Source organism: Alkalibaculum bacchi (assembly GCF_003317055.1).
Classification (GTDB): domain Bacteria; phylum Bacillota; class Clostridia; order Eubacteriales; family Alkalibacteraceae; genus Alkalibaculum; species Alkalibaculum bacchi.
This window is the reverse complement of record NZ_QNRX01000011.1, coordinates 43375-101045: the sequence shown is the minus strand read 5'-3', so window position 1 is coordinate 101045 and position 57671 is coordinate 43375. Positions and strand designations below refer to the sequence as shown.

44 protein-coding genes, 1 pseudogene and 3 riboswitches (1 of these 48 running past the window's edge) are annotated in these 57671 nt (G+C 35.9%); of the genes and pseudogenes, 17 read left to right on the top strand and 28 right to left on the bottom strand.

What is annotated here, in order from left to right; genetic code table 11:
* Positions 1–1215, bottom strand: partial view of a 23S rRNA (uracil(1939)-C(5))-methyltransferase RlmD gene (rlmD, locus tag DES36_RS09410; protein WP_113920973.1) — the 5' portion only. It extends 162 nt beyond the left edge of the window; the window shows 1215 of its 1377 coding nt (coding positions 1–1215); its start codon is at positions 1213–1215; its stop codon lies off the left edge, out of view.
* Between the two features lie 310 nt (positions 1216–1525).
* Positions 1526–2707, bottom strand: coding sequence for an MFS transporter (locus tag DES36_RS09405; protein ID WP_113920972.1), 1182 nt, complete (start codon positions 2705–2707; stop codon positions 1526–1528).
* Between the two features lie 279 nt (positions 2708–2986).
* On the opposite strand from DES36_RS09405, the gene DES36_RS09400 reads away from it, so the two are divergent.
* The 4 genes from DES36_RS09400 (at position 2987) to DES36_RS09385 (ending at position 7504) form a co-directional block, all read left to right on the top strand.
* The gene (locus tag DES36_RS09400; protein ID WP_170128256.1) at positions 2987–3655 is read left to right on the top strand and encodes a TetR/AcrR family transcriptional regulator; all 669 of its coding nucleotides are present in this window, start codon (positions 2987–2989) and stop codon (positions 3653–3655) included.
* Positions 3656–3752: 97 nt separating this feature from the next.
* Positions 3753–4442 carry a response regulator transcription factor gene (locus DES36_RS09395; RefSeq protein ID WP_113920970.1) on the top strand — a complete coding sequence of 230 codons (690 nt, stop codon included), beginning with the start codon at positions 3753–3755 and terminating at the stop codon, positions 4440–4442.
* Positions 4439–6217 (top strand): ATP-binding protein, encoded by a 1779-nt coding sequence (locus tag DES36_RS09390; RefSeq protein ID WP_113920969.1) that lies wholly within the window; start codon positions 4439–4441, stop codon positions 6215–6217. Before DES36_RS09395 ends, DES36_RS09390 begins: the two co-directional genes overlap by 4 nt.
* Positions 6218–6307: 90 nt before the next feature.
* Positions 6308–7504 (top strand): TolB-like translocation protein, encoded by a 1197-nt coding sequence (locus DES36_RS09385; RefSeq protein ID WP_113920968.1) that lies wholly within the window; start codon positions 6308–6310, stop codon positions 7502–7504.
* Positions 7505–7761: 257 nt separating this feature from the next.
* Here the strand turns inward: DES36_RS09385 and pyk are convergent, their stop codons facing one another.
* From pyk to DES36_RS09350, 7 genes and pseudogenes are all read right to left on the bottom strand, one after another.
* A complete protein-coding gene (gene pyk / locus DES36_RS09380; RefSeq protein ID WP_113920967.1) occupies positions 7762–9504 on the bottom strand; it encodes a pyruvate kinase in 1743 nt (580 codons plus the stop codon).
* A 9-nt stretch (positions 9505–9513) separates the two neighbouring features.
* Positions 9514–10473 (bottom strand): 6-phosphofructokinase, encoded by a 960-nt coding sequence (pfkA, locus tag DES36_RS09375; RefSeq protein WP_113920966.1) that lies wholly within the window; start codon positions 10471–10473, stop codon positions 9514–9516.
* A pseudogene (locus DES36_RS09370) lies at positions 10470–13960 on the bottom strand (DNA polymerase III subunit alpha). Before DES36_RS09370 ends, pfkA begins: the two are co-directional and overlap by 4 nt.
* Before the next feature lie 216 nt (positions 13961–14176).
* A complete protein-coding gene (gene whiA, locus DES36_RS09365) occupies positions 14177–15133 on the bottom strand; it encodes a DNA-binding protein WhiA (protein ID WP_113920965.1) in 957 nt (318 codons plus the stop codon).
* A gap of 23 nt (positions 15134–15156) precedes the next feature.
* Entirely contained in the window at positions 15157–16143 is a 987-nt protein-coding gene (locus DES36_RS09360; protein ID WP_113920964.1) for a gluconeogenesis factor YvcK family protein, read from the bottom strand.
* Entirely contained in the window at positions 16144–17013 is an 870-nt protein-coding gene (rapZ, locus tag DES36_RS09355; protein WP_113920963.1) for an RNase adapter RapZ, read from the bottom strand.
* A 2-nt stretch (positions 17014–17015) separates the two neighbouring features.
* Positions 17016–17750, bottom strand: coding sequence for a PHP domain-containing protein (locus tag DES36_RS09350; protein WP_113920962.1), 735 nt, complete (start codon positions 17748–17750; stop codon positions 17016–17018).
* 348 nt (positions 17751–18098) lie between these two features.
* Here DES36_RS09350 and DES36_RS09345 point away from each other — a divergent pair, with 348 nt between their 5' ends.
* Together DES36_RS09345 and murB are read left to right on the top strand one after the other, a co-directional pair.
* Positions 18099–19415, top strand: coding sequence for an ABC transporter substrate-binding protein (locus tag DES36_RS09345; protein WP_113920961.1), 1317 nt, complete (start codon positions 18099–18101; stop codon positions 19413–19415).
* A 77-nt stretch (positions 19416–19492) separates the two neighbouring features.
* Entirely contained in the window at positions 19493–20404 is a 912-nt protein-coding gene (murB, locus tag DES36_RS09340; RefSeq protein ID WP_187387081.1) for a UDP-N-acetylmuramate dehydrogenase, read from the top strand.
* A 249-nt stretch (positions 20405–20653) separates the two neighbouring features.
* On the opposite strand, the gene DES36_RS09335 is transcribed toward murB, so the two are convergent.
* From DES36_RS09335 to fabV, 5 genes are all read right to left on the bottom strand, one after another.
* The gene (locus DES36_RS09335) at positions 20654–21394 is read right to left on the bottom strand and encodes a ComF family protein (protein WP_113920960.1); all 741 of its coding nucleotides are present in this window, start codon (positions 21392–21394) and stop codon (positions 20654–20656) included.
* Positions 21381–23600 carry an SF1B family DNA helicase RecD2 gene (gene recD2, locus DES36_RS09330; protein ID WP_113920959.1) on the bottom strand — a complete coding sequence of 740 codons (2220 nt, stop codon included), beginning with the start codon at positions 23598–23600 and terminating at the stop codon, positions 21381–21383. Before recD2 ends, DES36_RS09335 begins: the two co-directional genes overlap by 14 nt.
* Positions 23601–23858: 258 nt before the next feature.
* Positions 23859–25253 (bottom strand): permease prefix domain 1-containing protein, encoded by a 1395-nt coding sequence (locus DES36_RS09325; protein ID WP_113920958.1) that lies wholly within the window; start codon positions 25251–25253, stop codon positions 23859–23861.
* Positions 25243–25584, bottom strand: coding sequence for a PadR family transcriptional regulator (locus tag DES36_RS09320; RefSeq protein ID WP_113920957.1), 342 nt, complete (start codon positions 25582–25584; stop codon positions 25243–25245). The genes DES36_RS09325 and DES36_RS09320 overlap by 11 nt, the downstream gene beginning before the upstream one ends.
* Positions 25585–25864: 280 nt before the next feature.
* Positions 25865–27058, bottom strand: a complete 1194-nt coding sequence (fabV, locus tag DES36_RS09315) for an enoyl-ACP reductase FabV (RefSeq protein WP_113920956.1) — start codon at positions 27056–27058, stop codon at positions 25865–25867.
* A gap of 146 nt (positions 27059–27204) precedes the next feature.
* On the opposite strand from fabV, the gene accB reads away from it, so the two are divergent.
* From accB to fabZ, 10 genes are all read left to right on the top strand, one after another.
* Positions 27205–27663, top strand: a complete 459-nt coding sequence (gene accB, locus DES36_RS09310; protein WP_113920955.1) for an acetyl-CoA carboxylase biotin carboxyl carrier protein — start codon at positions 27205–27207, stop codon at positions 27661–27663.
* Positions 27663–29009: an acetyl-CoA carboxylase biotin carboxylase subunit gene (gene accC / locus DES36_RS09305; RefSeq protein ID WP_113920954.1), complete on the top strand. Its 1347-nt coding sequence runs from the start codon at positions 27663–27665 to the stop codon at positions 29007–29009. The genes accB and accC overlap by 1 nt, the downstream gene beginning before the upstream one ends.
* Before the next feature lie 10 nt (positions 29010–29019).
* Positions 29020–29856 (top strand): acetyl-CoA carboxylase, carboxyltransferase subunit beta, encoded by an 837-nt coding sequence (gene accD, locus DES36_RS09300; RefSeq protein WP_113920953.1) that lies wholly within the window; start codon positions 29020–29022, stop codon positions 29854–29856.
* 4 nt (positions 29857–29860) lie between these two features.
* Positions 29861–30670, top strand: coding sequence for an acetyl-CoA carboxylase carboxyltransferase subunit alpha (locus tag DES36_RS09295; RefSeq protein WP_113920952.1), 810 nt, complete (start codon positions 29861–29863; stop codon positions 30668–30670).
* A gap of 15 nt (positions 30671–30685) precedes the next feature.
* Positions 30686–31657, top strand: coding sequence for a beta-ketoacyl-ACP synthase III (locus DES36_RS09290; RefSeq protein ID WP_423230756.1), 972 nt, complete (start codon positions 30686–30688; stop codon positions 31655–31657).
* Between the two features lie 70 nt (positions 31658–31727).
* Positions 31728–31958 (top strand): acyl carrier protein, encoded by a 231-nt coding sequence (gene acpP / locus DES36_RS09285; RefSeq protein WP_113920950.1) that lies wholly within the window; start codon positions 31728–31730, stop codon positions 31956–31958.
* A 12-nt stretch (positions 31959–31970) separates the two neighbouring features.
* A complete protein-coding gene (gene fabD, locus DES36_RS09280; RefSeq protein WP_113920949.1) occupies positions 31971–32906 on the top strand; it encodes an ACP S-malonyltransferase in 936 nt (311 codons plus the stop codon).
* 1 nt (position 32907) lies between these two features.
* Positions 32908–33648 carry a 3-oxoacyl-[acyl-carrier-protein] reductase gene (gene fabG / locus DES36_RS09275; protein WP_113920948.1) on the top strand — a complete coding sequence of 247 codons (741 nt, stop codon included), beginning with the start codon at positions 32908–32910 and terminating at the stop codon, positions 33646–33648.
* A 10-nt stretch (positions 33649–33658) separates the two neighbouring features.
* Positions 33659–34894, top strand: coding sequence for a beta-ketoacyl-ACP synthase II (gene fabF, locus DES36_RS09270; protein ID WP_113920947.1), 1236 nt, complete (start codon positions 33659–33661; stop codon positions 34892–34894).
* A gap of 135 nt (positions 34895–35029) precedes the next feature.
* Positions 35030–35455, top strand: coding sequence for a 3-hydroxyacyl-ACP dehydratase FabZ (gene fabZ, locus DES36_RS09265; protein WP_113920946.1), 426 nt, complete (start codon positions 35030–35032; stop codon positions 35453–35455).
* Positions 35456–35688: 233 nt separating this feature from the next.
* On the opposite strand, the gene metK is transcribed toward fabZ, so the two are convergent.
* The gene (metK, locus tag DES36_RS09260; protein ID WP_113920945.1) at positions 35689–36867 is read right to left on the bottom strand and encodes a methionine adenosyltransferase; all 1179 of its coding nucleotides are present in this window, start codon (positions 36865–36867) and stop codon (positions 35689–35691) included.
* A gap of 310 nt (positions 36868–37177) precedes the next feature.
* Positions 37178–37277: riboswitch (SAM riboswitch) on the bottom strand.
* 319 nt (positions 37278–37596) lie between these two features.
* Between metK and yyaC the strand changes: the two genes are divergently transcribed.
* A complete protein-coding gene (gene yyaC, locus DES36_RS09255; RefSeq protein WP_113920944.1) occupies positions 37597–38154 on the top strand; it encodes a spore protease YyaC in 558 nt (185 codons plus the stop codon).
* 259 nt (positions 38155–38413) lie between these two features.
* Here yyaC and DES36_RS09250 read toward each other — a convergent pair whose 3' ends face one another.
* The 13 genes from DES36_RS09250 to DES36_RS09190 all read right to left on the bottom strand — a co-directional run.
* Positions 38414–39103, bottom strand: a complete 690-nt coding sequence (locus DES36_RS09250) for an ABC transporter ATP-binding protein (protein WP_113920943.1) — start codon at positions 39101–39103, stop codon at positions 38414–38416.
* The gene (locus tag DES36_RS09245; protein WP_113920942.1) at positions 39103–39792 is read right to left on the bottom strand and encodes an ABC transporter permease; all 690 of its coding nucleotides are present in this window, start codon (positions 39790–39792) and stop codon (positions 39103–39105) included. The genes DES36_RS09250 and DES36_RS09245 overlap by 1 nt, the downstream gene beginning before the upstream one ends.
* 165 nt (positions 39793–39957) lie before the next feature.
* The gene (locus DES36_RS09240) at positions 39958–40869 is read right to left on the bottom strand and encodes an ABC transporter substrate-binding protein (protein ID WP_113920941.1); all 912 of its coding nucleotides are present in this window, start codon (positions 40867–40869) and stop codon (positions 39958–39960) included.
* A riboswitch (molybdenum cofactor riboswitch) is annotated at positions 40862–40981 on the bottom strand. It overlaps the preceding gene by 8 nt.
* Positions 40982–41139: 158 nt before the next feature.
* Positions 41140–41940 (bottom strand): formate dehydrogenase accessory sulfurtransferase FdhD, encoded by an 801-nt coding sequence (gene fdhD / locus DES36_RS09235; RefSeq protein WP_113920940.1) that lies wholly within the window; start codon positions 41938–41940, stop codon positions 41140–41142.
* Between the two features lie 67 nt (positions 41941–42007).
* Positions 42008–42445 (bottom strand): MOSC domain-containing protein, encoded by a 438-nt coding sequence (locus tag DES36_RS09230; RefSeq protein WP_113920939.1) that lies wholly within the window; start codon positions 42443–42445, stop codon positions 42008–42010.
* A gap of 2 nt (positions 42446–42447) precedes the next feature.
* A complete protein-coding gene (locus tag DES36_RS09225; protein WP_113920938.1) occupies positions 42448–44367 on the bottom strand; it encodes a molybdopterin biosynthesis protein in 1920 nt (639 codons plus the stop codon).
* 9 nt (positions 44368–44376) lie between these two features.
* Positions 44377–45606, bottom strand: a complete 1230-nt coding sequence (locus tag DES36_RS09220) for a molybdopterin molybdotransferase MoeA (RefSeq protein ID WP_113920937.1) — start codon at positions 45604–45606, stop codon at positions 44377–44379.
* A 326-nt stretch (positions 45607–45932) separates the two neighbouring features.
* Positions 45933–48617 carry a formate dehydrogenase subunit alpha gene (fdhF, locus tag DES36_RS09215; protein WP_113920936.1) on the bottom strand — a complete coding sequence of 895 codons (2685 nt, stop codon included), beginning with the start codon at positions 48615–48617 and terminating at the stop codon, positions 45933–45935.
* Positions 48618–48644: 27 nt separating this feature from the next.
* Positions 48645–50231, bottom strand: a complete 1587-nt coding sequence (locus DES36_RS09210) for an NADH-ubiquinone oxidoreductase-F iron-sulfur binding region domain-containing protein (RefSeq protein ID WP_242981745.1) — start codon at positions 50229–50231, stop codon at positions 48645–48647.
* Positions 50224–50730 (bottom strand): NADH-quinone oxidoreductase subunit NuoE, encoded by a 507-nt coding sequence (nuoE, locus tag DES36_RS15165; RefSeq protein WP_113920935.1) that lies wholly within the window; start codon positions 50728–50730, stop codon positions 50224–50226. Before nuoE ends, DES36_RS09210 begins: the two co-directional genes overlap by 8 nt.
* Before the next feature lie 295 nt (positions 50731–51025).
* Positions 51026–51146: riboswitch (molybdenum cofactor riboswitch) on the bottom strand.
* A gap of 317 nt (positions 51147–51463) precedes the next feature.
* On the bottom strand, positions 51464–53056 hold the full coding sequence (locus DES36_RS09200; RefSeq protein WP_113920934.1) for an FmdE family protein: 1593 nt from the start codon (positions 53054–53056) through the stop codon (positions 51464–51466).
* Between the two features lie 376 nt (positions 53057–53432).
* The gene (gene fdhF, locus DES36_RS09195) at positions 53433–56135 is read right to left on the bottom strand and encodes a formate dehydrogenase subunit alpha (protein WP_113920933.1); all 2703 of its coding nucleotides are present in this window, start codon (positions 56133–56135) and stop codon (positions 53433–53435) included.
* Positions 56136–56162: 27 nt separating this feature from the next.
* The coding region (locus DES36_RS09190; RefSeq protein ID WP_113920932.1) for an NADH-ubiquinone oxidoreductase-F iron-sulfur binding region domain-containing protein at positions 56163–57671 on the bottom strand (1509 nt) is incomplete at its 5' end.

Here is a 57671-nt window from a genome sequence, read left to right as displayed (position 1 = left end):
TACCCTTTTCGGGGACATGTGGATAATAGATTCTAGCAGTTTTTCGTCACAGCCTTTCCTTGGAGGATCCACGACTACCACATCTGCTTGTACGCCTTTTTCTACAAGCGCTGGCATTTCTTCTTCTGATTTTCCTGCTATAAATTCAGCGTTTTCTATTTTGTTTAGTGCTTTATTTTTGTTCGCGTCTTCTATGGCTTCTGGGACGATTTCTACGCCGTATACCATTTTTGCTTTTTGAGCTAGATATAGTGATATCGTTCCAATTCCACAGTATAAGTCGAATACTGTTTCCTTTCCTGTTAGCTCTGCAAATTCTGCTGCCTTATCGTATAAAATTTTTGTCTGTATTGGATTGACTTGAAAAAAGGATAATGGGGATATCTCGTATTTTAAATCCCCTATACTATCTATAATCTTTTCTCTTCCGTAAATGAGCTTATTTTCTTTTGATAAAACTACATTTGTCTTTTTTGTATTTATATTGAGGTAAAGGCTCTTTACATTAGGCAGATTCTTCTTTATAAAATCGATCAATTCTTCGGACCATTTAAATTTTTTATCATTTATAACGATGATAAGCATTATCTCATTATTGTAATAAGAAACTCTTTCTACGATTCCCCTTAATATCCCTTTATGAGTTTCTTCATTATAAATGGGGATTTTATTTTCTATAATAAATTGATTTAAATACTGTATCGTCATTGAACTTTGTTTACTTTGAATCTTACAATCCGTTAAAGGTACTACATTGTGGCTCTTCTTTTCATAAAATCCGAGTCCCTTTTTATGAATCTTGTATTGTGCTTTATTTCGGTAGTGAAAGGGTTCTTGCATTCCTATAATAGAATGCACTTTCATCTGATTTATATCTAAGCCACCTATTCTCGCTAGGGCATCCTTTACAATCTTTTCTTTTAACTCAAGTTGGTAAGTGTAATCTATATTCTGAGTCTGACAGCCTCCACATTGACCAACAAAAGTACAATTTGGTTTCACTCGATGTGAAGATGGTTTTACTAAATCAATAATTCTTCCTATAGCGTAATTTTTCTTGACCACAGTAATAATGATTTTTACCTCATCCTCTGGAATTGCCCCATCTACAAATATAGTAAAGCCTTCAATCTTGCCAACACCTTCTCCTGTAGCAGTGATGTCTATTATATTTAAAATGTACTCTTTATTTTTTTCAACTGGTATGATTTCCATATGCACTCCTAAATCACTTTATTTGTTTTATAGTTTAACATAATAAGCGGAAAGCGGAAAGGAAAACCAGAGGTGGTAAGCAAAATCATAATCGCCTAAGGCGATATAATGTAAGATCCTTCGCTACGCTCAGGATGACTTAACAGTAGCTAATGCTAAAAGTATAAGTTTCTATTAAAAAAATCGTGCTTCTAAATAAGAAACACGATTTTTATTGTTTGATTAGAACTTTAAATTGTAACAATATGTAAAGTGCATTCCCCCGCCTATAGGCGGGTTATGGTTTTGCTTACCACCTTACCATCTACATTTATTTAGCTTCCACTGCTTTTTGCTTAGGGAATGGATTGATGAACAAGAAGATTACGCCTATTGCTATAAATCCAATTATAGCTGCTTTTAATGGTGCAAGGAATACGTCTCCAGTCATGTTTCCTACAAAGCTAATCCAATAGGTTGATACAAATGCAAAAGCGTTCATTACAGCCATCATAATCGATACTGCCATTCCACCTAGAGATGGTGGTGCATACATTCCTAAAAGCATGATGGTAAGAGGCATCATTAACATGTAGAATATTCCCGTTACTGTAGTTCCTACAGTCATCATAAAGACGCTGTTGCCAAAGACGATCAATGCAATACCTGCAGCTCCACCTAAAAATGCTATAGTAATAATGAATTTTTGAAGTTTTTCATATACTTTTCCAAATAGAACACCTGAAATAGCGCCACCTACAGTATACATAGAAAGTACTACGGCAGATTGAGTAGCATCTCCTACTTGTTTTACATCAGCGATAATAGATGACATATTCATGAGCATTGGATAGATGAGCATCATCGTAAAACCAAAGATAATTGAGATTACCCACACAGATGCTGGCATCTTATCTTTTACTACATTTCCGGATGTATCAGCTGATACTTGTGGTTTTTCTGGCTCTTTTAAGAACAATAATACTAGAACAAAGGAGATGATTGCTGGGAAGTGACCGACAAAACATAATTCCCAAGACACGCCAGATAATGCGCCACCTAAGAATTGTAACGCGATACCGCCAATATTCATTACAAAAGAACCCACACCTAACATATTTGCTCTTTTTTGTCCTTCAAAGATTTCCATGACTAGTGCATTTCCTAATGGGCTTAAGATACCTAAGCTGATTCCGAATATTGCTCTAAAGACTAATACGATAGTAAAAGTGCTATTTACAAAAGCTGGTGCCATACCTGATATAGCAAATAAAGCTAATCCTAACAAAGCCAATGGTTTATAACCCACTTTTTTACCTGCTACAGCTCCAGTAATGAGCGTAGATGGAATAATTAATAATGATGGAAGTGTAGATGCTAGCAGTATAGTTGTAAATGGTACATCTGGAAAAGCTGCAGCGATATTAGCTATTGCTGGGGTAATCGTACCCACACCCATTGCTACAAAGAATATGGTCATAATTGCAAATACTGTTAATTTATTGCTTTTCATTTTTCTTCCCCCTTTTTTAAAAAAATAATAGTCGACTTTTCGAAAACGATTTCAATTACAATCTACAGCCTCCTTATTTATAGTTTTAACTTAACTTAATTTAAGTATACTTTATTGTATTTATCTTTGTCAATATAATATTATAAATATATGTATAAAATTTATTTTAAGTTAATTTAAAACTTGTACTACGTTTTTGTTTATAAAATTGCATAAATACTCTTTTATTTGATATTCAAAACCTATTATTGTATAATATGCATACAAGGAGGCGATAATGTGGCTAGTTATAAGACAAGCAAGGATTCTAAAAACCGTATTATTGAAACTTGTAAGGAACTTTTTTACTTACAAGGTTATACAAAGACCACTTACATCGATATATGTAAAAAAGCAAGTAGTAATCCTGGGTTAATCAACTACTATTTTAAGACGAAACAAAATATTGCTGCCCATATCTACGGGGAATTTATGAGTAGCATCAAACAAAGTGTAAGAGCGTACTTAACACATCACTATGGTGAATACGATTTACAATACGGTACAACACTTGAAACTAGAATTTTAACAGAATTATTGAAGCGAGATGAACATCTAAGAACTTTTTATTATGAGATTTGCAGTACTGGCCTAGAATTTGATTCCGATGTAATCTATAAATTCTACAAGCTGCATATTGATACCTATAATCTTGCTTTTTCAGAAGATGAAATCAAACTAATACAAACTACTGTTGTGGGAGCTGGAATTGGTATCATAAAAAAAATGATTGAAGGATATTTTAGTTGTGATGAAGAAACCATCTTTAATTTTAGAATAAGGACTATGTATAAACTCATGAATGTATCGGATGAGCGAGTTAATGAAATATTAAATGAAACGAAAAAAATTTTTGATCAAATGAAATTTGAAATAGAAAATTACTTTATCTTTACTTTAGAGATGTGAGTCTAATATAATCTTAATTGTCAACAATATTATTAGCTTTTTTATATAAAAGAGACTATAATAAATATAATGACTTTAATTTATAGGTGGTATTAATATGAACGAAAAAATTCTCGTAGTGGATGACGAAGCATCTATACAAGATTTGCTGAAATTGGATTTAGAATTTGAGGGTTATATTGTAGATACTGCAAGTGATGGACAAGAGGCTTTAGAAAAGGTAGATTCCTTCAATCCAGACTTGATGATTTTAGATTTGATGCTTCCAAAAATGAATGGTTATGATGTTTGTAAAAAAGTAAGTGCGCAAAAAAGCATTCCCATTATTATGCTTACAGCAAAGACGGATATAATTGATCGAGTTTTAGGTCTTGAATTGGGCGCGGATGACTACATGACAAAGCCCTTTGACAATAGAGAGCTCATCGCTAGAGTCAAAGCATTACTGCGAAGAAGTTCTAATGTGCCTGCAAAATCTGAAGAGGATGCTATCGTTAATGATGAAATCAAAATTATCTTAAATGAAAGAAAAGTTCTAGTTAACGATTACGAAATTCATTTAACGCCAAAAGAGTTTGAATTGCTTCATCTTCTAGTTTCTAGCCCAGAGCAGGTTTTTTCAAGAGAACATCTTTTAGAACAAGTGTGGGGTTATGATTATTTTGGGGATACCCGATCAGTGGATATGCACATACAAAGGATCAGAAAAAAAGTTGGTCAATACGCTAAACACAATTATATTCAAACGGTCTTTGGAGTAGGATACAAAATGAGGAGATTTGAATGAAATTAGCTTTCCGTTCAAAATTTATATTCGCAAACGTAACCCTTGTTTTACTGACAATGTTAGTATTAGCCACTGTCGTAATTCAAGGGTTAATTCATTATAATTTTGATTCTGTGCAAAAAAATCTAACGGAACGTGCTGCTGAGGCAGTCTTCTATATACAACAAGAAATCAAAGCAGAATCCCCTTCCGTAGATCAGTATGACACCGTACTCAAAAGAAAAAGCTTGTCCATTGCAGAAAACCTCTCTAGTGTAAACTACACTCGTGTTCTTTTACACGATGCAAAAGGCAATTTTATCACAGACTCAGCAAATGTAGAAACATCTATTGCTGAAGACGTAAATGAGGAAATCGAGAGAGCATTAACTTTATCAAGCAGAAAATCTCTATCTGTGTATAAAAGAGTCGATGATATTAGCCGGATTTTTTTATCAACTCCTATATACATAGATAATACGGTCATAGGTGTAATTACTTTTATTTATTCCCTTGAACTAATGGATACTATTATAGACCACATTATAAGATTATTTATTGTAACGTGTATTATAAGCTTAATCCTTTCCTATATTTTAAGTCGTTCTATAACCCACTCTCTATTAAAGCCTATCCGGTTATTAGTAGAGTCTACGAAAAAAGTTTCTCAGGGTAATTACACTGAAATCATACAGTATGAAGTAAATGACGAAGTTGGAGAACTTACTCATAACTTCAATCAGATGATTTTTGACATTTCAGATAAAATTACGAAAATAAATGATGAAAAACAAAAATTAGCCTCTATTATATCCTCCATTGACGATGGTATCTTTGCAGTAGGATTAAAAGACAATATTTTAATGGTTAACAATAAAGCTAGAAGTATTCTCGATTTAGGGGATGAGCCTATTACCGCTGAAGTTTTTAATCAAATACCTTTTATAAAACAAATGGTAAAAGAAGTTTTAGATGGAAAAAGCGAATATATTCAAGAGTTAGATTATGAAGATAAACACCTTTTCTCTTATTCTACTTTGATTATAAACAATGACAAAAATATTGGCGTGCTAGTGGTCATACGAGATATTACTAAGATGTATGCTTTAGAAAGCGAACAAAAGAACTTTATCTCTAATGTGTCCCATGAACTGAGAACCCCTCTTACAACTATTATCGGTTACACAGATTTACTCAATAGAAGAGGTACAGATAATCCAGAACTCCTTTCTAAAAGTCTTAATACGATAAATAGTGAAGGTCAAAGGCTACTTCGTCTAGTGAATGATCTACTCTCTCTTTCAAAATACGAGCGAGCTGATTTTAAATTAATATTGACTAGTGTAGATATCAATACTCTTTTAGAAGACGTCATTAACCAAATGAAAATAAAAAGTCTTAAATACAATGTAGACATCGATTATAAAAGACTGGAACTTCCTACTATTCATGGAGACTATGATCGATTAAAGCAGGTATTTATCAATATATTAGATAATGCCATAAAATACTCTAACCCTGGCGATATTATAAATGTAGTAGCCATAAACTACGACGACTATGTAGAAATATCGATTAGAGACTATGGTCCAGGTATTCCTGAAGATAATTTCAGTCGAATTTTTGATGCTTTTTACAGAGTAGAAGAGGATCGTTCTCGTCAAATAGGCGGCACGGGGCTAGGATTATCCATCGTAAAAAGTATTGTTGAAAGTCATAATGGCCAAGTGCGCATTGAAAGTAAAACAGGAGAAGGTACTATGGTAGTTGTGAAATTATTACTGGAAAAAATTTAATTTACAAGTTTGTTACACTATAGTCTCTACTTTAATTATATATACCATATACAATTAGAACTTGTAAATTCCTTTAAAGGAGATGAGAAAGTGGCTATTAAAAAGTTGTTCATCGTCCTCTTAATTTTTCTGATTTCCACAGGATGTTCTCCGATTTTTTTAAAAGAAAATAATCCTGTTGTTTTAGATAATTCAACAGGTTTGAATGAAAATCAGACTTTAATTCAAAACGCAGCAGATGAGAGTGATCGAGCATTAATAAAAAATATTGATGATAATTTAACTCAAGGTTTGGTTTATGATATATCAAATGATGGCGAATTATTGCTTATGGGCATTCCTACAAATTCGATAAACGCAAATATAAAGACGACAAATAGTTATTCTAATCTATACACGTATAATATTAAAAACAAACAACAAAAGCAAATCCTTCTCTCCTCAAAAGAGCAAAGCAATGCTGTTTTTGATGAAAAAAACAAGGGAATGATTTATGTAGAGTATAATAAAGATGCAGATGGTCGAATTGTGCCTGATTCCTACAAGCTAAATTGGACAGATTATGAAGGTTCCCAAACAAAAAACATTTCACTTACAGAAGAAAGTGTGTCTCCTAAGTTTTCTTTAATAGATGATGATCTTTTAATCTATGGCAACTCAAAAGGTCAAATTCAACTAGTAAAAACCAGCAATATTGTGCGGAAGCAAATTCTTAGAGACACTTATACTCTGACCAATAATCTTAGTATTTACAAGATAGACTGTTTTGATGATTACAAACTAGCCTTCTTTTTAGCTATGAATCCAACGACGAATGCGATGGATTTGTACTATGTAGTCTTAGACGAAAAAGAGATCGAGCCTGTACTAATGCAAAGTAATGTGACAGATTTTTCTCTTTCTAAAAAAGATCAATCTATTTTGTATAGCGTTACAGATAAAAATCAGACAGTATTAATGCATGTGGATATGTATTACAATAAGCAAGTATTGTATAAAGGTCCTATGTCTATGTTTTACCTTACACCAAATGAAAACCAAATCATTTACAGGGAAAAAGTTGACGAATCATCTAATAATCAAAATCTATGGATTATGAACACGGATGGAAGTAAGTCCATGCAGTTAGCCTCTAATCTAAAAATTGCCAGTGATAAAATCGTCTTTTCACCAGATATGCAGACCATTTACTTTTCTGTTCTCTATTTAAAAGATAGCGAAAGCAACACCAAGGAAGTATTAAAGCACCGAGTATATGCAATTGATTTTTCCAATTTGAAGAAATGACCTCGCTATTATGAAATGTAAACAAAAATCCAGACTACTTAAATCGTCTGGATTTTTCTAATTTTTAAAGGTGGTAAGGTGGTAAGCAAAACCTAAAGTCACCACCGGTGGCTTTAGGTTTTGCGCTATGCCTATGCACTTAAAGACCCTTCAGGCTGTCCCGGTCATCCTGAGCGCAGCGAAGGATCTTACATTATATGCCTTAGGCGATTATGGTTTTGCTTACCACCTTGAAGCTTACCACCTTACTACCTTAATTACAATACCGTCGCTTTCCCATCATATATAAGTCCTCTTTGAGGATCTAAGGTGATGGTTTTTCCTTCTTCTATGTTTTGCATTGCGTCTTCTACGCCTACGATAATTGGAATACCAAATTGTAGCGCTGCAATTGCGCCTTGTGAGGTTAAGCCGCCTTCTTCGGTGATTACTCCTGCAGCATCTCTAATATAAGAGATGTTATCTTCGTCTACTCCGTAACACACTGCAATATCTCCTCTTCTAAAGTTCGTGTTTCCTTTTCTATCAATTAATCGAGCTACACCAGTTACAGGTTGTTTTCCTATTCCCATGCCTTTTATAAGCACTTCACCAATCGTTTGAATCTTGATCATATTTGTAGTGCCTTTTACACCAACAGGCACACCTGCAATGATCACTACTAAGTCGCCATTTTTTAATATTCCTTTTTCGACCGCTGTATCAACAGAGTTTTTGAAAAGAGAGTCCATATCTCTTATCTCACCCTGTATACAATTTACACCCCATACTAGAGACATTGTCCTTACAACTCTTTCATCATCAGCCATGGCCACAATTGGAGCTGTTGGTCTAAATTTTGAAATCATTCGAGCTGTATGACCTGATTTTGTAATGGCTATAATGGCTGCAGCGTTTAATTGCTCTGCTGAAGAACTTGCAGCGTGGCTTACTACATTTGCTACAGATATCTCACCCGAAAAATTATGTTTGACTAATCTTTGGTATTCTGAAGATTGTTCTGTAGTTACAGCAATTCGAGCCATCGTTTCAACAGCTTCTATAGGGTATTTCCCGGCAGCGGTCTCTCCAGAAAGCATAATAGCATCTGTTCCATCAAAGATTGCATTGGCAACATCTGTTACTTCTGCTCTAGTAGGCCTTGGATTTCGGATCATAGAGTCTAGCATCTGTGTTGCGGTAATAACTGGCTTTCCAAGCCTGTTACACTTTTTTATAATTTCTTTTTGAACTAGAGGCACTTCTTCAGCTGAAATCTCAACACCTAAATCTCCTCTAGCCACCATGATTCCATCAGACATATCTAGAATAGCGTCTATATTGTTTACGCCTTCTCTGTTTTCTATTTTAGATATGATTCTTATATTTTCGCCATTATTTTCTTCTAGAACCTTTCGAATAGCTAAAACATCTTCTGTTTTTCGGATAAACGAAGCTGCAATATAGTCAATACCTTCTTCAATACCGAATATAAGGTCCTTTACATCTTTTTCCGTAATAGCAGGTAAATTAATCTTTGTATCTGGGAAGTTTAAGCTTTTATTATTTTTTAGTTCTCCCCCATTTAGTACATCACATAAAATATCAGCCCCATTGATTTCTTTTACACTGAATTTAATGAGTCCGTCATCGGCTAAAATAAAATCGCCTATTTTTAATTCTTCTGTCAATTTATTGTAGGTAATAGCTACTTTCTTTTCATTTCCTAATATATCTTCAGTAGTCAAAGTGAACTCGTCACCTTTTTCAAGATAGATACCACCATTTTCAAATTGCTTAATTCGAACTTCTGGTCCTTTTGTATCGAGCATAATAGCAATTGGAAGGTTTAATTTTTCACGAACCTTTTTAATCAGGTTAAATTTTTTCTTGTGTTCATCATGAACACCATGAGAGAAATTTATTCTTGCTACATTCATACCCTTTTTAATCAGCTGAGTTAATACTTCTTCCGATTCACTTGCAGGGCCTATGGTACATACGATTTTTGTCTTTTTCATGTTATCCTCCTATATAGATAAAATATCCGCAATTTCAAATGCATCCATATCAAATTCCTTTTTTATTTTAAGAGCTTCATCAATATCCATGTCAAGATATTGATTTCCACGAATACAGGTTACTCTAGAATCTGCACCTTGTAGCAATAAATTTACGGCCCTATTTCCCATTCTGCTAGCTAAAATTCGATCGAAAGAGGTAGGACTTCCACCCCTTTGAATATAGCCTAATGTAGTTCCTCTCGTAACAACACCTGTTCGCTCTTCAATTCCCTTGCACATTTCATTAAAATCTCCAGCACCCTCTGCTAAAACGATAATACTGTGTAATTTTCCTCGGTCTTTCCCTCTTAAAAGCTTGTCGCAAATAGCATCTAAATCATAATCTCTCTCAGGAACAATAATAGACTCTGCTCCACCAGCTAAACCTGAAAACAATGCAATATCTCCACAATCTCTGCCCATAACTTCAACTACATTTACTCTATTGTGAGAACTCGTAGTATCTCGTATCTTGCCTATGGCATCTATAGCTGTATTTAAGGCAGTATCAAACCCTATAGCGTAATCTGTACATCCAATGTCATTATCTATAGTGCCGGGAACACAAATGGTCTTTACATCTTGCTTGCTTAATTTTTGTCCACCTTTAAAAGAGCCATCTCCTCCTATAACAATAAGGCCTTCAATGCCAAAATCTTTTAATACTTTAGCAGCTTTCTTTTGACCTGCTTCCGTTTTAAAGTATTCTGATCGTGAAGATCTTAAAATTGTCCCGCCCTTTTGAATGATGTCTGCTACAGAATAAATGTTTAAAGGCTCTATGTCCTGTTCTAGCAATCCTTGATACCCTCTTCGTATTCCAAAAACTTCGACTTTATTATATATGGCTGTTCGCACAATCGCTCGAATAGCGGCATTCATACCAGGTGCATCTCCACCACTGGTTAATACTCCAATTCTTTTCATTTTTGCATCTCCTCATTTTCTCCATAGACTTTTATATTATTATCGCCAAATATAGTAGACAACTCATGTATAAGCTTTTGATTTATATTTACCCATAAGTTTTTATTTGACTTAAACTTTTTATTTGTATTTTGAATAGATAAAACAACAGGTGTTTCTCCAGGATGTTGAGCCAAAATACTTTTTACTCTATCTATAATAGGATTTGTCATTTCAGGAATTCTAATCTCTAAGCTATTTTTTCCATTAGAACTCCTATTATCATTAAATTTTGACAATTCTATTATTGTCTCACAAATAATACTTGAACTTTGTTCTTCATTAATATTGATTTTTCCCTTTATAAGCACAGTACTGTCTATATTGACAAGTTGTCCATACTTTTCGTAAATATTAGGAAACACTACTATATCTATACTTCCATATAAATCCTCTAAAGTCAAGAAGCACATCATCGCATTCTTTTTCGTCAACATGTTTTTTTCTGTGTAATAATGCCTCCTACTGTAACCGTACTTCCATCCTTGATTCCAATCTCTTTTAACTCTTCCTGATTGTCAATCATGCTGCTGTCTAAAGATACTTTGTTTACAAGGAGCTTTTCGTATTTTTTCAAAGGATGACCCGTTATATATAGACCTAGTATTTCCTTCTCCAGTGCTAATTTCATATCTTCTTCGAACTCTTCGATATCAGGTAAATTTTCTCGAAAAATACTGCTTTCTTGCATATTTTGAAAAAGAGATATCTGACCTTCTATTTTGTGTTTTTTATCCTCATTTATATTATCAATAATTTTTTCATATACATTCATAAGTTGTGAGCGGTAAACTTTTAATGAATCAAAAGCTCCACACTTAATCAAACTCTCTACAGCTCGTTTATTTAAAACTTTCCCATCATTTCTCTTGTAGAAATCAGTAAAGGAAATATATGCTTTCTCTTCTCTCTTTGCAATAATAGACTGTACTGCATTTTCCCCAACATTTTTGACTGCAGCCAAACCAAAACGAATCTTGTCTCCTACTACTGTAAATTTCTCATAACTTTCATTTACATCAGGAGGCAATACATTAATGGACATGTTTTTACAATTCATAATATATTGAGCTACCTTTTTGTCATTGCCCATAACACTTGTCAAAAGGGCGGCCATAAATTCTATCGGATAATATTTTTTAAGCCAAGCTGTTTGATAAGCAATTACTGCATAAGCTGCTGCATGAGATTTGTTAAAAGCATAATTGGCGAAGTCAATCATCTGATCGTAAATCTTATTGGCCTGTTCTTCACTTACTCCACGTCTTAAGGCACCTTCTACAGTAATATTTCCAGAATCATCTAATTCTCCATGTATGAAGACTTGTCTTTCTGCTTCCATAACGTCCATCTTTTTCTTAGACATAGCTCTGCGAACAAGGTCGCTACGAGCCATAGAATATCCAGCTATATCTCTTACAATTTTCATAACCTGTTCCTGATAAACCATGCACCCATAAGTGACCTTTAAAGTAGATTCTAATATAGGATGAATGTACTGTATATTTTCAGAATTCTTTTTGTTTTTAATGTAAGTAGGGATGGAATCCATTGGACCTGGCCTATATAATGAAATTCCTGCAATAATGTCCTCGAAGGAGTCTGGTTTAAGATTCGTCATAAACTTTTGCATTCCTGCACTTTCTAATTGAAAGATGCCTAGGGTGTGACCGCTAGATATAAGTTCGTATACGTTTTTATCGTCATATTCTAAATCATCAATATCAATCTCTATATCTCTATTCTTCCTAATATTCTCTATAGCATCTCGAATAACCGTTAAAGTTCTCAAACCTAAAAAGTCCATTTTGAGTAATCCTAGTTCCTCTAATAAAGTCATAGTGTACTGAGTAGAGATTACTTCATTATTCCGATATAAAGGCACGTATTCTACTAAAGGTTTGTTAGAGATTACTACTCCCGCTGCATGGGTAGATGCATGTCTTGAAAGCCCTTCTAAGGACTTTGCAATCTCTATTAGATTATCAACTTCTTCATCTTCCCCCATCATTTTAGCTAGATTAGGATTGTTCTTGACTGCCTTTTGAATATTCATCCCTATCTCCATAGGGATCTCCTTTGCGACTTTGTCGACCTTCCCATAAGGAATATCTAAAGACCTTCCTACATCTCGAATAGATTGCCTTGCAGCCATAGTTCCAAAGGTAATGATTTGAGCCACATGGTCATGTCCATATTTTTCAATCACATAATCAATGACCTCTTGTCGCCTTTCATAACAAAAATCGATATCAATATCAGGCATGGTCACTCGGTCTGGATTTAAAAAGCGCTCAAAGAGCAAGTCGTATTTAATAGGGTCTATTGCAGTAATGTCTAAAGAGTAAGCAACTATGCTTCCTGCTGCGCTGCCTCGCCCTGGCCCAACCATGATCTGATGGTCCTTCGCGTATTTAATAAAGTCCCATACAATAAGAAAATAATCATTATAGCCCATAGAGTCAATAACAGACAACTCATATTTCATACGATCAGTCAGTTCTTCTGTGACTTTATCGTACTTTTTAGCTAATCCTTTATAACAAAGATCGCTCAAGTATTTCTTAGGGTCCTCTTCTCCTGGTGGAAGCTGAAATTTAGGCAAATGAGTTGTATTGAAATCTAATTCTGCGTTGCACTTTTCAGCAATAATATTGCTATTATCTACAGCTTCTGGCATATCATAAAATAAATCCATCATTTCCTCGCGGGATTTTAAATAAAACTCATCCCCTGGAAACTTCATTCGATTGCTATCAGAAACACTGGTTGCCGTTTGGATACACAACAAAATGTCGTGATTTTTCGCATCTTCCTTTTTCACGTAGTGAACATCATTTGTTGCGATTAAAGGAACCTTTGTCTCCCGAGACAAAAGGGCTAGGCCTTGCTTTACTTTCAGTTGTTCTGGAATGCCATGGTCTTGAACTTCTAGATAATAGTCCTCTCCAAATATATCCTTGTAATCTTGAACAAGGTGTCTTGCTTTCTCTAGATTATTCGCCATAATTGCTCTAGGAATATCTCCTGCTAGACAAGAACTTAAAGCAATAATCCCTTGACTATGACCTTTCAAGTAATCTATATCAATCCTAGGTTTATAGTAAAAGCCCTCTACAAATCCAGTAGATACAATTTTCATCAAATTTCTATATCCTTCTTGATCTTTGGCTAGTAGTACAAGATGACCTGGATTTGAGTCTTGTTTTGAATCCTTATGGTGTAGGGTTCTAGGTGCTGTGTATACTTCACATCCTATTATAGGTTTTATCCCTTCCCTGACACATTGTTTGTAGAAATCTACAACGCCAAACATGACCCCGTGATCCGTAATGGCTAAACTGTTCATGCCTAATTTCTTAGCTTGTTTGACTAGATCTTGTATGCGGCAAAAACCATCTAATAAACTGTATTCTGTATGTACATGTAGATGCGTAAAATTCTTCATGCTAAAAAATCCCTTTCCAGGCGCCTTAGGCCCTTTACCACGATCAATCTGCTGATTAGACTATTATATCATATTTTATTTTTTCCTTTGAAACAAATCTCTTGTCAATCGTTATCAATTTCAATTATTATCGCCTTAGGCGAATTAAATTGACCCTAGTATACAAGAAAGATGAGCACTTAGGGAAGCTCATCTTTCTTGCATATTTTATAATGCTCAATTTTCTTGTTCAAGTCCATGGGATCTTGCTAGAACTTCAATCTTCTTTAGTCGGTGATTTATTCCTGATTTGCCTACAGGAGGATCGAGCAATTCGCCTAGCTCTTTTAAGGATGCTTCTTTATAATTTAATCTAAGTTCTGCTACTTCCCTTAGCTTTTGTGGAAGCTTTTGTAAACCTACCTGGTCTCTTATAAACTCTATAGCTTCGATTTGTCTGTAAGCTGCTTCTACGGTTTTACTTACATTAGCTGTCTCGCAATTTACTAGGCGGTTTACATTATTTCGCATTTCCTTCATAATACGGATATTTTCTATATTTAGAAGGGTTTGATGGGCACCAATAACATTTAATATGGTAATAATTTGCTCAGACTCTTTAATATATACAATGTAATTATTCTTTCTTTTAATGTACTTTGACTTTAAGCCAAATCCATTTATTAAGTCCATTAATTGCCTCGCGTATTCACTATTGTGGCAAGTAAACTCAAGATGATATCCTTTATCCGGATTAGATAAAGATCCACCTCCTAAAAAAGCGCCTCGGATAGTAGCTCTTCTACACTCTGAACTCTTTTTAAATTTTTCAGGTATAATAAAGTCTAAGCTTATTAAACCTTCATGCCTTTTTAGGATATGTAAATCCAGCAGAGCTTGTAATGTTCCTTCTTGATGAGGGACAATCACCGAGTAAATGTTTCGATTTTTAAACTGTTTATTTTTAGATACTCCCACTCTTGCATCAAGCTCGTAGTTGGATTTTAGTATTTTAAAGGCTCTTCTTGCAATGGCAGCATTTTCTGTGCGGATATAAAAGCTGAGTTTATTATTCCCTTGAAAATTAATAGAGCCACACATGCGAAATAAGCTTGACAATTCCGCTAAAGCTACCACGGAATTCTGTATCTCTATGGTACATATTTCATTCTTGGTTTCAGATGAAAAACTCATATCTTTTTCCCTCTTTTGTATTTCTAATTTGCCATATCTCGTTCGTATCTAGCTAAAATCGTCTCTACAATTTTCCTTGCATTATGGCGTATATATCCATTTTTTACTTCTATAAAATTGTCTAGTATAAACTCATAAGGACAATCTGTAAATCGAGATAAGTCTACTTCTACCATATCGGAATCCTGTTCTTGATATGGTTCTAAAAAGCATTTTTTTACTTTTCCCGTATTAGCAACAATATAGTCTATAATATTCTTGCCTTGTTTTAAATGGGCTTGCAGAGCTTCTACATGGTCATATAAATCATAGCCTTGAGTTTCTCCTGGCTGTGTCATAATATTTGATATGTAGTATTTCTTTGCTTTTGCTCTAAGCAGTGCCTCTTCGATATCTTCTACTAATAAATCGGGAATAATAGAAGTATACAGACTTCCAGGACCTAAAATGATAATATCTGCTTCTTCAATCGCTTTTACGCAATACGGCAGTGCACAGACTTTATCAGGATTCGTTTTTACTATTTTTATCTTGCTTCCTACCTTTTTTACGGTTTCTGGAATGGCAGACTCTCCATTGACGATTTCACCATTTACCAACTCTGCAGTTAATGTAATATCATCAAGAGTTACAGGCAAAACGGTACCTTTTACTGCCATAACATCGCTAACATTTTTTATGGCCTCTACAAAATTATCACTAATGGCATTCATAGCTGCAATAAATAAATTTCCAAAGCTTTGACCATTAAGCCTTCCTTCTGTAAATCTGTGATTTAATAATTTTTGCATAATCGATTCATCATCTGCTAAAGCCAATATACAACTTCTAATATCTCCAGGTGGAAGCATGCCCAAATCTTCTCTTAATACACCTGAGCCTCCCCCATCATCAGCTACTGTTACAATAGCTGTGATGTTTTCTGTATAATGTTTTATACCTCGAAGCAGAACAGATACTCCTGTTCCTCCCCCTAAAATAACAATTTTTGGTTGATTATATTGATTCATTTAATTCTCTCCTAAATGTTTGTATACATCTCTATGGTCTATAATTGCCCACTGTCCTTCTTTGTTTAGCAATTCTGTCAATACATTTGCTATGGTTACAGAACGATGTTGTCCACCAGTACAGCCAATAGCAATGATCAACTGAGTCTTACCTTCTTCTATATAATAAGGAATTAAAAATTTTAGTAAGTCAAAGGTCTTGTCAACAAACGTTTGAGTTACCTTATAATTTAATACATAATCTTGCACTTCTTTATCGTTACCTGTCAATTTTCTAAGATCTTCTACATAAAAAGGGTTAGGCAAAAATCGAACATCAAAAACCAAATCAGCATCAAGTGGTATTCCGTGCTTGAACCCAAAGGATACTACATTGATAAGAAGGCCTTTTCGTTCATTTTCCTTTGCGAAAATTTTTCCTAATTCTTCATTTAGTTCTTTTACATTTAGATCTGAAGTATCTAAAATATAGTCTGCCTTTTTCTTAATTTCTGCAAGTTTTTCTCTTTCTAGGGAAAGACCTACAAGAGTCCGGTCTTCAGACGCTAATGGATGCTTTCTTCTAGTGGCTTTAAATCTTTGTATTAAGACTTCATCAGAAGCATCTAAAAACAAGAGCTCAAATTCAAACTTTCGATCCTTCATTTGCTCTAGTACATTTTCTAGTTCATCAAAGAAAACGCCTCCTCTGCTATCCACAACTAACGCCACTTTATCGATATTTGTATCAGAGCGTCCGCATAATTCAGCAATTGTTGGAATCAATTCTGGAGGTAAATTGTCTACGCAGAAATACCCCCAATCTTCAAAAGCTTTAAGAGTGTTACTTCTGCCTGCTCCAGATAGCCCAGTAATGATAACCAAACGCATGTTTATTCCTCCCTTACATTAATAATATTTTCAATCGGTATAGATGCATATTCTATAGATTCTAATCCTTTGTCAACGCTTCCAATACTATCTAAGTCATGGGAATCACTATTAACTGCAAATTTCACATTATATTTTTGTGCAATTTTAATATCATCTCTTGTCAAATGTCCATGATGAGCATTGATTTCAAGTACGATATTCTTTTCAGCTGCTTTCTTTGCTATTTTATCGATGTCTACTGGAACTTTTGCTCCTGGATGAGTGATCATAAAAATTGGATGTTGATCCATAGCCTTAATCAAAGCTTCCGTGTTTATTTGTGTTGCCCTTTTCTTTAATCCGGAAAATACTTTTGCTAAACCATTTAGCAAATAAAAATTAAAGAAGTCTCCTATGCTATGAGGAATAATGCCATAATGATATCCTACATATATGACATCGTAGAGATGTATTTCATCATCTTTGACGTCAATGTCTCCATTTACACCTACGATATTTGCCTCTACCCCTAGGAGAATTTCAATATTAGGGTACTTTTTTCTCATGTCGTTTACCATATTTCTCATTTCAATCCAATGAGCCCTTTTTACTCCATATAAAAAATGACCGCTTCCATGATCAGAGATGACGATTTTCTCTAAACCCTTTTCTATAGCCTTTTTAATATTATCCTCAATAGTCGCCTTGCCATGGCTATACGTAGTATGAGTGTGTAAATCTCCAGTTAATCTCATTTTATCAACCCTTATCTCAAGTATTGTTCTATTATATAATATTTACTCCAAAGTTCATAATATTACATGAAGTTTTACAAAGTGGTAAGCAAATATGCGACTTGTGTCGCAATGAACATGGAACAATGAATAATGAACAATTTTAAAGACTAAGCGCATAATTGCATATTCGTACTATTCATTGTTCAACGTTCATTTCTCATTATTCATTGAAGACTTTGTATTGAGTTCCACTTTCAGCTTTCCGCTAATAGATTTTTAAATACAACTTACACCTTAGAACTTAAGAGCCTGTCGTTCTAATTCAATTCCTTACTGAATAAATTAATATAGAGCAAGGAGGTAGCTATGTTTAAGAAAATTTTACGAGTAATCTCATATATCTTAATAATCGCATATATTCTTACAGCCCCTTACTATTTAAATAGTGTATTTACAGACAAATATTTAGTTCAAGATGATAAGGTACAGTGGTCTGGCGTCATAACCATGTGGGATATTCCTCGCCTTACTATAAATGGCAGTGAATTTGGGTGGATTAAAGGTAGAATCGATGAGTATCAGAAGCTCAATCCTAATATACATATTGAACTTCGAGAGCTCCATTACGATGACAATAAAGAGATTGCTTTTAAGGCAGCACTTGGCGAAGATTATCCTGATATTATGCCTCTATTTATTGAAAATGAAGTACTTCCTTTAGACCATGTAATGCCTGTCAATTTATTAGATGAGGATGATCAATTAATTAGTATAAAAGATTCACTAATTTCTACTGTATATAAAGACGAAAAAATTTGGGGGATTCCTGTCTATTACTCTACCAATGTGCTAATAATAAATAAAGAGCTCATTGATTCTATAGGGGTAAAATTGCCAAAGGATATGGATTACGATACATTCCTCTCTTTTCTAAAGGAAATTGAAGAAAAAGAAACCACTGGGGAAATCGCTCCTTTTGACTTTTATATAGGTGAAGAGGCAAACTCAATAATGCCATTTTTTTTTAGTGATGGAGGCAACATTTTCTCTGCAGATGAAGGTAGTGAAGTAAACTTTTATAGCAATGAAGTGGTCAGTGGTTTAGAAAAATTAAAGAGAATCAGTGAGAATTTGTCTACTTTACATGATGATTACGGAAATAGGGGCAAAGTTCAAGCAACAACAGACTTTTATAATGGCAAAACTGCTGTATTAGCGGGAAGCTTAACGGATGTAAATGGACTACTACGAAGAAATAATCAAGATAGAGGCTTTGAATTTGAACTCTTGCAGTATCCAAAAGGTCAATCTGAAGCTCCCGTTTATTTTACCGAAGATGTAGGCGCATACGCCATTATGGATACGAATAGCAATGAAAAAAAAGAAGCACTCTATGATTTTATGAAGTTTTTATTATCAAAAGAATCTCAGATGAGTTTAGAAAATATCGGCAGACTACCTTCTTGTGAGGGATACGATTATAATTTTGAAACGCACACCCATTTAAATACATTAAACGATTCTACTTTCCTTGAAACAATGCCCTTTTACCTTGATCGAAGTCAAATATACAGTACCATTAATGAAGAGCTTAAAAAGATGTTTAAAGACAATCAACCCGTTACTGAGACCTTATACAATATCCAAAAAAGTACAAATATGTCATTCATAGAAAAAAGGTAAGCTTGATAAAATCAATTTTAATTTGTATAATAGTGAATTAGGTAGCAAATTATTCTTACCCTGCATTGGAGGCAAACATGATTAAATATATTCTCTCAAAATTAGAAACTTTTATGAATAAAGATTCCTTATTAATAGATGAACCAATGAAAAATCACACTTCGTTTAAAGTAGGTGGTCCTGTTGATCTTATGATTATTCCTAAGACAGAAGATGAGGTTATAAATGTATTAAAACTTTTGGCTAGTCAACCTATTCCCTTTTATATTATGGGCAATGGCTCTAATTTATTGGTGTCTGACAGAGGTTTTTCTGGTGTGGTAATTAAATTATACGACAATTATAATGATTTCTCTGTAGATGAAGATATTATTACTGCTAAATCAGGTATTTTACTAAGCAAATTGGCTAAAGTAGCACTAAACCACAATTTAGGTGGATTCGAATTTGCATCAGGCATACCAGGTACACTAGGTGGAGCAGTAACAATGAACGCTGGAGCTTATGGTGGTGAAATGAAAGATGTGCTTATTAGCGCTCACGTAGTTGACAGACAAGGAAACATTTCTGAAATAGTCAATGGTAATTTAGAACTAGCCTATCGCACTAGCTCTATACAAAAGAAAGACCTAATAGTTTTATCTGCAAAATTACAACTTAAAAAAGCACCTTATGACGAAATCAAAGACAAGATGAATGAATTAGATCATAAAAGAAAAGACAAACAGCCACTAGAATGGCCTAGCGCTGGAAGCACTTTTAAAAGACCAGAGGGTCATTTTGCTGGAAAACTAATACAAGACTGTGGACTTAGAGGCTACTCTATAGGCGGTGCGCAAGTTTCTGAAAAGCATTGTGGCTTTATTATTAACAAAGGTGGCGCTACTGCCAACGATATTTTTAATTTAATCTGTCATGTGCAAGAGACTGTATACCAAAAATTTGGTATTCATTTGGATACGGAAGTAAAACAGCTAGGAGAGTTTTAATTTTTATAAATGCGCAGAAGGCTGAAAGCTGAAAGCGGAAATTTAGCCACCACTGGTGGCTTCACGGATAACTTAAGTAGTTTTCAAGGGTCCGCTTCGTGGGCCTTTTTTGCGTGTCTAATACATACTAAAGAACCCTAGTTTCTGCTTTATCATCCTTGAGGCTTTAACCTAAAGGTCTTTGCTTTTAGATTATCTCGCCAAGGGCGAGTTGGTTTTCCTTTCAGCTTTCCGCATTCAGCTTTCATCTTACAAGTTTTTCCTCGTCCCTGCTAACGTTGCAAAATACACCTTCTTCGCTCCACCTTTCATAAGTGTTTCGCTGCAGGCGTCTATGGTCGCACCTGTGGTATATACATCATCTATTAAAAGGACTACCTTTTCTTTTATTACTTTCTCATCTATTACCGCAAATGCCTTCTTTACATTGTCGAAGCGCTCATCTTTTTTTAATTTCAATTGATGAGGGGTATCCTTTTCTCGAACTAGGCACTCTAGTTCTAATATCATATTCGGTGTTTTTTGCCATTCGACAAAAGATTGCATTATTCCCCAGGAAATTTTCTCGCTTTGATTATAACCTCTCGTTTTCATTCTATTTTCATGAAGGGGTACTGGAATGATGCTATCTACTTCATGAATCCACTGACAATATTGCAAAGATAAGCCCAGCTTCTTGCCCATGTATACTGCTAAGTCTGGACAATTTGAAAACTTAATATCGTGTATGATCTTTCTAATAGAGCCTTCGTAATTGTATAGGCAATAACCTTTTTCATAATGATATTCATTGCTGATACAATCACTGCAATAGTTTTTCTCTTCTTCGATCTCTTTTCCACACTTTTTACATCTATTGCCCCTTACTACTTCTAGCTTCCTCTCACAATCATGACAGACATAATCATCAGAAAAGAAAATGACCCGTAAACAAATAGGACATCTTCCATTTGGAATAAAAATAAGATCTAATAGCTTATGAATCCACATGGTCTATCTCTAAGAAGGGATTGCTTTCTATTCTTTGACGGAGTCCTGTATTTCGCTTTACGCTATTGGTGTTTTGAATCATAGCAGGTAAGTACTGAATATTTCCTACTAGGATTACTAAAGATTTCGCTCTTGTTATCGCTGTATAAAATAAGTTTCTATTTAATAAAATAGAGGGACCCTTAAATATAGGCATGATGACTACAGGGAATTCACTCCCCTGACTTTTGTGGACAGTAATAGCATAAGCGTGCATGATTTCGTCTAATTCCTCAAAGTCGTATACTACTCTTTTATCGTGATCAAAGATAGCCACAAGTTTTTTGTTTTCTAAGTAGATTTTTTCAATAATGCCCATATCTCCATTAAAGATGCCTTTTCCAGATTCTCCTCCTACTATTAAATCCCACTCTTTTTGATAATTGTTTTTTATTTGCATAATCTTGTCCCCTTCCCGGAAGGTGACAGAGCCTATGGTTTTCTCTTTTTTAATCTTGTCCGCAGGATTTACACTCTCTTGTAAAGCAATATTTAATTCTAATACGCCAGTAGGTCCCTTTTTTACAGGAGCAATGACTTGAACGTCTTCCATAAAGTCGTATTGCTTTAATCGATTCGTACATAAATTTACGATTTTTGATTTTACTTTGTCCCCTGTATATCCTTCGATGAAGAAAAAATCTTTTTCCTTATCATTTAGAACGGGCATCTCTCCATTGTTAATTCTATGGGCATTAACAACTATCATGCTCTCCTGAGCTTGTCTAAAGATTTTCGTCAATTTCACTACTCTTAATAATTTGCTATCAATTAGGTCCTTGAGCACATTTCCAGGGCCAACAGATGGTAACTGATTCACGTCTCCTACAAATATGATTCTCATTCCTACACTTACTGCTTTTAACAAGCTGTTCATGAGAACTGTATCGATCATGGAAGCTTCATCAATAATGATTACATCGTATTCTAATGGATTTTCCTCGTTTTTTTCAAAGCTTTGACTCGTCTCGTCCGAAGAAAAACCATACTCTAGTAAGCGATGTATGGTTGTAGCTTTTTCGCCTGTAGATTCGCCCATTCTTTTTGCTGCCCTTCCTGTAGGTGCTGCAAGGGCTACTTCGTAGTTTAACCTCTTAAATATATCTAAAATACAATTGATAATGGTAGTCTTTCCTGTTCCTGGACCACCTGTTATGATGATAATACCATTTTGTATGGCTGCCTTTATGGCCTCTACTTGTATAAGGTCTAGCTCTATTTCATTTTCCTTTTGAAATTTTCCAATGACATTATCAATATCTATTCTTTCTTTTTCATATTCGTAATTGTTTAATCTGACCAGCGTATTTGCCACATTTTCTTCTGCCTTAAATAGAGGCATAGAATAATATACTCGCTCTTCATCTATTATTTGTAATTTAATATCTCCCTTAAGGGCTAATTCCTCTATTTGATGCTCTACTAATTCCTTCTCTACCATTAAGAGAGAGGATGCTTTTTGTATCAACGCATCTTCTGAAAGATACATATGCCCATCCCTATAGCAAGACCCTAGAGCGTAGTGAACTCCTGCCATAATGCGAAATATAGAATCTCTCTCAATGCCTACGCTCATAGCAATAGCATCAGCTGTTTTAAAGCCCATCCCTGGTACATCAGAAATAATTTGATAAGGATTTTCTTTTATAATATTGATGGAATTGTTTTTATAAACCTTGTAAATTCGCATAGCATAAGTGGAGGATATGCCAAAATTGCTAAGATATACGATGGTCTCCATAACTTCTCTATTTTCGTTAAAAGATTCGGATATCATCTCAGCAGTCTTTTCTCCTATTCCAGGGATCTCCGTCAACCTCCCAGGATTGTACCGAATAATATCTACTACATCTTCGCCAAAGTGTTCGATTAATAGTTTCGCTTTTTTTTCTCCAATGCCAGCAATAATGCCTGAGCTCAAATACCTTTCAAGACCTTCAGCAGTAGTAGGCGCAGTGATCTCAAAATTTTGCGCCTTAAATTGAGTGCCAAAAGTAGGGTGCTCCGTCCACTGTCCACTAATAGACAGGTATTCTCCCCTCTTTAGCGCAGGGAAATTCCCTACTACGGTAACTAATTCACCACTACACTCCATGTCCATTACCGTATAGTGATTATTCTCATTATAAAAGACGATATGGTCCACATACCCAACAATATTCTCCATACAAATACCTCGCTTATTCTCTTATCTTATATTTTAGCATATTATTTCTGTTGGTAATAGAAAAAGCTCAGAAGTGAGAATTCTATTTTCACTTCTGAGCTCTTTCTACTTTAAGCCCCTTAATATTCAACTACTACTTTTCAAACTTGAATCCATCAATTTTCATTTCTCCATCTTCTTCTTCCATTCGGATGAAACCTTGCTCTGTTTCTTCTCTTTTTTCTCCATTCTCATATTCGTAAACAATATCTACATTACCTATTTTATAGTTTTACTTTTTAAGTTTATATGGATTGTTCCCTCTTTATATTGAATAAAGGGTAATAATTGGTTTGATGCAATTTTTGTTTTTGAATCCCTCATGTAGTCCCCTGTGCGAAATACAGAAAGGAGTAAACCCAGTAGGAATAGATTTACAACTAAATATTTACGTCCGAAAGAAATGAGAGGCAATGATAAGGGTGAAAAAAATGCAAATCCTAGATTGACGGATATATATATAATGCATTGCATGGTAAAGGTTGTAATCACGGATAAAGAGATTAAATAACCTAATATGCTCTTTTGTCTCCTTGATAGGATGATTCCACGTATAATAAGAGTAGAGAATAGTAGAATAATACCGGCAAACGCAATCCACCTAAAGTTATAGATAATATAAGTGAGTAAATGGTGGGTATGTATAGCAGGTAAAGTTTGACCCACTGCATCTATTGGGGAACCTATACCAATTAATTTTGCATGGGATAGATGTAGCTGGATTTGTGTAGTTAACCAATTAGCACCTGTTACAATATTATCGTTTGATAGAAATACACTTATGCTCTCTCTACGCCAACCACTCGATACGATACCATAAAGCATTGCTATAAAAGTAAAAGCTGTAGGAACATATATAATAAGAAGCCCTGAAAGTTTACTTACTTCAAACCATCCCTTTGTGACGGAACTTGTCAAGATAATAAGACATGAAATGCACAGAAAGAAAAGCATAGTCATATTTGGTGAAAGGAGCGCAATGCTAGCAGGGAGGAGAAATCCAATCCCACAAATTATAATTCCAATATATCCTTTATTTCTCATACTGTATACAAAACCTGCAAACGCAGTTGGAAATAAAAGCAAAGGATAAATGGTATCTTGTACCTGCCCATTTATAAGATTTCCATTAAGGATATAATAGATGCAAACAATATATAAAATTATAAATATTGTTTTAGGATATTTGCCAACAATAGTAAAATCAATAAAATAAGCAACAATTAATAAAATCATACCTACAACTATACTGAGTATATGCTTTTGAAATATTGACAACGCAGACATACTATCGCTGATAGAACTTCTAGTATAGTAACAATAGTATTGAATGGCGAGGCCGAGCAAAAGGATGCCACATATAAGGATCAGCATAGCCCAATCAGGTTTCGGCTTGTGTACGCGGTTTAGCTGTTCTCCAATAACTACAGGATCGCCCATTTCTTTAATTGCCTGATCTATGGCCTTATCTTCATCTAGTCCATCGTCCATTAATGCATTTTTTAAATCTTCAATATGATTTTGTATTTCTTCAACTACAATAGGTTGCGCTTTTTCCCATCTGATTTGTTCTCCTACCAATTTTAAAAATGAACTTATCTTATCAGTATGCACAGTTTACGCCCCCTAAAATACGATTTATAGCTGATGCATAGGTGTTCCATTCATTTTTTTTGTCCTGTAAAGCTTGTAGCCCTTCCTTTGTGATACTATAGTATTTTCTCACTCGATTATTGTCAGCTGCTTTATCATATGATGTGACAAATCCTTTTTTCTCCATAGCATGAAGTAAAGGATATAGTGTACCAGCTTTTAACTCAAATACATTCTTAGATCTATTTTTTAGCTCCGCTATCATCTGATAGCCGTACATGTCCCCTCGTTCTAATAGTTTTAGCAAAAGCATTGTTGTGCTCCCACTTAAGAGATTTTTATCAACTGCCATAATTTACCTCCTATATATAGATTATCTACACATATTATATATAGATAATCTATATACGTCAATTTGTTTTTTTGATAAGCTAAATAGTATTTAATCCCTATAACTCTAGATCGTTCTTATTCTTCTTACTCGTTTACTATCAATCTGTAATAATATAAAGACATCCACTATACTATCTCGCATCTAGCAAGGGAGGGTTTTTCTGACCACCTAAAAATTGCTTCGCAATTTTCGTATAAAAAAAGAGCAGGTTTCCCTGCCCTAAGTTTGTTATTCACTTTTAGTAAAGTTCTACTTCATTAAGTGTTTCCATATCCACATCTTGCTCATAATCTACTGTGTCAAAGTTAAAGCCGTTTATTTTCATAAAATCATCGACAAATCCTTTTATATCAGATAGTTCGTGCAAATTGTCATTATCAATTTTGTTTAGTATTTCTTTGACCTTTTCTTGGAGGGCTTCGTCTTGTTCGAGATTATCTGGTCGGTATCTTCCTACTTCATCGATAATAGGTTCTTCTCCATAGACCATGTCTTTGAATAATCTGTACTTTTGTTCAATTTCTCCTTCGTGAGTACCTGCTTCTTTCATCAGTTTGTATAAAATAGCACCGTACACTGGGAAGATTGGAATGTATATGCTAGCCTTTGTAACGATTGCCTTACTAGCGGATATAAGAGCCTGACCATTGTACTTTTCTTTAAGAGTCGTGTTTAATGCTCTTGCCGTTTCTTCTAAGTGGTTTTTTGCCTTACCGATCGTTCCTTCATGATATATATCATAAGTAGCAGGAGAGCCTAAATAGGTATAAGATACGGTTTTAAAACCTTCTTCAAGTAAATCTTCTTTCATAAGAGCTTCTACCCAAAGATCCCAGTCTTCTCCCCCCATAACTTTAATGGTATTTTGAATTTCTTCTGGTGTAGCTTCTTCCATTTTCTCATACTTTAGACATTCTTTATTAATGTCGATGCTGTAGCCATCAACTGTTTTACCTATGCTCTTTAAGCTAGATATATACGTTTCTCCTGTAACAGGATCTGTCCTTCTGTTGGATGCTAGTGAATAAACAAGTAAGTCGATTTTTCCGTATTCTCTTTTGATATAATCTATTACTTGCTGTTTCATTTCAAAGGAAAAGGCATCTCCTATAAAATCCTTGTATTTTAATCCTTCTTCTTTGGCAAATTGCTGAAAATAGATATTGTTCCACCAACCAGCAGTACCGGTTTTGTTTCTTTTAGGTTCTATTTCAAAAGACACATTTATAGTATTAGCATTACACCCAAAGCCTAAAGTTACTCTGCTGGCTAGACCATATCCTGAAGACCCTCCTATAATCAAAACATTCTTAGGGCCTTTAAAGCTTCCCTTTGTTTTAACATAGTCGATTTGCCTCTTTACGTTTTCTCTGCATCCTATAGGATGAACTCGAACACATATATTATTCTTAATCGCTGGCTTAATAATCATGATTCTTTTTGCCTCCAAACGTCGTTTTTTGTAACTAATTATTTGTTGACAACAACAGTTATTTGTATTATATTTCAAATATACTTTGATTGTCAAAGGATTTAATGCGATTATACAAAATTGTATAAATGTAGGAGGACTAAAACTTGAATGTAGAAGACATTATAAAGCTTATTGATAAAGTTGATACAACAGGTATCACTGAACTGAAGATTAAAGATGATGACTTTAAATTATACATTTCGAAAAATTCTTCATCCGTAGTATATACTGAAAATAGTGTTCCTATACCCAATGTAGTAAAACAAGGTGCGGTAGAATCTATACTTGAAAAAGTAGAGAAGGAATCCACAAACGAAAATGACACAGTGGTCAAATCTCCTTTAGTTGGAATTTATTATCAATCTTCTGATCCTAAAGCAGCACCTTTTGTATCTGTGGGTCAAAAGGTTCAAGAGGGAGATGTGCTCTGTATTATTGAAGCTATGAAGATCTTTAATGAGATTAAAAGCCCTACGAATGGCATAATTAAGAAAATTCTTCCCTCTAATTTAGAAGTGATTGAATACGATCAAGAACTCTTTATCATAGGAGACGAGGAGTAATGGCAAAAATACGTCGAGTGCTTATTGCCAATAGAGGAGAGATTGCCGTTCGAGTTATTCGGGCTTGCAAAGAATTAGGTATTGAGACCATTAGCATCTATTCTACTGCAGATAAAGAAAGCTTACATGTGGCATTAGCAGATTACTCTATTTGCGTAGGACCAGGCCCTGTCCAAGAAAGTTATTTAAATATGGAACGAATCATGAGTGCTGCTGTAGCATTAGCTGTTGATGCAATCCATCCTGGTTATGGCTTTTTATCCGAAAACAGCAAGTTTGCTAAGATGTGTGAGGAATGCAGCATCCAGTTTATCGGTCCATCGTCTGAGGCCATACGAATGGCTGGAAACAAATCTACAGCTAGAGAGATTATGCAAAGTAATGAAGTTCCCGTTATTCCTGGTTCCAATGGAGTTATTCACTCTTTAGAGGAGGCAAATGATATTGCCGCATCCATTGGCTTTCCTGTCATCGTAAAGGCTTCTTTAGGTGGTGGCGGAAAAGGTATGAGAATTATTGAGAATCAACGAGATATGGAAAAGTTTCTACTTCAAGCCAAAGCAGAAGCAGAAAATGCTTTTGGTGATGCCTCTATTTATATTGAAAAATATATTAAAACATCTAGACATATCGAATTCCAAATACTAGCAGACTCATATGGCAATGTTATTCATCTAAATGATAGGGAATGTTCCATTCAACGAAACAATCAAAAGGTTGTTGAAGAGGCACCTGCTTCTTGTATTGACAATGAACTAAGGCTTCAAATGGGTGAAACAGCTATTCGCGCTGCGAAAGCGATTAACTATGTCAATGCTGGCACTATTGAGTTCTTATTAGACGAAGATTCTAATTTTTATTTTATGGAGATGAATACTAGAATCCAAGTAGAACATCCTATAACTGAAATGGTTACTGGTGTAGACTTAATAAAACAACAAATCAAGATTGCAGAGGGAGCTCCTCTTCCATTTGATCAGGAAGATATTGTGATTAAAGGACATGCTATAGAATGTAGAATTAATGCAGAAGACCCTGATTTTAATTTTACTCCTAGTGCAGGTCTTATTAAAGAATTGCATCTTCCAGGAGGCAAGGGAGTGCGTGTAGATTCTCATATCTATCAAAATTATTTTATTCCCTTATACTATGATTCTATGATTTGTAAGCTCATCACATGGGGAGACGATCGACAAGAAGCCATTGATAAAATGAAAGTAGCCCTCGATGAAGTAATTGTAGCAGGAGTAAAGACCAATATACCCCTCCTCAAAAAGATTATAGAACATAAAGATTTTATTGACGGAAACATCACCACTAAATTTTTAGATAAACTTTTAAGATAGAGTTGATACTATGTTTACTTTTTTAAATAAAAACAAAAAATTTAAACCTACTACTTTAGAGCAAAAAAACATACCTGATTATCTTTATGTGAAATGTGAAAGCTGCTCTAGCTTAATTTACCATGAAGATTTGAATAATAGCAATTATATTTGCCCTAAGTGCGATTTTTATTTTAGATTAAATGCCATGCAAAGAATAGATTTTACGATTGATCGAAATACTTTTAGGGAATTTAATCGATCTATGAGATCTAAAAATATTTTAAAATTTCCAAAGTACAGTGAAAAATTATCTCATGTGGCCAAGAATACCAATTTAAAAGAAGCTGTAGTAACAGGCTATGGTGAAATCAAAGGCAAAAAATGCGTCATCGCCGTCATGGATAGTTATTTCTTTATGGGCAGCATGGGCGCTGTCGTCGGTGAAAAAATCACTCAAGCAGTAGAACGATCTATAAAGGCTAAACTACCCTTGATTATTTTTTCAACTTCTGGTGGCGCAAGAATGCAAGAAGGAATGTATTCTCTTATGCAAATGGCGAAAGTTAGCAGTGCCCTTAAAAGACATCATGACCTTGGACTTTTATACATTAGTGTCTTAACTCATCCTACTACAGGTGGAGTAACAGCTAGCTTTGCTATGCTAGGAGATATTATCTTAGCAGAACCAGGTGCCTTAATTGGGTTCGCCGGCCCTCGAGTGATTAAACAGACCACTGGACATGAACTCCCTGAAGGATTTCAAAGTGCAGAATTTCTACAAAACCATGGATTTGTTGATTCCGTTGTGCCTAGAATAAAGATGAAAGAAATGTTATATGACATTCTCGATATCCATGAGAGGTGATAAAATGAAAGAATCAAATACTCGATCAGTTGACGAAATATGGGAACACGTTTTAAAGGCTAGGAGTGTACATAGACCTAACGCTCTTGACTATATTAACAAAGTGTTTTCAAACTTTATAGAGTTCCATGGAGACCGAGGTTATGGAGATGACAAATCTATTATAGGTGGAATTGCGCTCTTAGATGATATGCCCGTCACAATTATAGGTCAACAAAAGGGCAGAAATACAGAAGAAAATATCGAAAGAAATTTTGGCATGACCCATCCAGAAGGATATCGAAAAGCTTTGAGACTTATGAAACAGGCTGAAAAATTCCATCGTCCTATTATCTGTCTTGTAGACACTCCTGGTGCAGCTTGTGGTATTGGTGCTGAAGAGAGAGGTCAAGGCCATGCTATTGCCTCAAATTTATTTGAATTATCCAATTTACAAACGCCCATAATTTCTGTCTTTATTGGTGAAGGTGGAAGTGGTGGAGCCCTTGCATTAGCAATTGCAGATGAAATATGGATGATGGAATATTCCATTTTTTCCATATTATCTCCTGAAGGCTTTGCTTCGATCCTTTGGAAGGATAGTTCAAAGGCAAAAACTGCCGCTGAACTCATGAAGCTAACTTCTTATGATTTATTAGAACTTGGCATTATTGATAAAATTATTCCAGAAGAAGCAGATATCGATAAAAATGCAGAACGAATTATGTACAATTTACAAGCGAGTTTAATACAGTCCCTAAAAGCTCTTAAAGCTACTCCTATAAAAGCTCTTTTAAAGAAGAGATACAACAAATTTAGAAATATAGGTGTTTAGGCTTAGAAGGAGGAAATTTTGAGCAAAATTATTGCTACAGGAAAATATGCTCCCCAACTTGCCGTTTCAAATCTCGATTTAGAAAAGATCATCGATACAAGCGATGATTGGATCTACACAAGAACTGGCATTAGAAAAAGGCGCATTTCCCAAAGTGAAAGTACTTTGGATTTAACATATAAAGCAGCTTTAAATGCAATTGAAAAAAACAATATTAACATTGATACCATTGATCTAATCATCGTGGCAACTGTCACCCCAGATCATTTTATGCCCTCAACAGCTTGCCTACTACAGAGCAAGCTGGGAATTGACCATCTGCAGGTAACATCCTTTGATATTAACGCAGCCTGTACTGGTCTGATATATGGAATACAAATAGCGGATAAATTTATCTCTTCACGATCTCATAAAAGAGCCTTGATAGTAGGTGCTGAAACATTCTCAAAAGTATTAGATTGGGAAGACAGAGGTACTTGTGTACTCTTTGGAGATGGTGCAGGAGCGGTAATTTTAGATGGAGAAGAAGATAAGATCTTATCGGATTACACCAATTCATCCGGTGACAAACTCCTCCACCTTACTCTGCCAGCTGTCCCCTTAGAAAATCCCTTTGGGGCAGAAAAAAAAGAGATTTCTAGATATTTGACTATGAATGGCTCTGAAATCTTTAAGTTTGCAACCTTCGCAATTAAAGATTCCATCGACTTTGTACTAGAGCAATGCAATCTAAATATAGATGATATTGCATACATCGTCCCCCATCAAGCAAATCAAAGAATCATTGCTAAAGTTGCACGAGTCATGAAAATACCGCTGGATAAATTCTATATGAATGTAGAACACTATGGAAATACTTCTGCTGCCAGTATTGGTATAGCCCTAGATGATTTATATGAGACAAAAAATCTAAAATCTGGCGACAAAATCATCTTAGTTGGCTTTGGCGGTGGCTTAACCTGGGGTTCTATATTATATGAGTATTAAGTAAAGCTTGTAATTCTTAGAAGAATATGGCATTATCTATAATAAATTAAAAAATTTGGAGGTTTTTATAATGGTTAAAGAAAAAGTAATGGAAATATTAGCAGAAGAACTAGGCGTAGAGTTAGACCAAATTAAAATGAGTTCTCATCTTCAAGATGATTTAGGAGCGGATTCTCTTGCTGTTGTAGAGGTAATCATGGCTTTTGAAGATGAATTTGATGTAAAAATACCAGAAGAAGACACAACGCAGTTAACAACTGTACAAGATATCGTCAATTATATTGAAAGCAAACAAGAATAAGAGGTTATTTGTATGAGTATCGCTTTTTTGTTCCCAGGACAAGGGGCTCAATACAAAGGCATGGGAAAAGAATTATATGACAACTTCAGTGAAGCAAAGGCAGCTTTTGAAATTGCCGATGCTTCACTTCCCTTTAGTATAAAGGAAGTTTGTTTCCAAGATTCTAAAGACTTCATTAACGAGACAAAATATACCCAACCAGCCATTCTTACTACGAGTATTGCAGCTCTAAAAGTTTTAGAAAAAGAAAATATTAAACCAGCCTACTGTGCCGGTCTAAGCCTTGGTGAATACTCTGCTCTAGTCGCCAGCGGTGTGTTAGATTTTGCTACAGCAGTTCCCCTTGTATACAATAGAGGAACCTTTATGGAAGAAGCTGTTCCCACTGGTCAAGGTGCTATGGCTGCTATTATGGGCCTTGATAATAGTATAGTAGAAGAAGTTTGTGATGCTGCCTCTTCAAAAGGCATCGTTCAACCTGCTAATTACAATTACAATGGCCAAATCGTCATTGGCGGAGAGACTTTAGCTGTAGAATACGCTATGAGTTTAGCAAGTGACAAGGGCGCAAAGCGCGCTATGAAATTAAATGTCAGCGGTCCCTTTCATACTTCTCTACTTAAAGATGCAGCGCAAAAACTAGAACTCCATATGAAGGATCTTTCTTTTAAGCCTTGGCATACACCTGTTATATCCAATGTGACTGCTCTACCTTATGATGAACTTTCTTCCTTAAAAGAAGTTCTAGTAAAACAAGTAATTTCTCCTGTTAAATGGGAGCAAAGTATTAAATACATGATTTCTCAAGGGGTAACCCACTTTATCGAGATTGGGCCTGGTAAGACACTTTGTGGCTTTCTTAAACGAATTGATAAAAACGTAAAAGCCCTAAATGTAGAAGATATAAAATCTCTTGAAAATACGATAAAAATAATAGGAGGTCAGTAATATGTTAAGTGGTAAGACCGCCCTAATTACAGGTGGCTCAAGAGGAATCGGCAGAGCCATCGCAAAAAAACTCAGCAGCTTAGGCTGTAATATTGTCATCAACTACAATTCTAATGCTGCACCAGCTGAAGAACTAATAAACGAATTAAAAGTGGAAGGCAAAGAAGGATTGGCCCTTCAAGGGGATGTAAGCAATTTTGAAAATGCCAAAAATATTGTAGACACTACAGTAAAAACATATGGAAGCATCGATATTTTAATAAATAATGCAGGCATCACTAGAGATAATCTACTTTTAAGGATGAGTGAAGAAGATTTTGACCAAGTAATCAGTACAAACTTAAAAGGCGCTTTTAATTGTACAAAACACGCTTCTAAGTATATGTTAAAGAAAAAGAAAGGTAGAATCATTAGTATCGCCTCTGTTATAGGTTTAGTTGGCAATGCAGGACAGGCTAATTACGCAGCTTCAAAAGCAGGCATCATCGGCCTCACAAAGTCCGTAGCCAAAGAATTAGCAACAAGAAACATTACTGTCAATGCAATAGCTCCAGGTTTTATCGTGTCAGATATGACAGATCAATTAAGCGACGAACAAAAATCCGCAATCAAATCGAATATTCCTATGAATTCATTTGGTACTGCAGAAGATATCGCAAATTTAGTGGGTTTTCTAGCGTCTGATGAATCTGGCTACATAACAGGGCAGGTCATCAATGTAGACGGCGGAATGGCCATGTAGGAGGATTACTATGAATAGAGTAGTTATAACAGGAATGGGTACCATTAATCCATTAGGCAGTAGCATATCTGAATTTTGGGATAATATCGTTGCCGGTAAATGTGGAATCGATGAAATTACTCATTTTAACACTGATACATTTGAAGTAAAATGCGCTGGAGAAGTAAAAGAATTCAATCCAGAAAAATATATCCATAAGAGAGAATTAAAGAGATTGGATAAATACAGTCAGTTTGCCTTATACGCTGCTCATGAAGCCTATAATGATGCAAAACTAGGAGATTATGAAATTGATCGCGAGCGCATTGGCGTCTTTGTAAGTAGTGGTATTGGTGGAATTGACACCATACAAGATCAGACCAAAAAAATGTTTGACAAGGGTGTAGATAGAGTCTCTCCTTATTTTGTTCCCATGATGATTTCGAATATGGCAGCAGGTAATGTAGCTATTGCCTTAGAAGCAAAAGGGCCATGTTTAAATGTGGTTACAGCCTGTGCATCTGCTACCAATGCTATAGGAGAAGCCTTCAGGAAAATTCAATACGGTGAGATAGACATTGCTATTGCAGGTGGTACAGAAGCATCTATTAATGAATTAGGGATTTCTGGTTTTATGGCAATGAAGGCTTTAAGTAGAGCAACTGATCCTAAGAGAGCTTCTATTCCCTTTGATAAAGACCGTGAAGGTTTCGTCATGGGCGAAGGAGCAGGAATACTCATATTAGAATCCTTAGAGAATGCCCAAAAAAGAGGGGCTACAATATATGCCGAATTAGTTGGTTATGGTATCACTTGTGATGCTCACCATATTACGTCCCCTGCTCCAGAAGGCGAAGGAGCTATGCGCTCTATGAAAAATGCTTTAAAAGATGCTCATCTAAATACATCAGAAGTATCTTATATTAACGCTCATGGCACAAGTACTTATTACAATGATTTAAACGAATCATTAGCCATTAAAGCCCTATTTGGTGATGACGATATCACTCCACCAGTAAGTTCTACAAAATCCATGATCGGTCATTTATTAGGTGCTTCAGGAAGCGTAGAAGCCATCGCATGTGTCAAAGCAATACAAGACGATATTTTACCACCAACAATAGGATACAAAACCCCTGATCCAGAATGCGATTTAGACTATGTTCCAAACGAATCTAGAAAAACAGAGGTAAATGTAGTTCTGTCTAATTCATTAGGATTTGGTGGACATAATGCGACTATAGTGTTGAAGAAGTTTACGAAATAAGTTCTAAGTTATATGTTTTAAGTTCTAAGTAGAAGCTTTTAGTCACTAAAAGTGACCTATGTTTTTGCTTAAGAGCAATACCCCAGTAACTTACAACGTAAAACTTAGAACATACAACTAAACCGGAGGTTTTTCATGTTACTAAACAGTAATCAAATACAACAGATCATCCCACACCGTTTTCCCATGCTCTTAGTAGATCAGATTTTTGAGCTAGAGCCTGGAGTAAGTGCTACAGGATTAAAGAATGTTACGGCTAACGAACCCTTCTTTCAGGGACATTTCCCTCAAGAACACGTTATGCCAGGTGTACTCATCATCGAAGCCCTTGCACAAGTAGGTGCAGTAGCTCTTCTTAGCCTAGAGGAAAACAAGGGTAAAATTGCTTATTTTGGCGGTATTAAAAGCGCCAAATTCAAGAGAAAAGTCATTCCTGGAGATACTCTTACCTTAAAAACCGAAATCATCAAAAGCAGAGGTAGCGTAGGCGTAGGATCAGCCACAGCCTATGTAGGAGACGAAATCGCCGCAACAGCAGAATTGACCTTTGCGATTGGATAGTAAAACAGCTAGACGAAATGTCTAGCTGTTTTGGTTTTAAGTTCTATGTTGTAAGTTGTAAGACTTAGGGTATTTCTTTTGGGTCTAAGATCCTTCGCTACGCTCTAGGATGACAAAAGCAGGAGCTAGGGTCATAACATCGTCCATAGGCGAGGTTATTTTTCTTCCGATTTTAGCATTAGCTTTTACATAGAACTTAAAACTTAGAACTTACAACGAAGTATTAAAATGAGCTAAAGAGCTGATTTTAATACTTCTGCCTTATCCGTTCTTTCCCATGGGAAATCTTGATCTGTTCTTCCAAAGTGACCGTAGGCTGCTGTTTTTCTATAGATTGGCTTTCTAAGGTCTAAATCTCTGATGATTGCTGCTGGTCTTAAATCGAAGTGTGCATCGATTAATTCTGAAATCTTCTCCTCGCTGATCTTGCCTGTCCCAAATGTATCTACATAGACGGATACTGGTTTCGCAACACCAATTGCATAGGCTAGCTCTACTTCACATTTTTCAGCAAGTCCAGCTGCTACAATGTTCTTTGCCACATACCTTGCTGCATAAGCTGCAGAACGGTCTACTTTTGTAGGATCTTTGCCTGAGAAAGCTCCACCACCATGGCGGCCATATCCACCATAGGTATCTACGATAATCTTTCTACCTGTTAAACCAGAGTCTCCTTGAGGTCCTCCTACTACAAATCTTCCTGTTGGATTAATATAGATCTTTGTCTTCTCATCTAAAAGATCTTTATCTATTACAGGCTCGATTACATTTTTAATCAAATCTTCTCTTATAGTCTCTAATTCTACTTCTGGACCATGTTGCGTAGATATAACTACAGTATCTACTCTCACTGGTTTCTCGTCTTTGTATTCTACCGTAACTTGAGTTTTTCCATCAGGTCGTAGGTATTCTAAGGTTCTATTTTTTCTCACTTCAGACAATTTTTTAGCCAATCTATGAGCTAATGATATTGGTAGCGGCATAAGTTCTGGCGTTTCATTGCAAGCAAAACCAAACATCATTCCTTGATCGCCCGCTCCTGTACTTACATCAGCCTCCATTTCACCACTTCTAACTTCTAAAGCTGTATTAACACCTTGTGCTATATCCGGAGATTGCTCATCAATTGAAGTGATAACGGCACAAGTCTCAGAATCAAATCCATATTTTGCCCTTGTATAGCCGATCTCTTTGATGGTCTCTCTTACTACCTTTGGGATGTCCACGTAACAATTGGTGGTGATTTCTCCCATTACAAGAACCATTCCTGTTGTTATCGCTGTCTCACAAGCTACCCTAGCAACAGGATCTTGCTTTAATATTGCATCTAATACTGCATCTGATATTTGATCACAGATTTTATCTGGATGTCCCTCTGTAACAGATTCTGAAGTAAATAGTTTCTTTGTCATTTGTATCCCTCCATATATTTAGTTGAACGATGGTTAAAAGGTAGTTAAATAATTGTAGAACAATAGTTTAACGGTAGTATAACCATTGATGTTAAATAGTTCAGCAATTGTTTAAAAACAGAATAGAATTTTCTGATAAAGCATAGGAAGGTGCCTCTAGCACTTTAGTCGGTAACATCAGGGTATTCCTTTTGGGTCAAGATTCTTCGCTTACACTCAGAATGACTGGGCAGGAGCTGGTGCCAAAAGTATAATTTTCCTAATACACAACGAAAAGCCTCGTCAAATGACGAGGCTCTTAAAAATAACCTCCTCATCATTCAGTATATTCTGTAGGTATTAGCACCAATGCATTCATGCTGGTTGCCGGGTTTCATAGGGCCTATTCCCTCCACCACTCTGGATAAGGTAAACTACTATTCAATTTATTAAAATGTTACCATAGGTACCTATTAAAGTCAAGGGTAAGAATGTTCAGCTTGTGTGTCCTAAGCCTACTCCTAGAGATATTCTGATTTATTAAAATGAGTGTATAAATACATATAAACCGTACATACTAGTCCTTTAGGCATTATAGTCTTTAGTCGCTAGTATTAGGGTATTCCTTACCACCTATTTTTACACATTAACGAATATCAACAAATTATTTTTGTCTTTCATTATAAAATAGAGATATATTTTTGTAATTTTAGCCTAGCTTCTCCTATATACATAATATGAGGTGATATGATGTTGGGGATTAAACGAGATATTTTTGAATCGCTCAAATTCCATATAAAAGATGTTAATGCGAGCACTTTGCTCAGCATCCCATTAAAAAGAATATGTAGTTCCCCTTTTGTGGTAGTATGTATAGGAACAGATCGATGTATTGGCGATAGTTTAGGACCATTAGTAGGATACAATTTAAAAAATTTAGACGTTAGATATCCTGTATATGGCACTATAAACGAACCTATTCATGCTATGAATTTAGAAGAAAAACTTGAATTGCTAAAAGCAAATTACTCTAATCACAGTATCATTGCAGTAGATGCTTCTCTTGGAAACAAAAAATCTGTGGGCACTATTCAATTTAGAGAAGGTCCTATATACCCTGGAAAGGGTGTAGGAAAAAAGCTACCACCTATTGGAGACTACTCTTTAATAGGAGTTGTAGACACTATGGATAAATTTAATAACGCCAATATTCATCAAGTCCGATTGAGTTTTGTTATGGAAATGGCAGATGTTATAACGGATTGCCTGTATAAAGCTACACATAGCGCTTTGTATGCAAGAAATTAATGTAGTGCAGAAAAGTTGGTCCATTAGAAGTTTGGAAACTTGAGAGGTTCCTCTATACTTTAACATTCAGTCACCAGCCGCCAGCGACCAGCTACCAGCATTTTAGCTACATTCAGTAGCAGCAAAGTATACTTATGTATTCAAAGTATAGTCAATAGTACATTGGCTCCTAAACCAGCAAATCTTTAAGCTACCTGTGGTGGCAAAATACTGATTGCTGACCGCTGATGGCGAAGAAGGTGCCAAAAGGCACTTTCTTCTATATTTTCCAGTTTTCTATAAAGGTTTGTAGTTCTGGCGTTTTAGGTGAATATATAATATCTTTTGATGTTCCTGCTTCTACTATTTTACCTTTTGCCATAAATACGCATTCATCTGCTACTTTGCTAGCTAGTGCAGGATTATGAGTGACAAATATAATGGTGCTGCGCTCAAGTTTGTTCACTCTCCTCAAATAATCTGCAAGAAGTTTATTTCCTGTAATGTCTGTAGATGAAGATGGCTCGTCCATGAGAATCAACGCCCTTTTTCTTACTAATAATCTTGCGATAGCCACTCTTTGTGATTCTCCACCAGATAGTTGTAACGCATTTTTATTTGAGAATTCATTCATACCTACATACTTTAAAGCTTCCTGTATCCTCTGAGAACTTCCTTTTCCTTTATCTATTCCTAAGGATACATTTTTTAAGACTGTAGTATCAAACAAATAGATTTGTTGAGGCATATACGAGACTTTGTCATGATCAATATGAGGTTGTCCATTGTAGTAAATGGTTCCTTTAGTAGGTTGTTCAACTCCTGCGATCATTCGCAGTAAAGTTGTCTTTCCTGCCCCATTTCCGCCTATAATCGCATAGATTTTCCCTGCACTAAACTGGTAATGGTTCACATGTACAACTTCTTTTTCATTATAGACTTTTCTTATACCTTCTATCTTTACTTTCATTAGCGTTTCTCCTGAATGTGATGGGCAAAATAATTTATGACAAAAGAAATACTTAATAATATGATACCTAAGGCGAGGGCAATATCAAAATTTCCCTTTCCAGTCTCAAGAACAATAGCCGTAGTCATTACTCTAGTTCTAAATTGAATATTTCCTCCTACAAGAGTAATTGCTCCTACTTCGGAAATAGCCCTCCCATAGCCAGCTATAATGGCTGAAATAATAGGATATCTGCACTCGTGAAATAGCAATCTTAATATTTTCCCATCCCCTAAACCAATGCCTTTTCCAGTCTCCCAAATGATCTTTACTTTTGATTTTACAGCTGAAATAATGAGCCCAGTGACAATAGGAAAGATGATTAAGACTTGTGCAATAATCATAGCAACAGGTGTAAATAAGATATCAAGAAATCCTAGGGGCCCTTTTCTCGATAGAATCATATATACCACAAGACCTGCCACCACTGGTGGTATTCCCATAAAAGTATTGATCAGCCGCACAAGAATCTTTTTCCCTTTAAACTCTCTGCTTCCAATAAAAATTCCTGTTGGAATGGCGCCAAGAGCTGCAATAGTGGTGCTGGAAATGGACACAATTAAGGATAGAAGAATAATCATATATACTTCTCTATCTAAAGATGTAATTAATTTTAATGCTTCGATTAAACTCGTCAGTATCTGATTCATTGTCCCTCCCAGTCCTAAGGTACTCTCTTAATATACAAAAGGTCGCTATGGGCAGCGACCTTTTTTCACCATAACAAATCAAGATTCATAAGCTAGCACCCACGCCGGCTTGGATTATTATAAAAGCTCCTTAGTACTCTGTTTCTTGACTTGTTATAACATTATTTATTTCCCTTGATAATTTATAGAGAATAATGCATCGCCGTATTCTTCTTTACCAAATTCACCAATTTTAGCTAAAACTTCATCTGAAGTAATCCATTTTAAATAAGCATCTGCGCCTTCTTTATTGATGCCTTCCAATTTATCAGGATTAGCTTGGATTACTGTATATTGATTCATTAAATCATCTGATTCGCCTACAATAATGTCAAGCTCAAGCTTGTCTTTCATAGAAAGGTAAGTAGCTTTATCTGTTATAGTATATGCGCCTTCTTCACTAGCCATTTGAAGAACATCTCCCATGCCCTTTCCTGCAGACATGTACCAATCTCCCTCTGGTTTTATAGAATTCGCTTCCCATATTTTTAATTCTTTTTTGTGAGTACCAGACTCATCTCCTCTAGAAACAAATGTAGACTTTGTGTCTGCAATCTTCTTAAAGCCATCTGCTGCAGTATCTCCTTCAGCAATTTTAGCTGGATTATCGCTAGGTCCAACAATTACAAAGTAATTGTACATGATTTCAACTCTTTCTAATCCATATCCTTCTTCTACAAACTTCTCTTCATCAGCTTTCGCATGAATCAATAAGACATCTGCATTGCCATCTCTACCTGTTTGAAGAGCTTGTCCTGTTCCTTGAGAAACTACATCAAGAGTGTAGCCAGTTTCTTTTTCAAACATTGGTGTCAAATAATCCATCAGCCCTGAATCGTTTACACTTGTAGTAGTAGCAAGAGTAATTTCTTTGTCACCAGCAGTATTGTCCTCAGGTGTATTATTTTCTTCTGTAACTTGTTTTGGTTCTTCTGTGGTTTCATTTGCCTTATTACTGCAAGCAGTAAATGAGAAAATCAAAAGTGAAATAAGTAATAAAATAGATAATTTAGAAATCCATGATTTTTTTATAAACATATATCTTCCTCCTTTTCAAAATGGAAGGCAGTACCGTTTACAGCACCACCCTTACGTTTTTGCAACCATAGAACTTGTCCTTAGGTTGCAAAAATCGGAGCTTTTACTACTCTATTGTAACTCGATTGTGTTTAAATTGTCAAGCAGAGTGCCTTCGGTACTCGCTCTAAGTTCTACGTTGTAAGTTCTATGTAAGAAACAATTGTTGAACATTAGTCCAGCAATCGTTAGGCGCGTTGGTTTTCCACTTTCTGCTTTCCAACTTTTACGCTAAAATGAAATCCTCTCTGGTGCAGAATAGATATTTCCTTGATCTCCTCTAACATACCCTAGTAGAGTAATATTGTATTCCTGCCCTAATTTTACTGCAGCAGAGGTAGGAGTAGATCTCGAGACTAGAATAGGAGCACCTAATCTAATGATTTTCGTCATTATTTCCGAAGATATTCGCCCACTAACAAAGACAATGCTGTTTTCACACAAGTCCATTTTACCTTCTTTTAGTAAAATACCTGTTATCTTATCAAAGCAATTGTGCCTTCCTATATCTTCATTTAATATTTGATATTCTGGGGTATAAAACAATACGCTATGGACGCCGCCTATTTCTCGGAATATTTCAGATTTGTGCATAAAGTTCTTCATACTGCTTAATATGGTCTCAATAGGATATACTGTCTTACTATCAGCTGAAAAGTACTGGCTTTTCTTTAGGGGGTTAATGTAGGTATAACATTGACCACAACCAGAAGTCACACTCCTTAAGCTCTCTTGCCTGTTGACTTTTATTTCCTCTTTTAGCTCCACAATAACTGCCTGCATTCGCTCATTATAGTAGATTTCTTTTATATCCTCATAAGAGTTAATAACCCCATCATTGTAAAGAAAACCAAGAGTCAATTCTACTTCGTACTGATTTAAACAGAGAAGGGAAACCAATTCTTCTCCATTGACGATAATCTTTAGAGAAATTTCGGAGATGATCTTCTTTACTACTTCTTTTGTATAAAATTTGTCTTCTTCTTTTTCAATTTTTAGCACATCAAACTCTTGATAAATGTTTTCTTCCATATAAGCACCTCTTTTGTCTCTTTTAATCCGATTCTGCTATTGCTATACCACCTGACAGGGACCCCTCTTAGATAAGTTTTACTATGTCTCCTAATTTTATTTCTCCACTTGTAATTACTTTAGCAAAGATTTCACTGTGAATCAATTTGCAAGGCATCTTTGAGCGAGGTAATTGGCATGAATCTGCGTGGCAATCTTTATTACACTCTGTCAACCCTAGCTGTACTTGTCCTATTTCTAGTACATCGCCTATTTTAAGTGCCTCTAAAGGAATACCCTCTAATGTTATATTTTCCTTAAATTTATTGAAACAAAGACCCTTTTCTTCTTCCTTATCCATCCAGTCTTTTATCTCTGCAGATGTAATAGAGACCTGCCTATCTCCCTTTCCCTTGTGCCTGTCACCAAATACTCCCTGACCAGCTTCCATTTTAAGGACTTGTGATGGTTCCCCAACTTGCCCTTTTGTTTTATTGCAATATAGTCCTACTACTTTACCCTGCACCTTTATACCTCTTCTCTTAAAAGCTGAATTTCTCCTATACGATTCAGAGAGTATCCACCTAATTCCTGCAGTCTCTCTTTGAATTTTTCACTTTTTAGGACATCTAGGAAGGACTGAATAATTGGCAGGTCTAGGTAAGTTTGTGGTATAGCAAAATCGTATTCTTCTTCACCTATAGGGATAAAATCTAAATCCATAGCTTTCGCAGCAGACTGGATGCCCATTCCTACATCTGCACTATTACTTCCCACTAAAGCAGCTACTGCCATATGAGTTGAGGCTTCTCGATCATAGCCTTTAATCTCGTCTGGAGAAATGCCCATCTCCATTAATTTGTAATCAAATAGCAATCTAGTGCCTGCTCCCCTTTGCCGATTTACAAATCGATGGTTTTTTAAATCGTCTATTCCTTGAATATGTAATGGGTTTCCTTTTTTCACAATTAAACCTTGTATACGCCCTACTCCTTTTATAAGGGCCATAGGATCTTTAAACATTCTCTTTATATAATTTATATTATACTCTCCTGTTTTTTCATCTAAAAGGTGAATAGGAGCCATGTGAGCTTCTTTTCTCATTAATGCCATAAGCCCACCCATACTACCGACATGAGTGCTAGACACAAAAGTATTTGGATGGGTATTTGGCATCATATCCCCTATTACATCTAAAATTAAATCGTGGCTACCTATGACTACGACGGTATTTTCAATTTCTTGTAAGCTTCTATATAATTCAATCTTTACTTTTTCGCCTGCTTCAACGCCTTCGCTATTTTGATCGATGACACAAAAGCCATCTGCACGAACTAAAGACATAGCTGCTCCAGCACCTCTCGCCAATGGCGCTGCCACAATCTTACCACCTACACTACCTACTTTTACCCTTACGTATTCCTTGTGTTTTAAGCTGGACACAAGCCTTTTGGTGATAACAGCTTCAACTTCATTCGTTTTGTCCTTTGCTTGTCCACTAAACATGTTTATTACAGGTATTACAAAGTTTTCAAATCCTATATAAGCAGATACAGGGTACCCTGGTAAGCCTATTACAGGCTTGTTATTTACAATAGCTAGTATGACAGGCTTTCCTGGTTTGATGGCCACACCATGAATCAATACTTGTCCTAATTCTCTAAGGACGTGTACGGTATAATCTTCTGTTCCCGCACTAGAGCCTGCATTGACAATAACCATGTCGTATTTTTCTGTAGCCTCTTTGATTTTTTCCTTGATCTTGTCATAATCATCTTCTATAGTTGGAAATCGATGAGGTATGCCTCCTAGTAAAGTAATCATGTTTTCAAACATTCTGGAGTTGGATTCAATGATATCCCCTTCTTTTGGTTCTTCTGTAGGTTCTATAATCTCTGTACCTGTAGGAAAAATAGCTACCTCAGAACACTTTATCACTTCAACTTCTAAAATTCCTGCAGAAAGAAGTACACTAATATCAATGGGGCGTATTTTATGATTGCTGGGTAACAACATCTCCCCTACTACTATATCTTCTCCAATGGATCTTATATGTTGCCACGAAGAAGCGGCAGATACAATTCGAACTTTATTTTCTACACCAATGTCTATGAGATCTTCTGCCATGATAACTGCATCGTAAGGTGGATTGATTGGATCTCCTGTATCGACTACTTTAAAATCAACTCCTAATTCTAAATCAATAGGAGTAGCTTCATTAGCACCAATTGTCTTCTCCGAATTTACTGCAATTCCATCCATGGCAGATGCATTGAAAAGAGGCGAACAGTATTTAGCAAATATTGCATGTCTCGTCACTCGATTTAAAGAAGCAGTTACGGGAATGGTTTCATAAATTGGCGACCATATCTCTTTGATAGCCTTAAGATAAATTGCAATTGCTTCGTCTACAGGTGTGGTCTTTAAATATAAATTTCTTTTTTCCATAGTATCCTCCTATAGTAAGTGAACATAAACCATTTCGCCTACGTTTAGTCCTTCATGATTTTGATCTATAAATATATATCCATCTGATTCTGTCAATGTACTCATTAGCCCCGATTTTCCAAGTATCGGGCGAGCAATATAAGCTCCATTACTTTGAATAAGCTTTACTAATTGACAAGTTAGCCTACCTGGTGCACTGGCCACATTCGTCTCCATTTTAGCAAGAACCTGTATGTTCTTAGGTCTCTCCTCAAATGTTTCTTTCAGCCAAACTACAATAAGCTGGAAGACGATTAAAGCTGCTGCAGGATGGCCAGGAAGTCCTATCAAGATGGTTTTGCTTTTATCATCTACACCCAAAATAGTGGGCTTACCGGGCTTTAAGGCGATTCCATGAGTGAATACTCCAGGCTGAGACAACTCATTTAAAACTTTTGCTGTTATATCCTTTTTCCCTTGGGAGCTTCCTCCTGATACTACTACTATATCACTATCCTCCATAGCTTGTGATACAGCCTTTTGCAAAAGCTCTTCTTCATCTTTTAATACATAAGTCTGCTTTACTTTAAATCCCTGTTTTGTTGCCATAGATTCGATGGCATAGGTATTAATGTCATGAATTTGACCAAGCTTCGCCTGATCTTTAAGGCCTACGAGTTCATCTCCTGTGGAAATAATCGTCAGCGTAGGCATTTTATATACTTTTACTGTTTCAATACCTACAGATGCTAAAGTCCCTACTTCTTGAGCCCGAACTAAGGTCCCCTTTTTTAGCATTAATTGACCTTCTTTTCGATCTTCTCCAATAGATATAATATTGCTTCCTGAAGAAACAGTGCTATAAATGGCGACTTTAACTTCGTCAAAGAGCTCACTATACTCCACCATGACCATAGCATCTGCACCTTCTGGAACCATACCGCCTGTAGGGACATAAGCACATTGTCCACTTTTTAATACATGAGTAGATGGATATCCAATTTCAATTTCTTCTACAATATCTAAAAATACAGGCAGACTATCACTAGCACCCATTGTATCTTTAGCAATTACAGCATACCCATCTACTGTAGAGCGAGGAAATTCAGGAACCATACAAGGGCTATATATATCCTGTGCTAAGACTCGATCTATTGATGATTGAATGGTAATTTCTTCTGTATCTAAAAGAGACCATTGTACTGCTGAATGCAGTTTTTTTCTAGCCTCTTCTAAGGTATCTACTTTTAATAATTTCACAAATTCCCCTCCTTTGTAATGTAAACTCTACTGATTTAGTGTAATCCTTATCAAGGTCAATACACCTTATAAAGTCTTTTATGAAGCACGGTTTTCACTTTTATTTAAAAATATAAGATTATTATATATGAAGATATGATAAAACTCAATTGGGAACGATGATTGACGATTGTTAAATAATTAGAAAGAGAACCATCTCATGTGTGTTTTTTTGCCGTCAAATAAATCGTAATCACCTTTACACAACAAATCTACCCTAAAAGCAAGCTTTTCTACGAAAAAAGGCAGATATCTGCAAAGATACCTGCCTTCATAGCTAGCTATAATTAATTCTTCTTAACTGTTGCAGCGCATACTTTTAACTCTGGAATTTTTGCGATTGGGTCTAGTGCTGCGTTTGTTAGTAAGTTTGCTTTTCCATCTTCAAAGTGGAATGGCATGAATAGAACGCCTTTTTCTATTGTATCTGTTACATGGGCTTCTACATTAACTTTCCCACGGCGGCTACTTACTTCAACGATCTCTCCTTGAGCGATGCCAAGATTTGCTGCGTCTTCAGGGTTCATCTCTACATAAGAGTGTCCAGAAAGTTTATTTAAACCATCAACTTTACCCGTCATAGTACGAGTGTGATAATGGTATAAAATTCTTCCTGTAGTAAAGATGAATGGGTATTCTTCATCCGGTTGTTCTTCAGCTGGACGGTAAGTTGCTGGTTTAAAGATGGCTTTTTCTCCTCTGCTAAACTTCTCAGTATGTAAGATAGGAGTTCCAGGATGATCTTTATCTAAACAAGGCCATTGTATGCCGTCTTCCTGAATTTTATCTATGCTCATTCCACCGTAAGAAGGTGTAACACTTGCTATTTCTTCTAATATTTCGGCAGAATTTGTAAAGCTATTTTCATAACCTAAGCCCTTCATTACATCTATTAGGATCTCATAATCTAGTCGAGTATCTCCTATAGGCTTCATTGCTGCATTTACTAATTGAACACGTCTTTCTGTGTTTGTAAATGTACCATTCTTTTCTGCAAAAGAAGTAGCTGGTAAAACCACATCTGCTAATTGTGCAGTTTCTGTCATAAAGATGTCTTGTACTACTACGAATTCACATTCCTTTAAAGAGTGTTCTACATGATTACTATCAGGATCAGATACCATTGGATTTTCACCCATAATGTACAAGCAGCGAATTTCTTTCTCTAAAATGGCTTCAAACATTTCAGTAGCTGTTAATCCTTTTTTGTCTGAAAGAGATACGCCCCATGCTTTTTCAAATTTCTTGATAACGTCTGGGTTAGCAACTTTTTGGTATCCTGGGAAGTCTGTAGGAAGAGCTCCCATGTCGCAAGCGCCTTGAACATTGTTTTGTCCTCTTAGTGGATTTACGCCACAAGCATATTTTCCAATATTACCACATAATAAGGCCATATTAGATACACTCATAACGCCTTCTGTTCCACTGCTGTGTTGTGTAACACCCATTGCGTATAAAATAGACGCAGTTGGTGCAGTTGCGTACATTTTTGCAGCTTTTACTAGATCATTTGAGTCAATTCCACAAATGCGAGCTACTACTTCTGGTGTATACTCTTTTACTACTTCTTTTAATTCTTCAAAACCTTCTGTACGACTATTTACATATTCTTTATCTAAAAGATCTTCTTTAATAATTACGTGCATCATTCCATTTAATAGAGGAATGTTTGTACCTGGTTTAATTTGAAGGAAAAGATCTGCTTGTTTTGCCAACGGTATTTCTCTTGGCTCAGCTACAATTAGTTTAGCACCTTTATTTAGCCCTTGTCTTACATTCATACCGATAACGGGATGAGTTTCTGTAGTATTAGAACCTATAATAAAATAAAGGTCGCTATCTTTCACTTCATCGATGGTGTTAGTCATGGCTCCTGAACCTAGAGTTGTAGCCAAGCCTGCTACTGTAGACGCATGGCAAAGTCTTGCACAGTGATCCACATTGTTGGTTCCAATAGCTGCACGCATCATCTTCTGGAATATGTAATTTTCTTCATTTGTACAACGAGCGCTAGATAGTCCAGCAAAAGCATCTGGTCCGCTTTCTTTTTTAATAGCGTTCATTTTATCTAGTATAAGAGTAAGCGCTTCTTCCCAAGATGCTTCACGGAAGACACCATTTTCTTTAATTAATGGAGTTTTTAATCTATCATTAGAGCGTACGAAGTCGTATCCGTATCTTCCCTTTACGCATAATCTTCCGTCGTTTGCCTTTGTACCTTCTACAGCTGATATCCCGACGATGTCATCGCCCTTCATATGTAAATACATTTGGCAGCCTACACCACAGTATGGGCATGTAGTACGTACTTTAGTGATATCCCAAGCCCTACCTTTACCTACAGATTTTTTACTAACTAAAGCCCCTGTAGGACATACTTGAACACAATTTCCACATTGAACGCAACTAGATTCTCCCATGCCGTCGTTATAGTCACATATGACCTCAGAAGAAGATCCTCTGTAACCTACAGATAAGACTTTATTACCTACTAAATCACTACAAACTGTAACACATTTATTACAAAGGATACATTTTCTGTTGTCCCTTGTAATCATGACGCTTGAATCGTCTATGATTTGCTCTGGTAAAGATTCCATTTTAAATGCTGGCATATGAATCCCTAAATCATAAGCTGCACTTTGTAAGCTACAATCTCCATTGGCTTCACAAGACATACAATCGTGTTGGCCATTAGAAATCAATAAGTTTACGATATTTCGGCGAGCACTTAGTACATCTGGTGATGCTGTATGAATAACCATACCATCATATATTTTTTGATTACATGCTGGTGCTAACTTCTTTGACCCGACGATTTCTACGACACATATTCTACATGAAAAAGTATCGTGAACGCCGTCAAGGTGACAAAAAGTTGGTATATGTATTCCATTTTCTTTGGCTACTTGAAGTATGTTTTTTCCTTCTTCTGCCTGTATTATCTTATTATCAATTGTTATTGTAATCATCGTCAACCTCCTCCTTTTATTCGTCTACTATTTCGTTATGGCGTCAAACGGACAATCTTGATAACATACGCCACACTTAATACATGCTTCTTGATCTATGACAAATGGTATTTCTGCTTTCTTGTCTCCAGTAATGGCATTTACTGGGCAATTCTTTTTACAAATACCACAGCTCTTACAAGTGTCTTCTTGGATTTCATAAGCCGTTAAGTTTCTACATACTCCTGCGGAACACTTGTGGTTTAAGATATGATCTTCGTATTCTGATCTAAAGTATTTTAAGGTACTTAAAACAGGATTTGGTGCGGTTTGTCCTAATGCACATAGGGACGATTTTTGGATATCTTTTGCTAACTGCTCTAAATCATCGAGGTCATCTAGCGTTCCTTTTCCTTCTGTGATTTTGTCTAGGAGTTCCATCATTCTTCTCGTTCCTAAACGACATGGAGTACATTTTCCACAGGACTCGTCTACAGTAAACTCTAAGAAAAATCTTGAGATGTCCACCATACAAGTATCTTCGTCCATAACAACCATACCACCAGAGCCTACGATAGAACCAATTTTAGCAAGGGATTCAAAGTCTACTGGAGTATCCATTAAGTCTAGTGGAATACATCCACCTGATGGACCACCTGTTTGTACTGCCTTTAATGCTTTACCGTTTGTTACGCCACCACCGATATCGTTAACGATTTCATTTAATGGCATACCCATTGGTACTTCAACAAGTCCAGCGTTTTCTACTTTTCCTACAAGCGCAAATACTTTCGTTCCAGGTGATTTTTCTGTACCAATGCTTCTAAACCATTCTGCTCCCTTTTGGAAGATAATAGGCACACATGCAAGGGTTTCAACATTGTTTAGAATGGTAGGCTTTTGCCATAGACCTTTGTGAGAAGTTCTTGGTGGCTTCATTCTTGGCATTCCTCTGTTCCCTTGAATGGATTCCATAAGAGCTGTACCTTCACCACATACAAACGCTCCAGATCCAAGACGTAAATCAAGGTCAAAATCAAAACCAGATCCTAATATATTTTTACCTAGTAAGCCATATTCTCTCGCTTGTTCGATAGCAATGCGTAGCATTTTAACTGCTACTGGATACTCTGCTCGAACGTAGATATACCCTTGACTAGCACCAACTGCATAAGCGCCAATGGCCATTCCTTCTATAACAGCATGAGGGTCGTTTTCAAGGATATTACGATCCATGTAAGCACCTGGATCTCCCTCATCGGCGTTACAAAGGAAGTATTTTTGATTGGCTTGGATGCCATACGCCTCGTTCCACTTTCTTCCAGTAGGGAAACCTGCGCCTCCTCTTCCTCGAAGGTTTGCTTCTGTCATTAGATCAATTACATCCTTTTGCGTTTTTTCAGACAGAACTTGCTCTAATGCACGGTAACCATCAAATGCTATGTAATCATCAATATTTTTAGGATCAATTAAACCACTATTTTTTAATGCAACTCTTGTTTGCTTTTTATAGTAATCTCCAGCTAAGACAAGACGACCGTCTCTCATCTCTGCTGTGCCGTTTGCTAATAATTTTGCTTCTAATTCTGGTTTGTGAGACTCACGAATACGATGTAGTTCTTCTCTATTAATCAACGCACTCAACCTCCTGACTGTATTTCGCTATTATATCCTTAACATCAGACTTTTTAACCTTTGCATAAACGTCTTCATCAACTACAACTACTGGTGCTTTACTACAATCTCCTACACATCTACAATCTGTAATAGAGAATTGAAGATTTGGAGTCGTTTCACCACCTTTTATTCCTAAGATATTTTCAAATTCTTCTAAAATATCTTGTGCGCCTTTTACATAGCATGCCGTTCCTAGACAAATGCTAATATTGTGCTTGCCTTTAGGAATAAAGGTAAATTGAGAGTAATAAGTCGCCACGCCAAATACTTTTGATGCAGGTACGGCTAATCCACTAGCGATCATTTCCATGATTTCTTGTGGTAGATACCCAAATTTAACCTGAGCTTCTTGTAGGACTGGAATCAAAGCCCCAGGCATTTTTCTGTGTTCTAAAATAAACTCCTTAAACTCTAGGATTTTTTCTTTGTTCTTTTCAAGATCAAAGGTAAACTCCATACATACTTCCCCCTTTTGTTTTTTATATTAATTTAAGTAAATCTATAACATGATATTTTACATGCCTATGCATAAGGAATGGACTATGTACATAATATCCATATATTAATACATAAGTCAACATGTTATTTAATTAACAATTATGGCGTCAATGTACCATAAACTGAAACTAATACCATAAAGTAAAACTTTTTTTTGCCAAATAAAAAGAAAGGTAAAGGCTTGAAAGATTCACATATTGTATTTGTATACAAGAACAATACTTACTACTTGCGTACAATACGATATTCATGTGACCTTTTCAAGGTCTTCTCCTTTCCGCAATGGGAGGCGTTATCGTTTCCGATAATACCCTATAGATTCATTATTCCTAGATTTTATCCTTAGATACAATGAATTCGGAGTTTATATAATTTATAAAACTAGTATAACGTTTTTTTTTTTAAATGTCTAGCAAAATTAGAAATTTTGTCTTATATACAACTTATTTTAACTTGTACAGAGATTATTTTACAATACATTCAGTGAGGTTCTAGAGCAAGAAAGTACCTTTGGCACTTTAGCCATCAGCAATCAGCTGCCAGCTATCAGTGCTAGGATCGAGTCTCACAAGTCAAACATTCACCTACACATAAAGATAGTTTATATAATAGTTGAATTCAAAAATGAACTTTCGTAATATATAAAAAAAGCGATCAGCTGATGTTCGCTAATCGCTAATTGTATTATCATATTAAAGTAGTCGTAGTCCTCCATTACCTAGCTTTGCCAAATCCCCTCTCTTGATTTCTATATTAGCAAGTAAGCAAGGAAATATGAGATCAAAGCTAAAATGCTTATTGTAGATGCCCCCTCCTGGAATACCTACAATCTGTACATCTCCAATTTTACCTAATGCCATCATGCAACCAGGTAAAACAGGGAGCCCGTAGAGCACATCTTCTGCACCTGCCTTAATAATCCCCTCTAGAGTTACATCATCTGGATCTACGGAAAGACCAGCTGTAGCTATGATTAAATCTGCCCCAGATTGAATAAGCTCTTGTATTTTACTGCTGATTTTCTCTGGATTATCAGGGGCTATTTCTCTAGCAACAACCTGGCAGCCGTAGGTCTCCACTTTTAACTTTATAATTTCTGTGTACTTATCTTCTATTTTATTTTCATATATTTCTGTTCCAGTAATGAGAATTCCTACTTTTGCCTTTCTAAAGGGCATTACTTTTATAAGAGGTTCTTCTCCTAATATATTTATTGCTTTTAAATAGTCCTCATTAGAAATGTATAAAGGTATGGCTCTTGTGCCTGCTATGAGTTGATCTTTTTTTACAAGAGTATTATTTTTTAGTGTAGCGCAGATCACGCCAAAGGAATTGTTAAACTTACAAAGTTTATCTTCATCAAAGATAAGTATTCCATCATACTCGGCAATAAAGTTTATTTTGCCTTCTTGTGCGGCACTATTTGCCAATACACCTTGACCTTTCATGGCAGATGCAAAGCTTAATGCTACTTCATTCTCGTGTTTATACTCTTTTATAAAAGGATTATTTTCCTCTACATATAAGTAATTCTTTCCAATCATTTTAAGTTTCTCTATGTCTTCTTCCTGGATTACATGACCCTTATAAAATTCCGTTCTCTTTTCTGTCTTTGATATTTTTGCAATATCATGAAGTAAGTGAAATCCAATAGATTCTTCTACTCTTGTTTTGTTCAATGATAGAGTATCCTTTACTTTTGGATTACCATTTTCATCAATGAGATCATAAGGCAATTCTTGTGCACATCCCCTGCATATACTGCCATGTGATTTAGGATATGTTTCATCACAAATAGGGCATACTACTGTTTTCCCCATCTTTTTCTTTTTTAAATGTTTTTTATGTACTTTTGTTGGCTCTATAGAAAATAATGAAGTTCCTGCATCAATCATTTCCTTGAACAGTAACTCCGTGTCCTGTTGATCCTTTGATTTTTGTTTTAAAAACCATGTCTCTACTTCATGCCATTTTTTAAGTTGGAATCTGTCTAAAAATACTCTTATGCCAACACCTGTATACTTATCGTAAAAAACAGCTGCAAAACGACCAAAATCTAGTATCTTCAACCACCCATTCCCTACAGAGCAAGGAGTCAAAAGCTGAATAGCATCCGGTAAACAAGTTTTTGTCTCGCAGATCACATCAAACAAGATGTCTCTTGGTAAGTTTTCTATGGCAATATTCACCATAAAACCTCCCAGTAAAACACCTGGTGCTACAGTACCGTGAAAGGCCTCTATTGTATTTTTATATTCTTCATAAGTTAAATTGCCAAATTTCATATATCCACCTCTATATTTGTTTTATTAGTTTCTAGTTCTTAATCACTAGCAGAAATCGTCTTCGATGATTTCGTTGTAAGTTCTACGTAATATCACTTAGTTACCGCCAATAACTAAGAATTAAAAACCTATTAACAATAGTTGGACGATCGTTGAGTAATGGTTAAACTATTATCAAGCAATCACTTTAAAAACAAGTGGAAGAAGTATTGAATACTCCTCCACTTATTTTAAAATAGGGAAATTCTTCTTTTGAATTTAACTACTATTTAAGCTATCTTTCTACGTAGTTGAATCTTCGACCTGTAAGACTTTACCCTAGCACTAGTGGGTAATTGCTGATAGCTGATAGCTAAAGTGCCAAGACACTTTCTTGTTAAGATATTTTTTCTATTGCTACAGCACAAGCCTTATACTCTGGTGTCTTTGTAATACTGTCTTTTCCTGTAGAAGTAGTTAACCAGTTGGCATTGTTTTCAAAGTAGTGAATTGCCATCCAAACAAGCCCTGGTTGAATTCTTTCAGAAACTCTTGCAGTCACTTTAACTTCACCTCTTCGAGATCTAACGATGATCTTTTCACCATGTTCAATGCCAAGTCGTTTCGCATCTACATCGGAAATATCTGCGTATTCTTCTGGCAATAAATCATTAAGGCCTTTTGCTCTTCCTGTTTGAGTTCTAGTATGATAATGATATAATCTTCTTCCTGTACTCAATGTAAATGGATACTCTTCATCTGGCACTTCTGTTGGTGGTCTCCAGTCTAAATCTGATAGATATGCTTTTCCACCAGGGCGAGCAAAGTTTCCATTCATATGTAATATTTGTGTGCCTGGGTCTTCAACTGACCTACATGGCCATTGGATACCATCTTCTTCTATCTTATCAAAAGTAAGACCTTTAAAATTATCTGCTAATGGAGCTACTTCATTATCCCAGATTTCTGGCCCGCTACTAGCTTCCCAGTTGTGACCAAAGCGTTTAGCCACTTCTTTAAATATCCACCAATTTGGTTTTGCATCTCCTGGAGCATCTTTTATCTTACGAACTCTACTTACTCTTCTTTCACAGTTTGTAAAAGTTCCATCGTCTTCACTCCATGCAGCAGCTGGGAATATAACATCTGCATATTGAGTAGTCTCTGTCATGAACAAGTCATTACAAACTACGAATTCTGCTGCTTCTAAACAACTTATAACATGGCTAATGTCTGGCTCTGTAGCGACGATATTTTCTCCAAAGATCCAGAGTGCTTTTTGTTCACCTGTTTTTAAGCCATCCATCATGTCTGGAATCATTTTACCTAATTGATCTGGTAAGTTTTCAACGCCCCATGCTTTTTCAAATTTTTCTCTTGCTTTAGGGTCTACAACATATTGATAGCCGTGATATGTATTTGGAAGAGCTCCCATATCACAAGCTCCTTGTACATTGTTTTGTCCTCTTAGTGGGTTTACACCTGCATTTTCTTTACCTACATTGCCTAATAGGAGTTGTAGGTTTGCAACAGATTTAACATTATCTGTACCTGAATTATGCTCTGTAATACCTAATGTGTAAAGCGCCATTCCTGGTCTATTGTCCCAAAGCATATTCGCTATTCTTATGATTTGTTCTTCAGGAACACCACTGATTTCAGCTACTCTACTTGGCGGATATTCAAGTACTTTAGCTTTGAAATCTTCCCAATTTTCACAGTGCTCTTTTACAAATTCTTTATCGTATTTATCTTCTGTAATTAGGACATTCATTATCCCATTTAGGAAGGCAACGTCAGAACCCACTTTTAATTGAGCAAATTCATCTGCGTAATCTGCAAGTCTGTGTCTACGTGGATCTACAACAATAAGCTTAGCGCCATTTCTCTTACCATTTTTTACAAAGGTAGCAGCTATTGGGTGAGCTTCTGTCATATTTGTTCCTATACAGAAAAGTAAATTTGTATTAGCACATTCACCTAAAGAGTTTGTCATACCACCTGTACCTAGTGATGCTGCTAAGCCTGCTACAGTTGGAGCATGGCAAACACGTGCACAGTGGTCAATATTGTTTGTTTTAAATACTGCTCTGAAAAGTTTTTGCATTTGGTAAGAATCTTCGTTAATACTTCTTGCACAGCTGATTCCACCTACCGCATCGTTCCCATGTTTTTCGATAATGCTCTTAAATTTAGAAACTACTAAATCTAATGCTTCATCCCATGATGCTTCACGAAAAACGCCATTTTCCTTAATTAGTGGTGTAGTAAGTCTTTCTTTTGAATAGATAAAGTCATATCCATAACGACCTTTAACACATAATCTTCCCTTATTAGGAAGTGCGTCTTCTACACCCGATACCTCGATGATTTGATCGCCCTTCATGTGTAAATACATTTGGCACCCTACACCACAGTATGGACATGTAGTACGTACTTTAGTTATTTCGTAGATTCTTCCCTTTCCTACAGACTTCTTGCTAACTAAAGCTCCTGTAGGACATACTTGAACGCATTGTCCACATTGAACGCAGCTAGATCCTCCCATATCATCGTTGTAGTCACATATGATCTCAGAAGAAGATCCTCTGTAACCTACAGACAAGACATCATTACATACAATATCGTTACATACAGTTACGCATTTATTACAAAGAATACATTTTCTGTTGTCCCTTATAATCATAACACTTGAATCGTCTATGATTTGTTCTGGTAAAGATTCCATTTTAAATGCTGGCATTTGAATCCCTAAATCATAAGCTGCACTTTGTAAGCTACAATCTCCATTGGCTTCACAAGACATACAATTGTGTTGTCCGTTAGAAATTAATAAGTTTACGATATTTCGACGAGCACTTAGTACATCTGGTGATGCTGTATGAATAACCATACCATCATATATTTTTTGATTACATGCTGGCGCTAACTTCTTTGACCCGACGATTTCTACGACACATATTCTACATGAAAAAGTATCGTGAACGCCGTCAAGATGACAAAAAGTTGGTATATGTATTCCATTTTCTTTGGCTACTTGAAGTATGTTTTTTCCTTCTTCTGCCTGTATTATCTTATTATCAATTGTTATTGTAATCATCGTCAACCTCCTCCTTTTATTCGTCTCCTATTTCGTTATGGCGTCAAACGGACAATCTTGATAACATACGCCACACTTAATACATGCTTCTTGATCTATGACAAATGGTATTTCTGCTTTCTTGTCTCCAGTAATGGCATTTACTGGACAATTCTTTTTACAGATACCACAGCTCTTACAAGTGTCTTCTTGGATTTCATAAGCCGTTAAGCTTCTACATACTCCTGCGGAACACTTGTGGTTTAAGATATGATCTTCGTATTCTGATCTAAAGTATTTTAAGGTACTTAAAACAGGATTTGGTGCAGTTTGTCCTAATGCACATAGGGACGATTTTTGGATATCTTTTGCTAACTGCTCTAAATCATCGAGGTCATCTAGCGTTCCTTTTCCTTCTGTGATTTTGTCTAGGAGTTCCATCATTCTTCTCGTTCCTAAACGACATGGAGTACATTTTCCACAGGACTCGTCTACAGTAAACTCTAAGAAAAATCTTGAGATGTCCACCATACAAGTATCTTCGTCCATAACAACCATACCACCAGAGCCTACGATAGAACCAATTTTAGCAAGGGATTCAAAGTCTACTGGAGTATCCATTAAGTCTAGTGGAATACATCCACCTGATGGACCACCTGTTTGTACTGCCTTTAATGCTTTACCGTTTGTTACGCCACCACCGATATCGTTAACGATTTCATTTAATGGCATACCCATTGGTACTTCAACAAGTCCAGCGTTTTCTACTTTTCCTACAAGCGCAAATACTTTCGTTCCAGGTGATTTTTCTGTACCAATGCTTCTAAACCATTCTGCTCCCTTTTGGAAGATAATAGGCACACATGCAAGGGTTTCAACATTGTTTAGAATGGTAGGCTTTTGCCATAGACCTTTGTGAGAAGTTCTTGGTGGCTTCATTCTTGGCATTCCTCTGTTCCCTTGAATGGATTCCATAAGAGCTGTACCTTCACCACATACAAACGCTCCAGATCCAAGACGTAAATCAAGGTCAAAATCAAAACCAGATCCTAATATATTTTTACCTAGTAAGCCATATTCTCTCGCTTGTTCGATAGCAATGCGTAGCATTTTAACTGCTACTGGATACTCTGCTCGAACGTAGATATACCCTTGACTAGCACCAACTGCATAAGCGCCAATGGCCATTCCTTCTATAACAGCATGAGGGTCGTTTTCAAGGATATTACGATCCATGTAAGCACCTGGATCTCCCTCATCGGCGTTACAAAGGAAGTATTTTTGGTCGGCTTCAATACCGTAAGCTTCATTCCACTTTCTACCAGTAGGGAAGCCTGCTCCTCCTCTTCCTCGAAGGTTTGCTTCTGTCATTAGATCAATTACGTCTTTGGGGCTTTTTTCAGACAAAACTTGTTCTAATGCGCGGTAACCATCAAATGCTATGTAATCATCAATATTTTTAGGATCAATTAAACCACTATTTTTTAATGCAACTCTTGTTTGCTTTTTATAGTAATCTCCAGCTAAGACAAGACGACCGTCTCTCATCTCTGCTAT

Bases quoted from the DNA above. Each gene is read 5' to 3' on its own strand.
- fabG (WP_113920948.1), top strand. From the start codon at position 32,908: ATGTTAAGTGGTAAGACCGCCCTAATTACAGGTGGCTCAAGAGGAATC.
- accD (WP_113920953.1), top strand. From the start codon at position 29,020: ATGTTTACTTTTTTAAATAAAAACAAAAAATTTAAACCTACTACTTTA.
- murB (WP_187387081.1), top strand. From the start codon at position 19,493: ATGATTAAATATATTCTCTCAAAATTAGAAACTTTTATGAATAAAGAT.
- fdhF (WP_113920933.1), bottom strand. From the start codon at position 56,135: ATGATTACAATAACAATTGATAATAAGATAATACAGGCAGAAGAAGGA.
- DES36_RS09200 (WP_113920934.1), bottom strand. From the start codon at position 53,056: ATGAAATTTGGCAATTTAACTTATGAAGAATATAAAAATACAATAGAG.
- whiA (WP_113920965.1), bottom strand. From the start codon at position 15,133: ATGAGTTTTTCATCTGAAACCAAGAATGAAATATGTACCATAGAGATA.
- fdhD (WP_113920940.1), bottom strand. From the start codon at position 41,940: ATGGAAGAAAACATTTATCAAGAGTTTGATGTGCTAAAAATTGAAAAA.
- DES36_RS09360 (WP_113920964.1), bottom strand. From the start codon at position 16,143: ATGAATCAATATAATCAACCAAAAATTGTTATTTTAGGGGGAGGAACA.
- DES36_RS09390 (WP_113920969.1), top strand. From the start codon at position 4,439: ATGAAATTAGCTTTCCGTTCAAAATTTATATTCGCAAACGTAACCCTT.
- pfkA (WP_113920966.1), bottom strand. From the start codon at position 10,473: ATGAAAAGAATTGGAGTATTAACCAGTGGTGGAGATGCACCTGGTATG.
- acpP (WP_113920950.1), top strand. From the start codon at position 31,728: ATGGTTAAAGAAAAAGTAATGGAAATATTAGCAGAAGAACTAGGCGTA.
- DES36_RS09405 (WP_113920972.1), bottom strand. From the start codon at position 2,707: ATGAAAAGCAATAAATTAACAGTATTTGCAATTATGACCATATTCTTT.
- fdhF (WP_113920936.1), bottom strand. From the start codon at position 48,617: ATGATTACAATAACAATTGATAATAAGATAATACAGGCAGAAGAAGGA.
- pyk (WP_113920967.1), bottom strand. From the start codon at position 9,504: ATGAAAAAGACAAAAATCGTATGTACCATAGGCCCTGCAAGTGAATCG.
- yyaC (WP_113920944.1), top strand. From the start codon at position 37,597: ATGTTGGGGATTAAACGAGATATTTTTGAATCGCTCAAATTCCATATA.
- DES36_RS09345 (WP_113920961.1), top strand. From the start codon at position 18,099: ATGTTTAAGAAAATTTTACGAGTAATCTCATATATCTTAATAATCGCA.
- accC (WP_113920954.1), top strand. From the start codon at position 27,663: ATGGCAAAAATACGTCGAGTGCTTATTGCCAATAGAGGAGAGATTGCC.
- recD2 (WP_113920959.1), bottom strand. From the start codon at position 23,600: ATGGAGAATATTGTTGGGTATGTGGACCATATCGTCTTTTATAATGAG.
- fabD (WP_113920949.1), top strand. From the start codon at position 31,971: ATGAGTATCGCTTTTTTGTTCCCAGGACAAGGGGCTCAATACAAAGGC.
- DES36_RS09335 (WP_113920960.1), bottom strand. From the start codon at position 21,394: ATGTGGATTCATAAGCTATTAGATCTTATTTTTATTCCAAATGGAAGA.
- DES36_RS09320 (WP_113920957.1), bottom strand. From the start codon at position 25,584: ATGGCAGTTGATAAAAATCTCTTAAGTGGGAGCACAACAATGCTTTTG.
- fabF (WP_113920947.1), top strand. From the start codon at position 33,659: ATGAATAGAGTAGTTATAACAGGAATGGGTACCATTAATCCATTAGGC.
- DES36_RS09395 (WP_113920970.1), top strand. From the start codon at position 3,753: ATGAACGAAAAAATTCTCGTAGTGGATGACGAAGCATCTATACAAGAT.
- DES36_RS09295 (WP_113920952.1), top strand. From the start codon at position 29,861: ATGAAAGAATCAAATACTCGATCAGTTGACGAAATATGGGAACACGTT.
- metK (WP_113920945.1), bottom strand. From the start codon at position 36,867: ATGACAAAGAAACTATTTACTTCAGAATCTGTTACAGAGGGACATCCA.
- DES36_RS09250 (WP_113920943.1), bottom strand. From the start codon at position 39,103: ATGAAAGTAAAGATAGAAGGTATAAGAAAAGTCTATAATGAAAAAGAA.
- DES36_RS09245 (WP_113920942.1), bottom strand. From the start codon at position 39,792: ATGAATCAGATACTGACGAGTTTAATCGAAGCATTAAAATTAATTACA.
- fabV (WP_113920956.1), bottom strand. From the start codon at position 27,058: ATGATTATTAAGCCAGCGATTAAGAATAATATATGTGTTCGAGTTCAT.
- DES36_RS09350 (WP_113920962.1), bottom strand. From the start codon at position 17,750: ATGAGATTAACTGGAGATTTACACACTCATACTACGTATAGCCATGGC.
- rapZ (WP_113920963.1), bottom strand. From the start codon at position 17,013: ATGCGTTTGGTTATCATTACTGGGCTATCTGGAGCAGGCAGAAGTAAC.
- DES36_RS09240 (WP_113920941.1), bottom strand. From the start codon at position 40,869: ATGTTTATAAAAAAATCATGGATTTCTAAATTATCTATTTTATTACTT.
- nuoE (WP_113920935.1), bottom strand. From the start codon at position 50,730: ATGGAGTTTACCTTTGATCTTGAAAAGAACAAAGAAAAAATCCTAGAG.
- DES36_RS09225 (WP_113920938.1), bottom strand. From the start codon at position 44,367: ATGGAAAAAAGAAATTTATATTTAAAGACCACACCTGTAGACGAAGCA.
- fabZ (WP_113920946.1), top strand. From the start codon at position 35,030: ATGTTACTAAACAGTAATCAAATACAACAGATCATCCCACACCGTTTT.